At 62.2% G+C, this 54,957-nt stretch carries 55 protein-coding genes (2 of these 55 only partly in view); 33 read left to right on the top strand and 22 right to left on the bottom strand.

The window, feature by feature from the left end; genetic code table 11:
• Positions 1–140 carry the 3' portion of a ferric citrate uptake sigma factor regulator FecR gene (gene fecR, locus ABTW55_RS23145; RefSeq protein WP_060420911.1) on the top strand. Its footprint begins 817 nt before the window's first position, so 140 of the gene's 957 nt are visible here — the last part of the coding sequence; the start codon falls outside the window, past its left edge; it ends in the stop codon at positions 138–140.
• Positions 141–254: 114 nt separating this feature from the next.
• Entirely contained in the window at positions 255–2,606 is a 2,352-nt protein-coding gene (fecA, locus tag ABTW55_RS23140; RefSeq protein WP_041034990.1) for a TonB-dependent Fe(3+) dicitrate receptor FecA, read from the top strand.
• Positions 2,607–2,647: 41 nt separating this feature from the next.
• On the opposite strand, the gene ABTW55_RS23135 is transcribed toward fecA, so the two are convergent.
• On the bottom strand, positions 2,648–2,815 hold the full coding sequence (locus ABTW55_RS23135) for a hypothetical protein (RefSeq protein ID WP_154609291.1): 168 nt from the start codon (positions 2,813–2,815) through the stop codon (positions 2,648–2,650).
• On the opposite strand from ABTW55_RS23135, the gene ABTW55_RS23130 reads away from it, so the two are divergent.
• Positions 2,807–3,328: a GNAT family N-acetyltransferase gene (locus ABTW55_RS23130; protein WP_060420909.1), complete on the top strand. Its 522-nt coding sequence runs from the start codon at positions 2,807–2,809 to the stop codon at positions 3,326–3,328. The genes ABTW55_RS23135 and ABTW55_RS23130 overlap by 9 nt on opposite strands.
• A gap of 125 nt (positions 3,329–3,453) precedes the next feature.
• Positions 3,454–4,203: a bifunctional NADP-dependent 3-hydroxy acid dehydrogenase/3-hydroxypropionate dehydrogenase YdfG gene (gene ydfG / locus ABTW55_RS23125; RefSeq protein WP_025302722.1), complete on the top strand. Its 750-nt coding sequence runs from the start codon at positions 3,454–3,456 to the stop codon at positions 4,201–4,203.
• Positions 4,204–4,239: 36 nt separating this feature from the next.
• Here ydfG and ABTW55_RS23120 read toward each other — a convergent pair whose 3' ends face one another.
• On the bottom strand, positions 4,240–4,566 hold the full coding sequence (locus ABTW55_RS23120; protein WP_033648230.1) for a YnfA family protein: 327 nt from the start codon (positions 4,564–4,566) through the stop codon (positions 4,240–4,242).
• A 148-nt stretch (positions 4,567–4,714) separates the two neighbouring features.
• Here ABTW55_RS23120 and ABTW55_RS23115 point away from each other — a divergent pair, with 148 nt between their 5' ends.
• Positions 4,715–5,083 (top strand): DUF1283 family protein, encoded by a 369-nt coding sequence (locus ABTW55_RS23115; protein WP_004938560.1) that lies wholly within the window; start codon positions 4,715–4,717, stop codon positions 5,081–5,083.
• 89 nt (positions 5,084–5,172) lie between these two features.
• Positions 5,173–5,472: a DUF1161 domain-containing protein gene (locus tag ABTW55_RS23110; protein WP_049199199.1), complete on the top strand. Its 300-nt coding sequence runs from the start codon at positions 5,173–5,175 to the stop codon at positions 5,470–5,472.
• A gap of 56 nt (positions 5,473–5,528) precedes the next feature.
• Here ABTW55_RS23110 and ABTW55_RS23105 read toward each other — a convergent pair whose 3' ends face one another.
• The gene (locus tag ABTW55_RS23105; protein WP_049234454.1) at positions 5,529–7,016 is read right to left on the bottom strand and encodes an MDR family MFS transporter; all 1,488 of its coding nucleotides are present in this window, start codon (positions 7,014–7,016) and stop codon (positions 5,529–5,531) included.
• 508 nt (positions 7,017–7,524) lie between these two features.
• Between ABTW55_RS23105 and ABTW55_RS23100 the strand changes: the two genes are divergently transcribed.
• From ABTW55_RS23100 to clcB, 5 genes are all read left to right on the top strand, one after another.
• Positions 7,525–8,241 (top strand): ABC transporter permease, encoded by a 717-nt coding sequence (locus ABTW55_RS23100; protein ID WP_033638459.1) that lies wholly within the window; start codon positions 7,525–7,527, stop codon positions 8,239–8,241.
• A gap of 64 nt (positions 8,242–8,305) precedes the next feature.
• Complete coding sequence (locus ABTW55_RS23095) at positions 8,306–9,163, top strand: glycine betaine ABC transporter substrate-binding protein (protein ID WP_230199626.1); 858 nt, start codon at positions 8,306–8,308, stop codon at positions 9,161–9,163.
• Between the two features lie 9 nt (positions 9,164–9,172).
• Positions 9,173–9,823 (top strand): osmoprotectant ABC transporter permease OsmW, encoded by a 651-nt coding sequence (gene osmW, locus ABTW55_RS23090; protein WP_039566299.1) that lies wholly within the window; start codon positions 9,173–9,175, stop codon positions 9,821–9,823.
• On the top strand, positions 9,820–10,959 hold the full coding sequence (osmV, locus tag ABTW55_RS23085; protein WP_033638454.1) for an osmoprotectant ABC transporter ATP-binding protein OsmV: 1,140 nt from the start codon (positions 9,820–9,822) through the stop codon (positions 10,957–10,959). The genes osmW and osmV overlap by 4 nt, the downstream gene beginning before the upstream one ends.
• 126 nt (positions 10,960–11,085) lie before the next feature.
• Positions 11,086–12,387 carry a voltage-gated ClC-type chloride channel ClcB gene (gene clcB, locus ABTW55_RS23080; RefSeq protein WP_033648226.1) on the top strand — a complete coding sequence of 434 codons (1,302 nt, stop codon included), beginning with the start codon at positions 11,086–11,088 and terminating at the stop codon, positions 12,385–12,387.
• Here clcB and ABTW55_RS23075 read toward each other — a convergent pair.
• Complete coding sequence (locus tag ABTW55_RS23075; RefSeq protein WP_033648225.1) at positions 12,384–12,776, bottom strand: helix-turn-helix domain-containing protein; 393 nt, start codon at positions 12,774–12,776, stop codon at positions 12,384–12,386. The two genes, clcB and ABTW55_RS23075, sit on opposite strands and share 4 nt — an antisense overlap.
• A gap of 68 nt (positions 12,777–12,844) precedes the next feature.
• On the opposite strand from ABTW55_RS23075, the gene ABTW55_RS23070 reads away from it, so the two are divergent.
• Positions 12,845–13,339, top strand: coding sequence for a DUF2938 family protein (locus ABTW55_RS23070; RefSeq protein WP_060420906.1), 495 nt, complete (start codon positions 12,845–12,847; stop codon positions 13,337–13,339).
• 6 nt (positions 13,340–13,345) lie between these two features.
• Here ABTW55_RS23070 and bioD read toward each other — a convergent pair whose 3' ends face one another.
• The 3 genes from bioD to ABTW55_RS23055 form a co-directional block, all read right to left on the bottom strand.
• Positions 13,346–14,011: a dethiobiotin synthase gene (gene bioD, locus ABTW55_RS23065; protein WP_033638445.1), complete on the bottom strand. Its 666-nt coding sequence runs from the start codon at positions 14,009–14,011 to the stop codon at positions 13,346–13,348.
• A gap of 144 nt (positions 14,012–14,155) precedes the next feature.
• Positions 14,156–15,373, bottom strand: a complete 1,218-nt coding sequence (locus ABTW55_RS23060) for an ROK family transcriptional regulator (RefSeq protein ID WP_033648222.1) — start codon at positions 15,371–15,373, stop codon at positions 14,156–14,158.
• 159 nt (positions 15,374–15,532) lie between these two features.
• The gene (locus ABTW55_RS23055) at positions 15,533–16,423 is read right to left on the bottom strand and encodes a LysR substrate-binding domain-containing protein (RefSeq protein WP_060420903.1); all 891 of its coding nucleotides are present in this window, start codon (positions 16,421–16,423) and stop codon (positions 15,533–15,535) included.
• 147 nt (positions 16,424–16,570) lie between these two features.
• On the opposite strand from ABTW55_RS23055, the gene ABTW55_RS23050 reads away from it, so the two are divergent.
• Positions 16,571–17,839 carry an MFS transporter gene (locus tag ABTW55_RS23050; RefSeq protein WP_181423073.1) on the top strand — a complete coding sequence of 423 codons (1,269 nt, stop codon included), beginning with the start codon at positions 16,571–16,573 and terminating at the stop codon, positions 17,837–17,839.
• A 51-nt stretch (positions 17,840–17,890) separates the two neighbouring features.
• On the opposite strand, the gene ABTW55_RS23045 is transcribed toward ABTW55_RS23050, so the two are convergent.
• On the bottom strand, positions 17,891–19,177 hold the full coding sequence (locus tag ABTW55_RS23045; protein ID WP_060420899.1) for a glycoside hydrolase family 10 protein: 1,287 nt from the start codon (positions 19,175–19,177) through the stop codon (positions 17,891–17,893).
• A 118-nt stretch (positions 19,178–19,295) separates the two neighbouring features.
• Positions 19,296–21,092: a glycoside hydrolase family 3 protein gene (locus tag ABTW55_RS23040; RefSeq protein ID WP_060420896.1), complete on the bottom strand. Its 1,797-nt coding sequence runs from the start codon at positions 21,090–21,092 to the stop codon at positions 19,296–19,298.
• A gap of 332 nt (positions 21,093–21,424) precedes the next feature.
• Between ABTW55_RS23040 and tus the strand changes: the two genes are divergently transcribed.
• Positions 21,425–22,363, top strand: a complete 939-nt coding sequence (gene tus, locus ABTW55_RS23035) for a DNA replication terminus site-binding protein (protein ID WP_033654741.1) — start codon at positions 21,425–21,427, stop codon at positions 22,361–22,363.
• On the opposite strand, the gene ABTW55_RS23030 is transcribed toward tus, so the two are convergent.
• From ABTW55_RS23030 to ABTW55_RS23015, 4 genes are all read right to left on the bottom strand, one after another.
• Positions 22,353–22,721 carry a VOC family protein gene (locus ABTW55_RS23030; protein ID WP_033638436.1) on the bottom strand — a complete coding sequence of 123 codons (369 nt, stop codon included), beginning with the start codon at positions 22,719–22,721 and terminating at the stop codon, positions 22,353–22,355. The two genes, tus and ABTW55_RS23030, sit on opposite strands and share 11 nt — an antisense overlap.
• Positions 22,722–22,811: 90 nt before the next feature.
• Entirely contained in the window at positions 22,812–23,501 is a 690-nt protein-coding gene (locus ABTW55_RS23025; RefSeq protein WP_060420893.1) for a YafY family protein, read from the bottom strand.
• A 61-nt stretch (positions 23,502–23,562) separates the two neighbouring features.
• The gene (gene fumC, locus ABTW55_RS23020) at positions 23,563–24,960 is read right to left on the bottom strand and encodes a class II fumarate hydratase (protein ID WP_033654744.1); all 1,398 of its coding nucleotides are present in this window, start codon (positions 24,958–24,960) and stop codon (positions 23,563–23,565) included.
• Positions 24,961–25,191: 231 nt separating this feature from the next.
• The gene (locus ABTW55_RS23015) at positions 25,192–25,524 is read right to left on the bottom strand and encodes a hypothetical protein (protein ID WP_060420890.1); all 333 of its coding nucleotides are present in this window, start codon (positions 25,522–25,524) and stop codon (positions 25,192–25,194) included.
• Positions 25,525–26,000: 476 nt separating this feature from the next.
• On the opposite strand from ABTW55_RS23015, the gene manA reads away from it, so the two are divergent.
• Complete coding sequence (gene manA / locus ABTW55_RS23010; protein WP_060420887.1) at positions 26,001–27,179, top strand: mannose-6-phosphate isomerase; 1,179 nt, start codon at positions 26,001–26,003, stop codon at positions 27,177–27,179.
• Between the two features lie 140 nt (positions 27,180–27,319).
• The gene (locus ABTW55_RS23005; protein ID WP_033638429.1) at positions 27,320–28,852 is read left to right on the top strand and encodes a YdgA family protein; all 1,533 of its coding nucleotides are present in this window, start codon (positions 27,320–27,322) and stop codon (positions 28,850–28,852) included.
• A gap of 45 nt (positions 28,853–28,897) precedes the next feature.
• Here ABTW55_RS23005 and ABTW55_RS23000 read toward each other — a convergent pair whose 3' ends face one another.
• A complete protein-coding gene (locus tag ABTW55_RS23000) occupies positions 28,898–30,061 on the bottom strand; it encodes a serine hydrolase (RefSeq protein WP_060422297.1) in 1,164 nt (387 codons plus the stop codon).
• Between the two features lie 102 nt (positions 30,062–30,163).
• Here ABTW55_RS23000 and ABTW55_RS22995 point away from each other — a divergent pair, with 102 nt between their 5' ends.
• Positions 30,164–31,072, top strand: a complete 909-nt coding sequence (locus ABTW55_RS22995) for a LysR family transcriptional regulator (protein ID WP_060420884.1) — start codon at positions 30,164–30,166, stop codon at positions 31,070–31,072.
• A gap of 26 nt (positions 31,073–31,098) precedes the next feature.
• Here ABTW55_RS22995 and blaSRT read toward each other — a convergent pair whose 3' ends face one another.
• Positions 31,099–32,235, bottom strand: a complete 1,137-nt coding sequence (blaSRT, locus tag ABTW55_RS22990) for an SRT/SST family class C beta-lactamase (RefSeq protein ID WP_047567658.1) — start codon at positions 32,233–32,235, stop codon at positions 31,099–31,101.
• A 206-nt stretch (positions 32,236–32,441) separates the two neighbouring features.
• On the opposite strand from blaSRT, the gene ABTW55_RS22985 reads away from it, so the two are divergent.
• Positions 32,442–33,323 (top strand): LysR family transcriptional regulator, encoded by an 882-nt coding sequence (locus tag ABTW55_RS22985; protein WP_060435947.1) that lies wholly within the window; start codon positions 32,442–32,444, stop codon positions 33,321–33,323.
• Here ABTW55_RS22985 and ABTW55_RS22980 read toward each other — a convergent pair.
• Complete coding sequence (locus ABTW55_RS22980) at positions 33,320–34,351, bottom strand: Mal regulon transcriptional regulator MalI (protein ID WP_041034948.1); 1,032 nt, start codon at positions 34,349–34,351, stop codon at positions 33,320–33,322. The two genes, ABTW55_RS22985 and ABTW55_RS22980, sit on opposite strands and share 4 nt — an antisense overlap.
• Positions 34,352–34,574: 223 nt before the next feature.
• On the opposite strand from ABTW55_RS22980, the gene malX reads away from it, so the two are divergent.
• Together malX and ABTW55_RS22970 are read left to right on the top strand one after the other, a co-directional pair.
• The gene (gene malX / locus ABTW55_RS22975; protein ID WP_060420882.1) at positions 34,575–36,194 is read left to right on the top strand and encodes a maltose/glucose-specific PTS transporter subunit IIBC; all 1,620 of its coding nucleotides are present in this window, start codon (positions 34,575–34,577) and stop codon (positions 36,192–36,194) included.
• A complete protein-coding gene (locus ABTW55_RS22970) occupies positions 36,187–37,368 on the top strand; it encodes a MalY/PatB family protein (RefSeq protein ID WP_047567666.1) in 1,182 nt (393 codons plus the stop codon). Before malX ends, ABTW55_RS22970 begins: the two co-directional genes overlap by 8 nt.
• Before the next feature lie 32 nt (positions 37,369–37,400).
• On the opposite strand, the gene ABTW55_RS22965 is transcribed toward ABTW55_RS22970, so the two are convergent.
• Both ABTW55_RS22965 and ABTW55_RS22960 read right to left on the bottom strand, forming a co-directional pair.
• A complete protein-coding gene (locus ABTW55_RS22965) occupies positions 37,401–37,769 on the bottom strand; it encodes a hypothetical protein (protein ID WP_033638420.1) in 369 nt (122 codons plus the stop codon).
• Complete coding sequence (locus tag ABTW55_RS22960; RefSeq protein WP_049196846.1) at positions 37,766–38,362, bottom strand: NUDIX domain-containing protein; 597 nt, start codon at positions 38,360–38,362, stop codon at positions 37,766–37,768. Before ABTW55_RS22960 ends, ABTW55_RS22965 begins: the two co-directional genes overlap by 4 nt.
• Before the next feature lie 97 nt (positions 38,363–38,459).
• Here ABTW55_RS22960 and ABTW55_RS22955 point away from each other — a divergent pair, with 97 nt between their 5' ends.
• The 3 genes from ABTW55_RS22955 (at position 38,460) to ABTW55_RS22945 (ending at position 41,006) form a co-directional block, all read left to right on the top strand.
• Positions 38,460–39,215, top strand: coding sequence for a DeoR/GlpR family DNA-binding transcription regulator (locus ABTW55_RS22955; protein ID WP_041034945.1), 756 nt, complete (start codon positions 38,460–38,462; stop codon positions 39,213–39,215).
• A 136-nt stretch (positions 39,216–39,351) separates the two neighbouring features.
• Positions 39,352–40,350 (top strand): adenosine deaminase, encoded by a 999-nt coding sequence (gene add / locus ABTW55_RS22950; protein WP_033638417.1) that lies wholly within the window; start codon positions 39,352–39,354, stop codon positions 40,348–40,350.
• Positions 40,351–40,460: 110 nt separating this feature from the next.
• On the top strand, positions 40,461–41,006 hold the full coding sequence (locus tag ABTW55_RS22945; RefSeq protein WP_039566332.1) for an AAA family ATPase: 546 nt from the start codon (positions 40,461–40,463) through the stop codon (positions 41,004–41,006).
• 11 nt (positions 41,007–41,017) lie between these two features.
• Here ABTW55_RS22945 and ABTW55_RS22940 read toward each other — a convergent pair whose 3' ends face one another.
• Positions 41,018–42,022, bottom strand: a complete 1,005-nt coding sequence (locus ABTW55_RS22940; RefSeq protein WP_033648207.1) for a bile acid:sodium symporter family protein — start codon at positions 42,020–42,022, stop codon at positions 41,018–41,020.
• A 73-nt stretch (positions 42,023–42,095) separates the two neighbouring features.
• Positions 42,096–43,136 (bottom strand): oxidoreductase, encoded by a 1,041-nt coding sequence (locus tag ABTW55_RS22935; RefSeq protein ID WP_060420879.1) that lies wholly within the window; start codon positions 43,134–43,136, stop codon positions 42,096–42,098.
• 231 nt (positions 43,137–43,367) lie between these two features.
• Between ABTW55_RS22935 and ABTW55_RS22930 the strand changes: the two genes are divergently transcribed.
• From ABTW55_RS22930 to rsxC, 4 genes are all read left to right on the top strand, one after another.
• Positions 43,368–43,808: a DUF2569 domain-containing protein gene (locus tag ABTW55_RS22930; RefSeq protein WP_019455945.1), complete on the top strand. Its 441-nt coding sequence runs from the start codon at positions 43,368–43,370 to the stop codon at positions 43,806–43,808.
• Positions 43,809–43,943: 135 nt separating this feature from the next.
• Complete coding sequence (rsxA, locus tag ABTW55_RS22925) at positions 43,944–44,525, top strand: electron transport complex subunit RsxA (RefSeq protein WP_004938443.1); 582 nt, start codon at positions 43,944–43,946, stop codon at positions 44,523–44,525.
• Positions 44,525–45,097: an electron transport complex subunit RsxB gene (gene rsxB / locus ABTW55_RS22920; protein ID WP_004938428.1), complete on the top strand. Its 573-nt coding sequence runs from the start codon at positions 44,525–44,527 to the stop codon at positions 45,095–45,097. The genes rsxA and rsxB overlap by 1 nt, the downstream gene beginning before the upstream one ends.
• Positions 45,090–47,519, top strand: a complete 2,430-nt coding sequence (rsxC, locus tag ABTW55_RS22915; RefSeq protein WP_060420875.1) for an electron transport complex subunit RsxC — start codon at positions 45,090–45,092, stop codon at positions 47,517–47,519. Before rsxB ends, rsxC begins: the two co-directional genes overlap by 8 nt.
• A gap of 32 nt (positions 47,520–47,551) precedes the next feature.
• Here the strand turns inward: rsxC and ABTW55_RS22910 are convergent, their stop codons facing one another.
• The gene (locus ABTW55_RS22910) at positions 47,552–48,445 is read right to left on the bottom strand and encodes a helix-turn-helix domain-containing protein (protein WP_039566349.1); all 894 of its coding nucleotides are present in this window, start codon (positions 48,443–48,445) and stop codon (positions 47,552–47,554) included.
• 24 nt (positions 48,446–48,469) lie between these two features.
• On the opposite strand from ABTW55_RS22910, the gene ABTW55_RS22905 reads away from it, so the two are divergent.
• The 6 genes from ABTW55_RS22905 (at position 48,470) to dtpA (ending at position 53,990) form a co-directional block, all read left to right on the top strand.
• Entirely contained in the window at positions 48,470–48,814 is a 345-nt protein-coding gene (locus ABTW55_RS22905) for a hypothetical protein (protein ID WP_125875309.1), read from the top strand.
• Entirely contained in the window at positions 48,811–49,896 is a 1,086-nt protein-coding gene (gene rsxD, locus ABTW55_RS22900) for an electron transport complex subunit RsxD (RefSeq protein WP_049197119.1), read from the top strand. Before ABTW55_RS22905 ends, rsxD begins: the two co-directional genes overlap by 4 nt.
• Before the next feature lie 9 nt (positions 49,897–49,905).
• Positions 49,906–50,535 carry an electron transport complex subunit RsxG gene (gene rsxG, locus ABTW55_RS22895; protein ID WP_033654762.1) on the top strand — a complete coding sequence of 210 codons (630 nt, stop codon included), beginning with the start codon at positions 49,906–49,908 and terminating at the stop codon, positions 50,533–50,535.
• The gene (locus tag ABTW55_RS22890; protein ID WP_033638408.1) at positions 50,532–51,230 is read left to right on the top strand and encodes an electron transport complex subunit E; all 699 of its coding nucleotides are present in this window, start codon (positions 50,532–50,534) and stop codon (positions 51,228–51,230) included. The genes rsxG and ABTW55_RS22890 overlap by 4 nt, the downstream gene beginning before the upstream one ends.
• The gene (gene nth / locus ABTW55_RS22885) at positions 51,230–51,871 is read left to right on the top strand and encodes an endonuclease III (protein WP_019455952.1); all 642 of its coding nucleotides are present in this window, start codon (positions 51,230–51,232) and stop codon (positions 51,869–51,871) included. Before ABTW55_RS22890 ends, nth begins: the two co-directional genes overlap by 1 nt.
• A 604-nt stretch (positions 51,872–52,475) precedes the next feature.
• On the top strand, positions 52,476–53,990 hold the full coding sequence (gene dtpA / locus ABTW55_RS22880) for a dipeptide/tripeptide permease DtpA (protein ID WP_033638407.1): 1,515 nt from the start codon (positions 52,476–52,478) through the stop codon (positions 53,988–53,990).
• Between the two features lie 77 nt (positions 53,991–54,067).
• Here dtpA and ABTW55_RS22875 read toward each other — a convergent pair whose 3' ends face one another.
• A protein-coding gene (locus ABTW55_RS22875) for a prolyl oligopeptidase family protein (protein WP_060420872.1) crosses the window boundary here: on the bottom strand, positions 54,068–54,957 show its final stretch. 1,204 nt of this gene lie beyond the right edge of the window; the window shows 890 of its 2,094 coding nt (coding positions 1,205–2,094); its start codon lies off the right edge, out of view; its stop codon occupies positions 54,068–54,070.

Genomic DNA, 54,957 nt, shown 5'->3' with positions numbered 1-54,957 from the left:
ATCCGGCCGTCGCCGGCCTGCGCGTCAGCGGCAGTTTCCCGCTCAACGATACCGATCGCGCCCTCGCCCTGCTCAGCCAGACGCTGCCGGTGCGCCTGCAAAGCTTTACCCGCTATTGGCTGCAAATCGTTCCCGCCTGAATTTTTTAAATGAAAATGATAAAAAATCGCATTCTTGATTGTCCCTTTTGCTTCGCTCATCCGACTCCCAGGAAAACACTGCAGCAATAAATAAAAAATGATTCAGGAGAAGGTATGAACAACGCTTGGGGAAAGGGAGCGCCGGCTTCGCTTTGGGGAAAACGCGCCACGCCGCTGGCCGTGGCCATTGGCCTGGCCTTCGCCGCACCGCTGACGGCGAGCGCCGCCAGCGCCGCCGCAGCCTATCATATTCCGGCCGGTGAGCTGGACGGCGCGCTGAACGCTTTCGCCGCTCGCGCCGGCATCGCGCTCTCGGTGGACGGCACGCTGACCGCCGGTAAACGTTCGCCGGGCCTGAGCGGCAGCTACGGCGTCGATGACGGCCTGAACGCCCTGCTGGCCGGCAGCGGCCTGCAGGCTAAAGCGCTCGGCAACAACGGTTACACGCTGGCCAAACTGCCGCAGCCGCAGAAGGAAGAAGACATCACCGTGGTCGGTGACTGGCTGGCGGAAGGCCGCCAGGTAGACGTGTTCGAACATCCCGGCGCGCGCGACGTGGTGCGCCGCGAAGAATTCGCCAAAACCGGCACCACCACCGTGCGCGAAGCGTTGAACCGGGTGCCGGGCGTGGTGGCGCCGGAGAACAACGGTACCGGCAGCCATGACATGGCGCTGAACTTCGGCATTCGCGGCCTCAACCCGCGCCTCGCCAGCCGCTCCACCGTACTGATGGACGGCATCCCGGTGCCCTTCGCGCCTTACGGCCAGCCGCAGCTGTCGCTGGCGCCGGTCTCGCTCGGCAATATGGACGCGATCGACGTGGTGCGCGGCGGCGGCGCGGTGCGTTATGGGCCGCAGAGCGTCGGCGGCGTCGTCAACTTCGTCACCCGCGCCATCCCGAAAACCTTCGGCATGGAAGCCGGCATGCAGGGGCAGCTCAGCCCGACTTCGCGCCAGGATCACCCGAAAGGCACCGGCAACCTGATGATCGGCGGCACCGCCGACAACGGCTTCGGCGCGGCGCTGCTCTACTCCGGCACCCGCGGCAGCGACTGGCGCGAACACAGCGCGACCAAGATTGACGACGTGATGCTGAAAAGCCGTTACGCCCCGAACGAGGTGCACACCTTCAACAGCCTGCTGCAATACTACGAAGGCGAGGCGGACATGCCGGGCGGCCTGAGCCGGGCGGACTACAACGCCAACCCGTTCCAGTCGACGCGCCCGTACGACAAGTTCTGGGGCCGCCGCCAGCTGGCGAACTTCGGCTATCAGTATCAGCCGGATCAACAGCACAAGTTCGACGTGCAGAGCTTCTACACCTACACCCTGCGCAGCGGCTATCTGGATCAGGGCAAAAATCTGACGCTGTCACCGCGCGAATACTGGGTGCGCGGCGTGGAACCGCGCTACAGCCAGAGCTTCCGCTGGGGAGACTCGGCGCATGAGGTCGGCGTCGGCTACCGCTACGTCAGCGAATCCACCCACGAGCTGCGCTACACCAGCAAGGCCAGCACCGGCCGGCTGCCGTCCAGCGCCAGCCCGTACGATCGCGATACCCAGTCCGGCACCGAGGCGCACGCCTTCTATATCGACGATCGCATAGACATCGGCGACTGGACCATCACGCCAGGCATGCGCTACGAGTACATCAAGTCGTATCAGAACAACTACATCAAGAACAACCGCCTCGACGTCAGCTATAACGCGCCGCTGCCGGCGTTGAACGTGATGTATCACCTTAACGAATACTGGAACCTGTACGCCAACACCGAAGGCTCCTTCGGCACCGTGCAGTACAGCCAGATGGGCAAAGCGGTCGACAGCGGCAAGATTGAACCGGAGAAGGCGCGCACCTGGGAGCTGGGCACCCGCTACGCCGGCGATGCGCTGACCGGCGAGATCGGGCTGTTCCTGATCAACTTCAACAACCAGTACGACTCCAACCAGGTGACCGACAGCGTGACCGCGCGCGGCAAAACTCGCCACGCCGGGCTGGAGGGCAGCCTGCGTTACGATCTGTCGCAGCTGACGCCGAAACTGGACGATCTGACCGCCTACGCCAGCTACGCCTACGTCAACGCCACTATCCGCGAAGACGGCGGCTACAAGGGCAACCAGGTGCCGTTCTCACCGAAGCATAAAGGCACGCTGGGGCTGGACTACACGCCGGGCAACTGGGCGTTTAACCTCAACGGCGAGTTCCAATCCAGCCAGTTCGCCGATAACGCCAACACCGTGGCGGAAAGCGCCGACGGCAGCACCGGCCGCATTCCCGGCTATATGCTGTGGGGCGTGCGCGCCGCCTATGATTTCGGCCCGGAAATGGCCGGCCTGAATCTGGGCGTCGGCGTGAAAAACCTGTTCAACCACGAGTATTTCACCCGTGCCTATGACGACAATAACAAAGGTCTGTACATCGGCCAGCCGCGTACGATCTATCTGCAAGGCTCGGTGAAGTTCTGATCCCCGGCGGCGGGCGCACCTCATCGCGCTCGCCGCTTCATTCATAATGTGACATTGTCACCAATCCCGATCTTTCCATCTTGCCCAAGCGGCGAAAAATAAGTCGCTTCTGCCGCCAATGCGCGTAATATCGACGATCCGCCCTGATTTATGGGCGCGGATTTTTTGCCGTTCTGGCCTGAAAAGCGAGGGAAAATAAGATGAATCATAATGACCTTTCTCAGTGCCGCGTGGACACCGACCGTTTGTTGATTGCCCCCTTTACCGCAGCAGACGCCGACGATGTTTACCAGGCGATCACCCCCACTCTGACGCGCTTTATGACCTTTGAGCCGGAGGCGTCGCCGGAAGATTTCGCCAACGTCTGGCAAGGCTGGCTGCCGCTGATGCGCGAAGGCGAAGAAGTGATCTTCGTCGCCCGCCGGCGCGAAGACCGGCAGTTTGTCGGCGTCGGCGGCGCGCACAACCTGCGCAGCCGCACCCCGGAGCTGGGCATCTGGGTGAAAGAGAGCCTGCACGGCCAGGGCTACGGGCGCGAAATCGTGCAGGGCATCGCGCGCTGGGTCAGCGAGCGCTTTCAGCCGCCGCACCTTATCTACCCGGTGGCCGAGCAAAATACCGCCAGCCGCCGCCTCGCCGAGTCGCTGGGCGGCGTGCTGGCCGGGCGTTGCGAACGCGTCAAGTATGACGCCGTGGTCTACCACCTGCCGCCTCAGCATTGATCCGCACCGGGCCGCCGGCCCGGTGCGGCCTTTTTTTCTCTGCGCCGCGATAACCGCTGCCACTGCCAGCTGGTTTGTGCTAATGATAGAGGCATGTAGGGTAAAAACAGTTGAGGAACAGCAACATGATTATTTTTGTTACCGGCGCCACCTCCGGTTTCGGCGAGGCAATCGCACGCCGTTTTATCCGTGAAGGCCATCAAGTGATCGCCGCCGGGCGCCGCCTTGAGCGTCTCGAAGAGCTGCAGGACGAATTAGGGCAAGCGCTGCACATCGTGCGGCTCGACGTGCGCAACCGCGCCGCCATTCAACAGGCGATCGAAGCACTGCCGGCCGAGCTGCGCCAGATCGACGTGCTGGTGAACAACGCCGGCCTGGCGCTGGGGCTGGAGCCGGCGCACAAGGCCAACGCCGATGACTGGGAAACCATGATCGACACCAACGCCAAGGGGCTGGTGAACATGACGCGCGCGCTGCTGCCGGCCATGGTCGAGCGCAACGTCGGCCATGTGATCAACATCGGCTCCACCGCCGCCAACTGGCCTTACGCCGGCGGCAACGTGTACGGCGCCACCAAGGCGTTCGTCAAACAGTTCAGCCTGGGCCTGCGCGCCGATCTGCACGGCACGCGCATCCGCGTGACCGATATCGAGCCGGGCCTGGTGGGCGGCACCGAGTTCTCCAACGTGCGCTTCAAGGGCGATGACGGCAAGGTCAACAAAACCTACGAAGGCGCCGATGCGCTGACGCCGGAAGACATCGCCGAGTCGGTGTTCTGGGTCGCGACGTTGCCGGCGCGCGTCAACATCAACACGCTGGAAATGATGCCGGTCAGCCAGTCCTTCGCCGGGCTGAACATCCACCGCGGCGCCTGATCTCCGGCGGCGGGAGGCGACTCCCGCCGTGTTTGCTCAGGCTGCGCGCCAGCCTGAAACGATGATCAACATGCCCGCCAGCGCCACCCCCGCGCCCACCCAGTCCAGCGCAGACAGCTTCACCCCGTCCACCACCCGCAGCCACAGCAGCGCCGTCGCCACATACACGCCGCCGTAGGCCGCATAGACCCGCCCGCTGGCCGCCGGATGCAGCGTCAACAGCCAAACAAACAGCATCAGGCTCACTGCCGCCGGCAGCAATAGCCAGGCGCTGCCCTGCTTTTTGAGCCAGAGATAAGGCAAGAAACAGCCGATAATTTCAGCCAGGGCGGTGGCGAAAAACAACAGCGTGGTTTTTAACATCGGTCGCAGTTTTCTCTCGATAAAGTAAACGAATCGGCGCTTGGCTGGTGAATTTCAGAAGCGCGGTGGTATATTTGTCACCACGCCTGCGGGCGAAGTAACGCCAGTGTCGCCATCATCAGGCGCACTCACTCATAAGGATGAAACGATGAAAACATTTTCGACCCAACGACTGCTGCGCGGGATGCTGCCGGTCGCCATGCTGGCCGTTATGGGCGCCTGGCAGGCGCCGGCGCTGGCCGCCACCTGCACGCAGGGCAGCACCTGCGTCACCGTCGATGGCAAAGGCAGCGGCGCGATGAGCACCGAAGAAGCACGCCAGAGCAAAGAGCAGTGGAATGATACCAAATCCCTGCGCCACAAGGTTAACACTCGCGTCGAGAAAGAGTTCGACAAGGCCGATCGCGCGGCGGATGACGAAGATCGCTGCAACGACAGCAACAACGTCAACGCGTACTGGGAGCCTGACACCCGTAAATGTCTGGATCGTCAGACCGGGCGTCGGATTAATCCTTAATCCGCCTGCGGCGGGCGGGCAAGCGTGAAACCCGGCCGCCATTACTGCTATCCTGTTACAGGAAGTCCATTGTCTAAAAGGATGACGTGATGAAGAAAACGCTGATATTAACCGCTGTCTTGCTGGCCGGCGCGCCGTTGGCGGCTCTGGCCTCCTGCGAAAGCGTGAAAGCGGACATTTCGCAGAAAATCATCAATAACGGCGTTCCGGAGTCCGGCTTCAAACTGGAGATCGTGCCTAACGATCAGGCCGATCAAGCGGGCGGCCAAGTGGTCGGCCACTGCGAAAACGACACCCAGAAGATCGTCTATACCCGCCTGAACAATGGCGACGATCGCGGTGACGCGGCGCAGACCGGCACCAGCCAGGATACCTCCAACACGCAGTAAGCCGCATCGGCTATCCAGGGCGCAGTTCATTCACAGCCGCGCCCTTTACTTTTCCCTTACGCCTGCTCCGCCTCTTCCCCTTCGCCCTGCGGTCGACAACGCGCCGGGATCAGCATCGCCGCCGCCAGCGCCAGCAACGACACCAACGCCGACGCCAGGAACACCCAATGCAGTGAAGCCGCCACCTGCTGGATCAGCTGCGCCAGCGCTTCGCTTCCCATGCTCTGCCGCACCGCCGGCTCCATCAGCCGCTGCACCGGATCGTCAACCTCCGGCAAACGCCACTGCAGGTTGAGGTTCAGCGTGGCGCCCAAAATCGCAGTGCCGATGGCCGAACCCACCATGCGGGTAAACACCGTACAGGCGGTGGCGATGCCGCGAATGCTGTAATGCGCCGCGTTCTGCACCGACACTAAAAACGTGGTGTTGCACAACCCCATGCCGGCGCCGACCATAAACGCCGCCACCCGCCCCCACAGCAGGCCGCCGGTCGGCTGCAGCATCAGCAGGATCAGGCCGCCCGCCACCAACAGCAGCGCACCCAGCAACGCCGTCGCGCGGTACGAGGTCATCAGCATCAAACGGCCGCTCAGCGTGCTGGCCAGCGGCCAACCGATCGACATCAGCGCCAGCGTGGTGCCCGCCTCCAGCGGCGAGCCGCCCATTACGCCCTGAATGAAAGTAGGCAGGAAGGCGCTGATGCCCATCATCGCCGCGCCGATCACCAGCCCGCCGATGTTGCCGGCGACGATCACCCGGCTTTGCCACAGCGCCAGCGGGAACAGCGGTTCGACCGCGCGCCGCTCCTGGCGGACAAGCAGTGCCAGCGACGCCGCCGCCAGCGCGAGCAACGGCGCCACCCACCATCCCAGGCTTTCCATCTGCAACAGCGCCAGCAACAGCGCCGAAACGAACAGCGTCAGCCAGGCGGTGCCCGCCAGATCCAGCGCGTGCCGCCGCAGCTGCTGATGCGCCGGCAGATAGCGCCAGAGGAAAAGCATCGCCAGCAGGCCGATCGGCAGGTTGACCCAGAAAACCAGCGCCCACGGCAGGTGCTGCACGATAAACGCCCCCAGCAGCGGGCCGATGATCGCCGACACGCCCCACACGCTCGACAGGTAGCCCATCACCTTCGGCCGCTCGGTGGCGCTGTAGATGTCGCCGATGATGGTGGAGGCGATCGGCATGATGGCGCCGGCGCCCAGCCCCTGCAGCAGACGGAAGCCGATCAGCCAATACATGTCGGGGGCGAAGCCGCACAGCACCGATCCCAGCAGGAACAGCGTGGCGCCGAAGAAGAACACCCGCTTGCGGCCGTAGAGATCCGCCAGCCGGCCGTAGATGGGAATGGTGATCGCCTGCGCCAGCAAATAGACCGCGAACACCCAGCCCAGCAGCGAAAAGCCGCCGAGATCGCCGATGATGGTCGGCATGGCGGTGGCGACGATGGTGGCTTCGATGGCCGACATGAACATCGCCAGCATGCAGGCGATCAGGATCAGCGGGCGGTGGGCGATGGGTGCGGGTGAAACGTTATTTGTCATGGCGTTATGCAGGCTTCCTGGCGTTTTTATTTTCCTTGAGTATATCAGCAAGCGTCTGCGCCGAGTCTATCCGCCCTCACATCCTGCCTTTGCCGGCGGCGAATCGCACCATTTGGACTTATTGTTACGGCGTAACGTTTTGCTGCGGATTTTTTTTACTTTCCACGCATCCCAGCGCTGACGCGGTCTGCGGCGCCAATCTGGGCAAACTCAATCAGCTGATTTTGTTCATAAAACTTGGCACGCTCAACGACAGGGTGCTATACCTTCCCTAGCCGGCGCCTTTGGGCTTCGTGCTTTCTCGGGTTTAAATATCAGTATCTTATGCTGATTAACTCACGTATTGAGCCTACGTTCAGCACGCTGTGCCGAACGCACCCTTCGCTCAATCTCGCTAACCTCATGCGAAACGCCCGTTTTGTACCGCCACGCCCGCCGGGCAGTGGGTAACAATCAGAGCGGAATGCGCCGCCTATCGGCCGCTCCGCGCAACGGAGGACGCAACATCATGCACAAGTCAGCGCCATACCGGCGCCTGCTCCTCGGGAGCCTGCTGTTTATCGCCGTCGTCGCGCTGCTGGTTTACGGCATCGGCTGGGAAACCCTCAAGTCGCGCCGGGAAGATTTGATTTACCTCGGCCAGCAGCACATGTTCCTGGTGGCGTGCTCCATGCTGCTGTCGCTGCTGGTCGGCATTCCCAGCGGCATCCTGCTGAGCCGCCCTTTCGCCCGCCGCTGGGCGGAGCACGTGATGCAGATCTTTAACGTCGGCAACACCCTGCCGCCGCTGGCGGTGCTGGCGCTGGCGATGGTGATCATCGGCATCGGCGACCGGCCGGCGGTGGTGGCGCTGTTCCTCGCCTCGCTGCTGCCCATCGTGCGCAATACCTATGCCGGCCTGCGTTCGGTGCCGCCGGCGCTGGTCGAGGCCGCCAACGGTATTGGCATGACCGCCGGGCAGCGGCTGCGCCAGGTCGAACTGCCCAACGCCCTGCCGGTGATCTTCGCCGGGGTGCGCATCGCGATGGCGATCAACGTCGGCACCGCGCCGCTGGCGTTTTTGATCGGCGCCAGCAGCTACGGCGAACTGATCTTCCCCGGCATCTACCTGAACGACTTCCCGACGCTGATCCTCGGCGCCGCCGCCACCGCGCTGATCGCCCTGCTGCTCGATCTGGCGCTGGCCGGTCTCGGCCGCCGGCTCAGCCCGCACACCGCATCCTGATGGGAGAAACGCGATGACTCGATGGTTACAACGCCTCCGCCACGCGCTGCTGTTCTCCTTGCTGATGACCGGCGCGGCCGCCTGGGCCGCCCCGCTGACGCTGGCGAGCAAGAACTTTACCGAACAGCGCATTCTGTCGGCGATCACCGTGCAATACCTGCGGGCCAAGGGTTTTCAGGTCGAACCCAAGACCAATCTGGCCACGGTGATCACCCGCAACGCCATGATCAACAAACAGATCGACATGACCTGGGAATACACCGGCACCTCGCTGATCATCTTTAACCACATCAATAAGCGCATGACGCCGCAGGAAACTTACGACACGGTGAAAAAGCTCGACGCCAAACTCGGCCTGGTGTGGCTGCAGCCGGCGGACATGAACAACACCTACGCCTTCGCCATGCAGCGCCAGCGCGCGGAAAAAGAGCAGATTCGCACCATGTCGCAGCTGGTGGCCAAAGTGGAACAGGTGCGTAAAACCGACCCGAAACACAACTGGCTGCTGGGGCTGGATCTGGAGTTTGCCGGCCGCTCGGACGGCCTGAAGCCGATGCAGGCGCTGTACAACATGCCGCTGGATCGCCCGCAAATCCGCCAGATGGATCCCGGCCTGGTCTACAACGCCATCCGCGACGGCTTCGTCGACGCCGGGCTGGTGTACACCACCGACGGCCGGGTGAAAGGCTTCGATCTGCAGGTGCTCGAAGACGACAAGGGTTACTTCCCGAGCTATGCGGTCACGCCGGTGGTGCGCGCCGACGTGTTGCAAAACACGCCGGGGCTGGAAGAGGCGCTGAACACGCTGTCGAAACAGTTCAACAATCAGGTGATCACCGAGCTTAACGCCAGGGTGGATATCGACTACCAGACGCCGCAACAGGTCGCCGATGCGTTCCTCAAGCAGCGCGGCCTGATATAGGGAGGCATGATGAATACCATACTTTACGCCTGGCAAAACTGGGCCTATATCGCCGGATTGACGCTGGAACACCTGCTGCTGGTCGGCATCGCCGTCGGCCTGGCGATCCTGATCGGCGTGCCGCTCGGCGTGCTGATCGTCCGCCATAAATGGCTGGCGACGCCGGTGCTGAGCCTGGCCACGCTGGTGCTGACCGTGCCCTCCATCGCCCTGTTCGGGCTGATGATCCCGCTGTTTTCCTTAATCGGCCACGGCATCGGCTACGTGCCGGCGATCACCGCGGTGTTCCTTTACTCGCTGCTGCCGATCGTGCGCAACACCCACACCGCGCTCGACAACCTGCCCGGCGGGCTGCGCGAAGCCGGCCGCGGCATCGGCATGACGTTCTGGCAACGCCTGCGCTGGGTGGAGATCCCGGTGGCGCTGCCGGTGATCTTCGGCGGCATCCGCACCGCCGTGGTGATGAATATCGGCGTGATGGCGATCGCTGCGGTGATCGGTGCCGGCGGCCTCGGCCTGCTGCTGCTCAACGGCATCAGCAGCAGCGACATTCGCCAGTTGATTACCGGCGCCGTGATGATCAGCCTGCTGGCGATCGTCCTCGATTGGTTATTGCACCGCTTGCAAATTGCGCTAACGCCCAAGGGGATCCGCTCATGATTAAATTGGAAAATCTGACCAAACAGTTCATGCAAAAGAACGGCACGCCGTTCAACGCCGTCGACAACATCAATCTGGACGTGCCGGAAGGCGAAATCTGCGTGCTGCTCGGCCCTTCCGGCTGCGGCAAAACCACCACGCTGAAGATGATCAACCGCCTGATCGAACCCACCGGCGGCACCATTCTGGTCAACGGCGAAGACACCAGCGCGCTGGATACCGTCAGCCTGCGCCGCAAAATCGGCTACGTCATCCAGCAGATCGGCCTGTTTCCCAACATGACCATCGAGGAGAACATTACCGTGGTGCCGCGCATGCTGGGCTGGGACAAAAAACGCTGCCACGATCGCGCCGAGGAGCTGATGAGCATGGTGGCGCTGGATCCCAAGCGTTTTTTGCACCGCTACCCGAAAGAGATGTCTGGCGGGCAGCAGCAGCGCATCGGCGTGATCCGCGCGCTGGCGGCCGATCCACCGGTGCTGCTGATGGATGAACCCTTCGGCGCAGTGGATCCGATCAACCGCGAAACCATCCAGAACGAGTTTCTCGACATGCAGCGCCAGCTGAAAAAGACCGTGATGCTGGTGAGCCACGACATCGACGAAGCGCTGAAGCTCGGCGATCGCATCGCGGTGTTCCGCCAGGGCAAAATCGTGCAGAACGCCAGCGCCGATGAGCTGCTGGCGCGGCCGGCCAACGACTTCGTCGCTTCCTTTGTCGGCCAGGATCGCACGCTGAAGCGCCTGCTGCTGGTGCAGGCCGGCGACGTGGCCGATCAACAGGAAACGGTGACGGTGCGGCGGGAGACGCCGCTAGTGGAAGCGTTCGGGCTGATGGACGATATCGACGCCCGCTCGGTGACGGTGGTGGACGCCGACGGCAAGCCGCTGGGGTACGTCAAGCGCCGCGAGGCGCGCGGCGCGCCGGGCGTCTGCGCCGACAGCCTGCACCATTTCCGCGTCACCGCCCGTGCGGAGGAGAACCTGCGCGTGGTGCTGTCGAAGCTGTACGAGCACAACACCTCCTGGATGCCGATCGTCGATGAAGACGGCCGCTACAGCGGCGAAATCTCGCAGGATTACATCGCCGACTACCTCAGCTCCGGCCGCACGCGCCGGGTGCTGACGCCGCAATAACCCACGCCGGGGCGCTCGCCGCCCCGCCCCACGCCGCAGTTTGCTAAAGATTCACTGGTCATCGGCCGGAGCGCCAAGCACAATGCGCTGATGACCCTTTGATTTTTCTCACGACGCCGCCCACGCATGAAAAGATTGGTCCACCTGCACCACTATCGCGCCCTGTTGCGCAGCCTGTTTATCGCCGTGTTCATCGGCGTCGCCGCCGCCCTGGCGGTGTGGCTGTTCCACCGTTCAATGATTGGCCTCGAGTGGCTGCTGCTCGGCAATGCCGACGGCAGCCTGGTGGCCGCCGCCGCCGCGCTGCCCGGCTGGCGGCGCGCCCTCACTCCGGCGCTGGGCGGGCTGGCGGCGGGCCTGCTGCTTTATATGCATCAGCGCTACCGCCACCAGCGCCCGGCGGCGCCCACCGACTATATGGAAGCGATCGAGACCGGCAACGGCAAGCTGGACACCGGCGCCAGCCTGGTGAAGTGCCTGGCGTCGCTGCTGGTGGTGTCGAGCGGCAGCGCCATCGGCCGCGAAGGCGCGATGATCCTGCTGGCGGCGCTGGTGGGCTCGCTGTTCGCCCAGCGCTTTACGCACGAGAAAGAATGGAAACTGTGGGTGGCCTGCGCCGCCGCCGCCGGGATGGCCAGCGCCTATCATGCGCCGCTGGCGGGCAGCCTGTTTATCGCCGAGATCCTGTTCGGCACCCTGATGCTGGCCTCGCTCGGCCCGGTGGTGATCGCCGCGGTCAGCGCCCTGCTGATGACCAACCTGCTCAACGGCGGCCAGGCGCCGCTCTATCTGGTGACGCCGCTCGCCGCCCCCTTGCCGACGCAATACCTGCTGATGGCGCTGGTCGGCGTGGTGGCCGGCGCCGGTGGGCCGCTGTTTTTATGGCTGATGACCGCCACCGGCCATGCCTTCCGCTCGCTGCGGTTGAAGCCGCCGTTGCAGCTGGCGCTGGGCGGCCTAATCGTCGGGCTGCTTTCTCTGCTGTTCCCGCAGGTGTGGGGCAACGGTTACAGCGTGGTACAGGCGCTGCTGATCGCGCCGCCGGGGGTATTGCTGCTGGGGGCGATCCTGGTGTGCAAACTGTTGGCGATCCTCGCCAGCAGCGGGTCGGGCGCGCCCGGCGGGGTCTTCACCCCGACGCTGTTCGTCGGCGCCGCGCTCGGTTCGATCATCGGTCAACTGTTTGGCCTGTGGCCGGGCATGGATGCGGCGGTGCCGCTGCTGCTGGCGCTGACCGGCATGGCCACCCTGCTGGCCGCCACCACCCATGCGCCAATCATGGCGGCGCTGATGGTGTTTGAAATGACCGGCGAATACGCGCTGCTGCCCGGCATTCTGCTCTCGTGCGTGATCGCCACCACCGTGTCGCGCGGCCTGCGGCCGGTGTCGGTGTATCACTCGGCGCCGCCGCCCAAACGCGAGGCTTAGAACTCGCCCTGCTGCAGGATTTTCCTGAACTGCGGGCACTGCAGGTGCTCGGGTTCAGGGCAATCGACCATGTGGCGCAGCCCGTCGCGCACCTGCATCAGGCGTTGGATATGGCGATCCAGTTCATCCGCCCGCGCCGCCAGCAGCCCGCGATCGAGCGCTATCTTGCCCCGTTCGTCAAACAAGGCGCTCATCTCGTCCAGCGTAAAACCGGCCAGGCGCGCCAGCGCGATCAGCCGCAGTTGGTCAAGCACGCCGGCGGCGTATTGGCGGCGCAAACCGTGGCGGCCCGTCGACGCGATCAGCCCTTTCTTCTCGTAATGCCGCAGCGCGGAAGGCGCGACTCCGCTCAGGCGCGCCACCGCGCCGATATCCAGTTCTTTTGCCATTGACTTGAAGCCGACTTTAAGTTGCACACTGTGCGCACATTATCACGTCACTGAGCCAAGGACACCCTATGACCCCCGATCTGTTAGTGCGCATCCTGTTAACCGGCGCCGGCGCCACCCTCTGTATGGATCTGTGGGCGCTGCTGCTGAAGCGGCGCTTCGACATCCCTGCTCTCGATTATGCGCTGGTGGGCCGTTGGTTTCTCGGCATGTTCGACGGCCGCTGGTTTCACGCCACCATCGTTACGGCGCCGCCGCGCCGGGGAGAGAGAGAAATCGGCTGGATATTGCATTACGCCATCGGCATCGCGTTTGCCTTTATCCCGCTCGGGTTGGCGGGCAGCGAGTGGTATGCGACGCCGGAGCCGCTCATCGCGCTGTTGAGCGGCTGGCTGAGCCTGACGGCGCCGTTTCTGGTGATGCAGCCCGCGCTGGGCTTTGGCGTGGCGGCGGCGAAAACCGCCTACCCACGAAAATCGCGGCTCCTCAGCCTGCTCACCCACACGGTGTATGGGCTGGGCCTGCTGATCGCCGCCCGGCTGTTGGCGACGCTCTGCGTCTGAACGGACTTACAGCAGCGTGGAAATATCGAGGTAGTGCGCCAGTTCGCGCTGCTCCGCGCGCGGCAGATACGGAATTTCACCCAGCAGCGGCGCGGGAATGCGCTGCTGCAGCGCCGCGATGGTTTCGGCATAGTGCGCCAACCCCGGGTTGATGCGGTTGGCCACCCAGCCCAGCAGCGGCAGGCCGTCGTTGATGATCGACTGCGCGGTCAGCAGCGCGTGGCTGACGCAGCCCAGTTTGATGCCCACCACCAGCACCACCGGCAGCTGTTCCTGCACCACCCACTCGGCGTAAGGCCGCAGATCGTTCATCAGCACCCGCCAACCGCCGCTGCCTTCCACCACCACCGTATCGGCTTTGGCGGACAGATCGCGCAGACCGCTGCTCATCACGCCATAGTTGATGTCCTCGGTTGCATGCGCGTGAAACACCTCATCCAGGCAGGTGATGGGATTGATCTCCTCGTAGGACAGCGGCAGGGTTGAGGTGGCCTGCAACACCAAAGCGTCTTTATTGCGGATGCCCTCACTGGTTTCCTGGCAGCGCGCGGCGATCGGCTTGTAGCCGGCCACCGAACGGCCATCGGCGGCCAGCGCCTGCATCAACCCGCGGGAAACCACGGTTTTACCGACGTCGGTATCCGTGCCTGTCACAAATAAACGCTTCAACATGAATAAAATGCCCCAGAATGCCCCGTTAACAATGTGTCGCCGCACCGGCGGCGAAGAAGTCTTGCGGAAAAATTCTAGGGGATGCGCCCTCATAGGGGCTTGAGGTAGCTCAATCTTTTGCGGGATTAATAAGAAGTTCTGATGTTAGCCCTGCAGCAGCTGCACCAGCAATGAACCGTTGTACAGCGCCTCTTTCACCAGCGCCGCGCCGGGCATGGTGCCCTGATTGAAGAACTGCGTGGATTCGACCTTGACCTGCTCGCTGTAGGCCGGCAGCGCCTGCTGACGAATGCAGGAGGCGATGGCCGGATGCAGGATCTCCGCCGCGCGGTTGAGCGGCGAGCCCACCAGGATCTTCTCCGGATTGAACAGGTTGACCATGATAGCCAGAATGCGCCCCACGCTGTGGCCGACGCCGAGGATGATGTCCCGCGCCAGCTGATCGCCCGCCAGTGCGGCGTCGCACAGTGATTCGACGGTCAGCGGCGCGCCGTGCAGGCTGGAGCTCATCGAGCCGCTCAGCCGCTGCTGGGCGATCTCCAGCATGTTCTCGATGCTGGCCACGGTCTCGAGACAGCCGTGGTTGCCGCAGTAGCAGCGTTTGCCGTAAGGATCGACCTGGGTGTGGCCGATCTCCACCACGCTGTGGCTGCCGGCGTGCAGCACATGGCCGCCGGTGATCACCCCGGCGCCGACGTTATGGTCGATCACCACCTGAATGACGTTCTGGCTGCCGCGCGAGGCGCCGTACAGCGCCTCGGCCATGGTCCAGGCGCTGATGTCGTGCTGCAGGTAAACCGGCAGGCCGGTGCGGGTTTCCAGCGCCGGGCCGAGCGGCATCTCCAGCACGTCGTAAAACGGCATGCGGTGCACCACGCCGGACTGCACGTCGATCATGCCCGGCAGCGTGATGGCGATCGCCGTCAGCCGCTCCAGCTTGCTTTGATGGCGGATAAAGAATTGATCGACTTCGGTCAGGATGCGTTTCAACAGCGGTTCGGGGTGTTCGGCCGCCAGCGGCAGCAGCTCCTCCACCACCAGTTTGCTGCTGAGATCGCGCAGCGCCAGCGTGATGCTGCCGCGGCTGATGCGGGCGGACAGGTAATGCCAGGCTTCGGTGTCCAGCACCAGGCCCACCGCCGGGCGGCCCCGGCTGCCGATTTCCTGGTACTCGGTTTCCTTGACCAGGTGGGCTTCCAGCAGTTCGCGCACGATCTTGGTGATGCTGGCGGGCGCCAGCTGCGCGCGTTTTGACAGTTCGATGCGCGAAATCGGGCCCAGTTGATCGATTAGCCGATAAACCGCCCCCGCATTAGTCTGTTTGATTTGATCGATATGCCCAGGCTGCCCAACCGCAATCACAAACCTGCTCCTACTATTTTTCGCGCTTCTAAATAAAGACTAGGGGTTATGGTGGGGCTTTTGTCATACAGCGTCAACTATTTGATTCGTTATGTGATTTGCTGCACAAATTCCTCGCAATTTCAGCGTGAATCGAGTTTTATTTACCCGGTTTCGGCGTCATTTGAGCATCAACGCCATCAGCGCCTGCGCCGCAGCGGTCAGCGGCCGCCGGCGGTGATGCACCAGCCACACTTCGGTGGTGGCGTCCGGCTCCGCCAGCGGCAGATAGCGCACGCCGTCCACCCGCACCCGGGCGAAAGAGGCCGGCAGAATCGACACCCCCAACCCGGCGGAAACCAGCCCGATAATGGTCATCGCTTCGCCCACTTCCTGGGTGATGTACGGAGTTATGCCGGCCTTGCCGAGCAGCAGCAGAATTTCGTCGTACAGCGCGGTGCCGACTTCACGCGAGAAGAACACGAACGGCTCCTGCGCCAGATGTTGAAACCGCAGCGCGCCGCCGGGCGCTTCCGCCAGCGGATGCCCTTGCGGCACCACCGCCACCAGCGGTTCGCGCAGCAGCAGCTGATAGTGAAGCGCCTCCGGCAGCCGCGTGTTGCGCATCACCCCCAGATCCAGCTCACCGTTCAGCAGCGGTTCGATCTGCTGTTTGGTGTTGATTTCGCGCATTTTGATATGCACCTGCGGCGAGTGCTGACGAAAGGCGCGCAGGCTGCGCGACACCACGCCGATAAAGGGCGCGGAAGAGGTAAAGCCGATGGTCATTTCCCCCAGTTCGCCGCGATCCAGACGCGCCGCCTTTTCCGCCGCGCGCCCGACCTGATCGAGCACCTGATAGGCTTCTTTGAGGAACATCTCCCCGGCCTGGGTCAAACTGACGTTGCGGTTGTTGCGCGCCAGCAGCCGCGCGCCGACCATCTCCTCCAGCGCCTGGATTTGCTGGCTGAGCGGCGGCTGGGAGATGCGCAGCCGCTCGGCGGCGCGGCCAAAATGCAGCTCTTCCGCCACGGCGATAAAGTAACGCAGGTGTCTCAATTCGATATTCATATTTAAAACATCTTAATTTGAATTATTAATATATTAGACAAAAAAATCGCCGCTCCCTATCATTTTGTTATCTGCAAAGTGTCTGTTTATCTCCCCGAAGTTCGGTAAGGAAACGCTGTGACAACCCCTGTGCGTTCTGCGGCCGCGATGCCGTCGACGCTGGCCGCCAACGATGACGCGGCCGCTGCGCCAAAAATAAAACGCTCCACCCTCAACAACAAACTCCCCTACATCGAACGCGGCACGCCGCAGTTTATGCGCGTAACGCTGGCGCTGTTTTCCGCCGGGCTGGCGACCTTCGCGTTGCTTTACTGCGTGCAGCCGATCCTGCCGGTGCTGTCGCAAGATTTCGGCGTCTCGCCGGCGGAAAGCAGCCTGTCGCTTTCGGTCTCCACCGGCCTGCTGGCGATCGGCCTGATGTTTACCGGGCCGCTGTCCGACGCCATCGGCCGCAAATCGGTGATGGTGGTGGCGTTGCTGCTGGCGGCGGTCTGCACGCTGATCTGCGCCTTTATGACCAGCTGGCACGGCATTTTGCTGATGCGCGCGCTGATCGGCCTGTCGCTGAGCGGCGTGGCGGCGGTCGGCATGACCTATCTCAGCGAAGAGATCCATCCCAGCTTCGTCGCCTTCTCGATGGGGCTGTATATCAGCGGCAACTCGATCGGCGGCATGAGCGGCCGCCTGGTGACCGGGGTGTTGACCGACTTCTTCTCCTGGCGCGTGTCGCTCGGGGTTATCGGCCTGTTCGCCCTCGCCGCCGCCTGCATGTTCTGGCGCATCCTGCCCGCCTCGCGGCATTTTCGCGCCAGCTCGCTGCGCCCGCGCACCCTGCTGATCAATTTCAAACTGCATTGGCACGATAAGGGCCTGCCGCTGCTGTTCGCGGAAGGTTTCCTGCTGATGGGCAGCTTCGTCACCCTGTTCAACTACATCGGCTATCGCCTGCTGGCGGATCCTTACCACCTGAGCCAGGCGATCGTCGGCCTGCTGTCGGTGGTATACCTCACCGGCTCCTACAGCTCGCCCAAGGCCGGCGCGCTCACCTCGCGCTTCGGGCGCGGCCCGGTGCTGCTGGCCTCGATCGTGATTATGCTGATCGGGATCCTGATTACCGCGCTGCCGCAGGTGCCGGCGATCTTTATCGGCATGATGCTGTTCACCGCCGGCTTTTTCGCCGCCCACTCGGTGGCCAGCAGCTGGATCGGCCGCCGCGCGCGCCGCGCCAAAGGCCAGGCGTCGTCGCTGTATCTGTTCTGCTATTACGTCGGCTCGAGCGTGGCCGGCACCCTCGGCGGCGTGTTCTGGCACAGTTTCGGCTGGAATGGCGTGGCGGCGTTCATCAGCCTGATGCTGCTGCTGGCGCTGGTGGTGGTGCATTACCTGAAACGCCTGCCGGAAGCGGCGCGCCTTTGAAGAGAAAAAGCCGCGGTGGTTTGCCGCGGCTTGTCATGCCAGTGCCTGTGATTATTGACCGGTTTTCCAGCGGGTGCGCAGGTACTCCACCGCCTTATCCGTTTGCGGCTCAGTCAGATAGCGTTGCCGGAACAGGATGGTTCCCCCCATTCCCGGCAGGCTTTCGTTGAGATCGAGCTGCCTTTTCAGTTCGGGAACGCCGCCCTCGACGGCCCAGGCCGGCTCACCGGCGGCAGGCGTGCCTACTTTATACAGCGCCACCCCGGCATAGAGCCGAACCGACGTGCCTTTCACCACCTCGGCCCACCAGTTGGCCAGCACGTCGTAGCGGACAATTTCGCGATCAAAAGGCCAATACAGCTGCGGTGCGATGTAATCGAGCAGCCCCAGTTTTACCCACTGGCGCGTATCGGCATAGGCCGTATCATACGATGGCGCGCCTGCCCGCGTCGCCGAACCGTCAGGATCGTCCGCTTTGTTTCGCCATACGCCCGCCGGACTGACGCCAAACGCAACCTCGGGCTTCAATGCTTTGACGGCGGCTGACACCTGTTTTATCAATTGCAGCGTGTTGTCTCTGCGCCAGGCGGCTTTGTCTGCAAATCCTTTGCCGTATGCGCGATACGTTCGTTCATCATCCAGCGGCGATTGCGGCGTTTCGTAATAGAAATAATCGTCAAACTGAATGCCGTCGACCTCATAGTTTTTGACTATTTCAGCCACCACGCCGGTGATCCAGTTGCGCACGTCGGGCAGGCCGGGGTCGAGCACGAAGCGCTCGTTGGCGGTGCGTATCCAGTCGGGATGCAGCGCATAGACGCTGGCCGGCGGCGACTGCAGCGTATGATTGAGTGCCTCAATCGTCTGTGGGCGGGTATTCATGGAAACCCGATAAGGGTTCAACCAGGCATGCACCTTGATGCCGCGCCGGTGCGCTTCTTGCAGCATAAAGGCCAGCGGATCATAGCCGGGATCCTGGCCAACGGTGCCGGTCAACACCTCAGACCAGGGCAAGATGTTTGAGCGCCACAGGGCCGTGCCGTCCGGTTTAACCTGAAAATAGACCGTGTTAATCCCGGTTTTCACCATCTCGTCCAGCGCGTCCGTCAGCCCCTGTTTCTGCTGGCAAACCCGCTCTTGCGCGGTTTCCGCCTTCAGGGAGGCCGCCGGCGGCCAGTCCAGGCCAATGACCGTGGCCAGCCAGATGCCCCGCATCGGTGTTATCGGCGGTGTCGGCCGCGGGGGCTTCTCCGGTTCGGGTGGCTTGGCGCATCCGCTCACGCCCAGCATGGCGACCATCAACAGCCATCCGCCTAATTTTGTTGCGTCTGTCGGCATCCTGATTCTCCTTCCGTGAGTGACGGTTATCCCATGTCGTTACGTGCAGAGCAAGAAACTGCCCGCTATCAAGCTGCCGGCGTCGCCTTTTTCAGACGACGCCGGTGTCCTTACCCCATCACCAGCTCAGCCCAGTCCCGCGAGGGAACGCCACCTTGCCCGTATTGGTTTCCGCATCGTAGTCATGCCAGGTGTTGACCGGCAATTTGCCCTGCGGTTTGATTTTACCCGTCAGCACCTGCGCTAAAGAGACCATCGAAGGGCCGCGCCACACGCCGCTGTCATAACCGTAGTAGGCGTAGGTGGCGACGGCCGCCTCCACCTCTGCGGCATAGTTCACGATATCGTAAGGGGCGCGCAGTGAGAGGTGAACGCGTTTTTTCCCCTGCTCGGCGGCGCATTTCAACCAGCCCGGATAAGGGCTGCCGTCATTGCCCGCTCCGGTTGCGGAAGTCACCACCCCATCCTGCTCGGCAGGCGTAAAGCGGGTTGACAGCGTTCCGAGCAGGAACACGTCGCAGCCGGCAATATGCTCTCTGATCTGGGCATCGCTCAGTTCCGTTTCCTTCGCGGCAACGACGTTCTGATACCCCTCCTGCGCCATCACGCGCGTAATGCCGTTGGCCTGCTCGCCCCACGGGGTCAAAATAAAGTAGCGCAGCGTTTTGTCCTTCAACGGCAACAGGCTGTGGCGATTGATCACCACGGTAATGGAGCGATCGGCGATGCGTTTTTCCAGCTTGTGCGCTGAGGACGAAGCGTCGTTGGAACACGGCCTGTCGCTATGGCCCATCAGGTTATGGCGTAATTTCAGGCGCAAAATTCGCTCGACCGAGGCATCGATATCAGCCTCGCTGAGATGCCCCGTTTTCACCCTGTCCGCAAGGTAACGGATCAGATCCGGCAGCAAGCGCGCCTGAGCCGGCGAAGCGATGCTGACAGGCATAAGGGCAATATCCACCCCCGCGGCAAAGACGTTTTCAGCGGCCGCTTGCTGGCTGAAATGCTCGGCAATCGCGCCCATATCCAGCGCGTCTGAAATCGTTACGCCGGCATACCCCAATTCATTGCGCAGGATCTGGGTCTGAATTTCATGCGACATGGTGGCCGGCACCGTGATTTTTTCACCGCTGCGGGTGTCTATCTGGCGGTTATCCAGTGCCGGATACTGAATATGGGCGGTCATGACCATGTCCGGCGCCGCGCAGCGATCGATGGCCTGCTTGTAAGGGGCGATATCGATGGCAAAAGCCTCTTCCCGCGTGCGATCGACGCGCGGCAAACCGGTGTGCGAGTCGGTGGAGGTGCTGCCATGGCCGGGGAAGTGTTTGTAAGCGGTGATCAGCCCCTGCTGTTTCATGCCCGCCACCATTTTCTCTGCCAGACGGGAAACGGTGTTCTTATCATCGCTGAAGGCGCGAACGTTAATCACCGGATTGAACGGGTTGGTGTTGACGTCCACGACCGGGGCAAAGTTGGTATTGATATGCAACGCGCGCATATCCTGGGCCATCAGTTTGCCTTGTTCAACGGCGAGATGTTTATCCGCACCGCCCTCAATCGCCGCTGCGAGCGCCATATTGCCGGGAAATGAGGCATAGTCGCCGCGCGGCAGCCGGAAAACGTTACCGCCTTCGTTATCGGTGCCAATAAACAAACGAATGCCCGCGTGGGTTTTCATCGCGGCATACCAGGCCGTCAATGTGTTGATCTGCTGCTTGTCTTTCAGATTATTGGCAAACAGGATCACCCCACCCACGTGGTTATCGGCGATCAGCTTGCCAATGGCTTCATCGGGAACGGTCATATCCTGATTGCTGCTACCGCTCCGATCCCAGTAGCGAAAATCCAGCATGATTTTTTGCCCGATTTTCTCTTCCAGCGTCATGTTTTTGACTTTCTGTTTAATATCCACAGTGAACCTCCGTTTAAAGCGCCCGTTAATGACAGAAGAAAAGATAACCCCAAGGGCTCATCGCGTCCTGCCATTCCGTTTGTTCCAGCGTTTGGACAACGGCGAGCGGAAAATGGATTAAACAAAACACAAACGAACAGGATAAAATCCATAAATGAATCAAAACACTACGTATACAGAGTGTATTGCGTGCCCTGCCGCCAAAGACCGTTATGGCGTATTTTCCGCTGATAAGCCGGGTGGCCAATGAAGCTGCCTTTTCCCCGGTAGCCTATGTTGCCCCCAGTCTGCTACTCTTCTATAGTATGTTGTAACTAAAATAGGAGGGTGCGATGAGCAGATACGATGTGATAGGCCGGATGAACGCCTGCTTTACCGAACTGGAGCAGGCGCTCGGCGCGCTGCAGCAGCAGATCGCCCCGCTGCGGTTGCTGGCGGCGCGGGTGTTCAGCCTGCCGGAGGTTGAAAAAGGCCAGGAACATCAGGCCATCTCACATATCGCGGTCGAACAGCATGTAGGGCAAGCGGCGCGCGATCTGGCGCTGGAGCACTATCAGCGGCTGTTTATCCACCATAACCGGGAGAATGTCAGCAGCAAGGCCGCCGTGCGCCTGCCCGGCGTCATCTGTCTGGCGGTGGAGCAGCCGGAGTATCAGGTGCTGCAAACGCAGCTGGCGCTGATCAATCGCCTGAAGGGCGAGCTGGAACAGATTATCACCGTCGATTCCGGCCTGGCGCCGGAGCAGCGTTTCGAGTTCGTGCACACCCATCTGCACGGGCTGATTACCCTCAGCGCCTATCGCACCCTCACCGCCCTGACCAATCCCGACTCCGTGCGCTTCGGCTGGGCCAACAAGCACATAATCAAAAACGTCAAGCGGGACGACATCCTGGCGCAGCTGGAGAAAAGCCTGAAAGCCGGCCGCGCGGTGCCGCCGCACAGCCGTGAACAGTGGGCTGCCCTGGTCAGCCGCGAGATAGACGACGTCAGCCGCCTGCCGCAGCACGCGACGCTGAAAATCAAGCGGCCGGTCAAAGTGCAGCCGATCGCCCGGGTGTGGTATCAGCAGCAGCAAAAACAGGTGCAACACCCCTGCCCGCTGCCGCTGATCGCCCTGTGTCAGGTTGAAAACGGCGCCGCGGTGCCGAAGATTGGCGAGCTGCTCAACTACGACGTCGACGCGGTGAAACACCGTTACAAACCCGACGCCCGGCCGCTGCGGCTGCTGGTGCCACGCCTGCACCTATATACCGACGACGCTACTCGCTGAGGGCATACACCCGCAGGCGATGGCCGTCCGGATCCCGCGCCACGAAGGTGTAACCGAACGCCATCTCGGTCGGCGTTTGCTCAATCGGCAGCCCGAGTTCGCGCCACTGGTTATAGCGCGCCTCGACCTCTTGCGGATCCTGGCACAAAAAGCCCAGTTCACCGCCGCCGCCGGTCAGGGTCGCCGCAGGTTTTACCCCCTGTTTGGCCCACATCCCCAGCTTAAAGCCGTTGTTGAGCACGAACAGGGCGAAGCCGGGAGAAAGCTCTACCGGCGCCTGTCCCAGTAAGCGTTGATAAAAGGCGGCGCTGTTCAGCGGGTTGTCGACGTAAAGCAGGGTCATGCTGGGAAGAGTCATCGGTCTGTCCTCTGGGTGATGGGAACCGGCCGGTTCCCGATAGGCACAGACTAAAGCGCGCTACTGACAGTTTATGGCAGCAGCGTGCCGCTATTGCTCCGCAATGCCCTCGCTGAGGCGCCACTCTTTCAGCAGCCGCCGCCGGCCGCGCGGATAGAGCTGTTCCAACGGCGTAGCGGCCTGAATGCGATCGAGGCGAAAATGGCGAAACGCCTGGCGCAGCTCGCACCAGGCGACCAGCACCTGGAGCTGGTCGAAAAAGCCCAGCGCAAAGGGCCACAGCAGGCGTTCGCTGCGCTGCCCCGCCAGATCGAGATAGTCGATATGCAGCTTGCGCTCGCGGCGGATGGTGTCACGGATCAGCACCCGCAGCTCATCCGCCACCGGCGGCGCGTTTACCGGCGCTATCAATAGCGTGTTGGCCTCCAGCTCCTCCCGCAGCGCCGGCGGCAGCACGGCGGCGATCTTGGCCAGCGCCTGGCCCGCCGCGCTCGCCAGCTGGCTGTCGCCGCGGCGGCTGACCCAGCGCATCCCCAGCACCAACGCTTCTGTCTCCGCCTGCGAGAACATCAGCGGCGGCAGCATAAAGCCGGGGCGCAGCACATAGCCGACGCCCGCCTCGCCGGCGATCTCCGCCCCCTGCTGCTGCAGCGTGGCGATATCGCGGTACAGCGTGCGCATGCTGATACCCAGCGTCTGCGCCAGCGCATGGCCCGCCACCGGATAACGGTGGCTGCGCAGCAGCTGCATCAGATCGAGTAAACGTTGTGCGCGCGACATCTTGATTTCTCCACAAAAAAAGGGCTTACCTCAGTAAGCCCCCGGTTGCCTCACAGATCAATCATTTCTGCATGCTGCCAACCATCGCTTCCGGCCGCACCCACTCGTCGAACTGCGCTTCGGACAGGTAGCCCAGCTTCAGCGCCGCGGCTTTCAGCGTCAGCCCTTCCTTGTGCGCTTTCTTGGCGATTTCCGCCGCCTTGTCGTAGCCGATGTGGGTGTTGAGCGCCGTCACCAGCATCAGCGATTCGTTCAGCAACTGGGTGATGCGATCGCGGTTCGGTTCGATGCCCACCGCGCAGTGCTCGTTGAAGCCCTGCATGCCGTCGGCCAGCAGGCGAATCGACTGCAGGTAGTTGTGGATCACCATCGGGCGGAACACGTTCAGCTCGAAGTTGCCGGAAGCGCCGCCGATGTTTACCGCCACGTCGTTGCCCAGCACCTGGGCGCACAGCATGGTCATCGCCTCGCACTGGGTCGGGTTGACCTTGCCCGGCATGATGGAACTGCCCGGTTCGTTCTCCGGGATCGAAATCTCGCCGATGCCGCAGCGCGGGCCGGAAGCCAGCCAGCGCACGTCGTTGGCGATCTTCATCAGCGAGGCCGCCAGCCCTTTCAGCGCGCCATGCCCTTGCACCAGCGCGTCGCAGGTCGCCAGCGCTTCGAACTTGTTCGGGGCGGTGACGAACGGCTGATGGGTCAATTCCGCCAGCGCTTTAGCCACGCGCACCGCGTACTCCGGATGGGTGTTCAGGCCGGTGCCGACCGCCGTGCCCCCCAGCGCCAGCTCGGCGATGTGCGGGATACTGTCCTCGATGTGTTTCAGATTGTGCGCCAGCATCGCCGCCCAACCGGAGATCTCCTGCCCCAGGGTCAGCGGCGTGGCGTCCTGCAGATGGGTGCGGCCGATTTTGACGATGTCGCGGTAGGCTTCGGCTTTGTCGCTCAGCGTCTTGTGCAGCACTTTCAGCTCGGGGATCAGATGTTCGCGCAGCGCAATCACCGCCGCCACGTGCATCGCGGTGGGAAACACGTCGTTGGAGCTCTGGCTTTTATTGACGTCGTCGTTCGGGTGCACCTTGCGCTCTTCACCGCGCACGCCGCCCAGCAGCTCGCTGGCGCGGTTGGCCAACACTTCGTTCATGTTCATGTTGGTCTGGGTGCCGGAACCGGTTTGCCAGATCGACAGCGGAAACTGGTCGGCATGGCTGTCCGCCAGCACTTCGTCGGCGGCGCTGATGATGGCGGCGCCCCGTTCGGCCGGCAGCAGCCCCAGATCCACGTTCACCTGCGCGGCGGCGCGCTTGGTCAACGCCAGCGCGTGGATCAGCGCAGTCGGCATCTTTTCGGAGGAAATGCGGAAATGCGCCAACGAACGCTGGGTTTGCGCGCCCCACAGCTTGTCGGCCGGTACTTCGATGGGGCCCATAGAGTCTTTTTCGATACGAACGCCTGCCATCATTATCTCCTTAGCATAATTCCTAAAATCGTAGGGTTAGGCCGACGCGCTACCCCCCCGTCGGCATGCACTCCCAGTATAGTGACATAATAACTATTCGCATTAAGAGAGTTATCTCACAGCACGTTTCATCTTTTTTACCCATTAACGACGCGGTTATTTTCCATCGGTTAACCCGCGGCGAAATAAACGGCCGGGAATGAGCCAGGAGAATAAAAGTGTGGCTAATCATTAACGCGGATGACGCGAATTAAAATTATTGATGCGCTGCGCCTGTAAATGATTGAGCTCATCGATACGTTGTTGCTGCAGATGATTGATCTCGTCGTAGGCGTCCTGCCGTTCATGATGCCGATACGCCCCGGTCGCCACCGCGTCGGCGGTGAGCGCCAACGGGTGCGCCACGGGCACGATCGCGGCGGGAACCGCGACCGGCGCGGGTGCAACGACGATCGGCGCCGGCACGATCGCCACGGCGCGCGGCGCCGCGTAGGGATAGGTGACGATCACCGCCGCCTGGGCTGCGCCGGCGCAAAGCCCCAACAGCAACAACAGCTTTTTCATGCAACAGACCTCTGGTTTTGTTAAATCGACTCGTTAGCCGTTACGGTAAAGGGGTCTGACGCGCAGGTTTAAGCTCGGCGTGTGATCGCCCGGCGCAGCGTGAAAATAATAATAAGGGAATGGCTCAGACGGTAAAAAATAAATTCAGCAGTCATATTTTGACATGCTGAATAATAAATAATGCGGCAGGATGAGCGGACTAACGGCAATAATCCTGCCGGTTCAAAAAATAATCGAACGGCGGGTTTTCCGGGCCGCCTTGAGGCCTGCGCGCCAATTGAGGCGCCGATCGTTATCACGCTATACTTTGGCCCCGTTGCCGGGCGCGACGTTATTCGGCGTTGTTTTGATCGCGCCCATGATTTTTCCTGCCGACGCGGGCGTATGATGGTTGTCGGCACAGATTTAACTAACCGTATAAAATCAGTAAGTTATTGCCATCCGGTACGGCAATGACGCTAAGGACGTTTATCGACATGCAAAAAATGACCAACGCGGTACAGAATTACGCCTGGGGCAGCCACGATGCGCTGACCCGTCTTTACGGCATCGCCAACCCTGATAATCAGCCGATGGCCGAACTGTGGATGGGCGCCCATCCCAAGAGCCCTTCCCGCGTGCCGGGCGCCGACGGCGAGCTGCGTTCGCTGCGCTTTCTTATCGATGAAGACCAGCCAAAACAGCTGGGCACCAACGTCGCCAGCCGCTTTGGCGAGTTGCCATTCCTGTTTAAAGTACTCTGCGCCGATCAGCCACTGTCGATCCAGGTCCACCCGAGCAAAGCGGCGGCCGAAATCGGCTTCGCGAAAGAGAATGCCGCCGGCATCCCCCTGAGCGCCGCCGAACGCAACTATAAAGATCCCAACCACAAGCCCGAGCTGGTGTTCGCCCTCACGCCGTTCCTGGCGATGAACGGCTTTCGCGAACTGGCCGATATCGTTTCCCTGCTGCAACCGATCGCCGGCGCACACCACGACATCGCCGCCTTCCTGCAACAGCCGGACACCGCGCATCTCGCAACCCTGTTCGCCAGCCTGCTGACGATGAGCGGCGAGCAAAAGTCGCTGGCGCTCGGTGTATTGAAAGCCGCGCTCAACAACCAGCAGGGGGAACCCTGGGACACCGTACGCTTTATCGCCGGCTTCTATCCGGACGACAGCGGCCTGTTCTCACCGCTGCTGCTGAACGTGGTGCAGCTCGCGCCGGGCGAAGCAATGTTCCTGTATGCCGAAACGCCGCACGCCTACCTGAAAGGCGTGGCGCTGGAGGTGATGGCCAACTCGGACAACGTGTTGCGCGCGGGCCTGACGCCGAAATTCATCGACGTGCCCGAGCTGCTGGCCAATCTGCAGTTCCGCCCGCAGCCGGCTTCCGGCCTGCTGACCCAGCCGGAGCCGCGCGGCAACGAGCTGTTCTTCCCGATTCCGGTGGAGGATTTCGCCTTCTCGCTGCACGATTTGACCACCGCCCCGCAGGCGCTGGCGCAGCAAAGCGCCGCCATCGTGTTCTGCGTCACCGGCGAAGCGACGCTGGAAAAATCCGGGCAACGCCTGACGCTCAAACCGGGCGAATCCTGCTTTATCGGGGCTTTCGAATCCCCGGTCAACGTCAGCGGCAGCGGCCGCATCGCCAGGGTTTATAACCAGCTGGCCTAACCGTTGATAAATTTCAGCAAATTGCTTGCTGAAAGCGAGAGCTACCCCCACAATTAAACGCCTGCGGGCGTTTATTTTCGGCCCCTATTTGCCCCTCCCGCGCAACGGAGGGTGATAAGAAAAAAGGATGAAACAGAGCTATGAAAAAATCGTTAGTCGCTGTCAGCGTCATTGTGGTTCTTGGCGCAGCATGGACCGGGGCATCCTGGTACACCGGGAAACTGATCGAGCAGCACATGGGCGAAGTCGTCGACAACGCCAACGGCCAGCTGAAAGCTTACCTGCCGAAAGCCGGGGTTAAGCTGAGCTATGAAAATTACCAGCGCGGCCTGTTCAGCAGTAAAGTGCGTTATGTGCTGCGTTCCGACGGCACGGATACCAGTGAAGACGCGGCGCTGAAAGCCGGCGAAGAAGTGGCGTTCCTGGAAACCATCGATCACGGCCCGTTCCCCTTCGCCCAGCTGAAAAAATTCAATCTGCTGCCGAGCATGGCGTCGGTGCATACCGAGCTGGAAAATACCCCGGCGGTGAAAGGCCTGTTTGACACCACCAAAGGCAAATCGCTGTTTACCGCCGATTCGCGCATCTCTTACAGCGGGGACACCTCGTCCGCCATCGACATCATCCCGCTGGACTACCAGAAGGATAAGTCTTCGCTGAAATTCAGCGGCGCCACCATTAACGCCGATGTGTCCAGCGATCTGAAAAAATTCGTGCTGGACGCCAATAGCGACAATATCGTGTTCGCCAGCCCGAACGAATTCGGTCAAAACGAGCAGATCACCTTCCAGGGCTTCAACCTGAAGGGCAACAGCAACGAGAGCAAGTTCGGCGTGAAGCTCGGCGATCAGACGATGACGCTGAAGCAGTTCAAACTGACGATCGACGGTAAAGATACCGTGGCGTTGGACGGTTTCAACCTGGTGAGCAAGTTCGGCGAGCAAGGCAGCAGCAACATCGGCGGCCAGATCGACTACACCATGGACGCGCTCAAGGTGCAGGGCAACGATTTCGGCGCCGGCAAGCTGGCGCTGAAAATCGACAACGTCGACGGCAAGGCGCTGAAAGACTTCGCCGACAGCTACAACCGCCAGACCATGGCGCTGCTGCAACAGGGCGAGAACCTGGATCCGGCCGTGTATGAGCAGCAAAACGCCGAGCTGTTGCAAAAGAACCTGCCGCTGCTGCTGAAAGGCAACCCGAGCCTCAGCATCGCGCCGCTGAGCTGGAAAAACAGCAAGGGCGAGAGCACCTTCACGCTGGATCTGGCGCTGACCGATCCGAGCAAAGCCGCCTCCCCGGCGCAATCGCCGGATCAGCTGATCGCGCAGGCGGTTAAAAAGCTGGATATCAACCTGACCATTCCGGAAGCGATGGCCACCGAAGTGACCGCGAAAACCGCGCTGTTGCAGGGTTACAATGCGGAAGACGCGCAGAAACTGGCGCAGCAGCAAGTGCAGGGCCTGGCGGCCATGGGCCAGATGTTCAAGCTGACCACCCAGAAAGACGGCGTGATCGCGAGCAAGTTCCACTATGCCGACAACCAGGTTGACCTCAACGGCAACAAGATGTCGCTGCAAGAGTTCATCGGCCAGTTCGCCATGCTGGGCGCCCCGGCGGAAGACGCTGAACCGGCGCAGGAAGCGGAACCCGCTCCGGCACCGGCGCAGTAATCGCCTGACAGCCTGATCAAGGGCCCCCTGCGGGGCCCTTTTTATTTACCCCATTTTCGCGGCGTAAACCGCATCGCGGATCTGCTGCGGATAGCGGCCGCACATGCCTTCAAACGCGGTGTTGGTCAGTATCACCACGCTCAGCTGCGCCTGTGGATCAAAGAACCAGCTGTGGCCGTAAACGCCGCCCCAGGTCAGCGTGCCGGCATGCTGCGGCGTCTGCGCGGCATCTGTGTCCACCAGCAGCGCCCCGCCGAAACCGAATCCCCAGCCCGGCCCTTGCGTTTGCGCCTGCGCCCCCACGTGCGGGCTGCGCAGCAACGCCACCGTGTCCGGCCGCAACATGCCCTGCCCGCCGCTGCGCAGCGCCTCCACCAGCCGCAGCACATCGTCGGCATCGCCGACCATGCCCGCACCGCCGGAAGGATAGGCCCCGGCGTTAAGCGCCCGCGCGGGTGAAAACAGTACCTCGCCCCCCGCCATCTCCTCCGGCAGCGCCAGCCGCAGGCCTTCATGCATGCGCTGCGGCCCTTGCGGCGTGTTGTAATACGGTGTCGCCAGATTCGCGGCGTCCGCCGCATAAAACGCGGTATTGCCGAGCCCCAGCGGCCGCGCCACCCATTCGACAAACAGCTGCGGCAGCGGCATGCCCGTCACCCGTTCCAGCACCGCGCCAAGCACGTCGATCGCCAGCGAATAATTGAAGCGCTCCCCCGGCGCCGACAGCAACGGTGCCTGTGCCAACAGCCGCAGGTTTTGCTCCAGCGTCAGCGTCGACAGCTCCACGCCGTCCTGGATCCCCAGCTGATGATAAACGCCCGCCGGCGGCTGGTTCAGCCGATAGTCCAGCCCGGCGGTGTGGCTCAGCAAATGACGAATCTTGATCGCCGGGCGCCGGCCGTCCGCCAACGCCGGAGTGAACCACGGCAGCCAGTCGCTGACCGCGTCATCCAGGCTCAGCTTGCCCTGCTCTATCAGGCGCAGCGCCGCCAGCGTGGTATAGGGTTTGGAGACCGACGACAGCCGGAACTGCGTTCCTCGCCGCATCGGCCGCCGCGCTTCGCGATCGGCATAGCCAGCCGCCCCGGCGTAGCAAATCTCGCCCCGCCGCGCCACCAGCACCACGCTGCCCACGATGCGCCCTTCGGCCATCGCCTGTTGATCGATCGCCGCGATCCGTTCTGTTAACGCCCGTTGTTCTGCCGACATGATTTTCATCTCTCTGATGGAAAGTAAAATCAGTCTAAAACCTTCGTCATAAATTAAAATAAGGCATAATTTAATGAATCATTAAGCACAGGTTATTGATAGATGAGTTCACTCCTGCAGCTGTTGCCCTATTTCGAAGCCGTCGCGCGCCTGGGCAACTTTACCCGCGCGGCCAGCCAGCTCGGCGTCACGCCGCCAGCGGTGTCGCAAAACATTCAGGCGCTGGAGAATCAGCTGGGAGTGCGGTTATTTCACCGCACCAGCCGCTCGGTGCGCCTCAGTGACGAGGGCCGGTTGTTCTATCAGAAGGTATCGCCGGCGATGAGCCAGATCGACGTGGCGGCGGACGACGTGCGCGCTCTGGGCGCGCAGCCGGCGGGCCTGCTGCGCATTACGCTGCCGCAGCTGGCCGCTTCGCTGCTGGTAATGCCGCATCTGGCGGAATTTCAACGGCGCTATCCCGAGGTGCAGCTGGAACTGTTTACCGAAGACCGCTTTTCCGATCTGGTGCTGGGCAGTTTCGATGCCGGCATTCGCATGCATGCCATGCTGCAAAAGGACATGATCGCCGTGCCGATCGACAACGGCCAGCGCCGGGTGCTGGTCGCCTCGCCCGACTATCTGGCGCGCTGCGGCGTACCGGCCACGCCGGACGATCTGCCCGTTCACCACTGCCTGCGCTACCGCTTCCCCGGCAGCGGCAAACTGGAACCCTGGTATTTCAGCCTGGGCGACGATGAACGCGCGCTGGACGTCAGCGGCAGTTTGATTTTTAACGAAGATCGGCTGATCAAGGATGCGGCGTTGGCGGGCCTGGGTATCGCACAGCGTTTTCAGGGCACAGTGTTGCAGGAGCTGGCGCAGGGGCAACTGGTGGAAGTGCTGCCGGATTACGCCAGCGAAGCGTCGGGGTTTTTCATCTACTTTCCCGCCGGCCGGCATCTGCCGCTCAAGCTGCGCGCCTTTATCGATTTCATGCGCGAGCAACGTGAACGGCAGCATCGCTGGTAGGGGCGCCTCGTCGGCGCCCCTGGCCGTCAGCGCTTCTCCAGCGCCTGGACGATGTGGTAAGCCGCCTCGACGCGATCGTCGTTCGGGAACCACTTGTTGGCCAGCATCACCACGGCGATATTTTTCGCCGGGATAAATACCGCGTAGGTGGAGAAGCCGCCGGTGGAGCCGGTTTTGTTATACCAGCCGGCGCGCAATTCCGGCTGCGGCGGCGTGATGGCGGTGGCCGGCGTGCCGTTCATGATCATCCCTGCGTTGTTGCCTTCAATCAAACGCGACAGTTTCACCGGATACGGGTAGTTCTCCCACATCAGATCCTGCGTGAACGCGCCCGCCTTGTAATAACCGACGTGCGTCGCGGCCAGCGCGTCGCGCCACGGCTGCGCCACCTTCACCTGCTGCAGGTTGGCGTCCAGATAGCGAATCAGATCGCGAGCGTTGGATTTGATGCCGTAAGATTCGGCGTCCAGCGGGCCGGGATTGACCCGCACCGGCTTATCGTCCTTGCTGTAACCCTGCGCATAGTTAGCCATCTGCGCCGCCGGCACCTGAACGTAGGTGTGGCTCATGCCCAGCGCCGGCAGCATCCCCTGTTCCATCGCCTGGATAAACGGCTGGTCGAGGCTCTTGGCGGCGATCATGCCCAGCATGCCGATGCCGAGGTTGGAATAGACGCGGTAGCTGCCCGCCGGGTGTTTCGGCTGCCAGGCCCGGTAGTAGGCCATCAGTTGGGCGTTGTTGGTGACGTCGTCCGGCACGAACAGCGGCAGGCCGGAGGTATGCGTCGCCAGATTCAGCAGGCTGACGCCGTCGAAGGCGCTGCCGCGCAGCTCGGGCAGGTAGCGGCTGGCCGGATCGTTGAACGACAGCTTGCCCTGCTGCTGCGCATAGACCGCCAGCGTCGCGGTGAAGGTTTTGCTCAGCGAGCCCACTTCGAACAGCGTCTCCTCGGTGATCGGTTTGCCGGTCTGCTTCGAGGCGACGCCATATGGGTAAATCTGCTGTTTGCCGTCGACCGACACGGCGATCGCCATGCCCGGTACGCCATATTTTTTCATCAGCGGCTGAATAACGGCGTCGATATCCTGCTGCTGCGCGGCCTGAGCGGTCGGCAAGATCAGTGCGGCGATCAGCGCTGCCGCCAGGCGGTTCATTTTCGTCATGATAGAAGCTCTTAGGTTGCAGGGTATCAGCCGCGGCCAAAAGTTTTTATTGGCGTTATGCACGGCGCTTTCCCTGATTGATGATGTCATTCCTTTACGGCTGCGGCGACGCTCACAGCAGCCGCGCCAAATATCGGATTTTGCCGCCGGGTTGACAAGCGATAATAATTTCAGCCAGCATAAAGAAAAACTTATGGCTATCGACAATGCGCAATCGACTTCCCCTCAACGCCCTGCGGGCGTTCGAATCCTCCGCTCGCCACCTGAACTTCACCCGCGCCGGTCTGGAGCTGCGCGTCACCCAGGCCGCCGTCAGCCAGCAGGTGCGCATGCTGGAAGAACAGCTGGGCATTCAGCTGTTCCGCCGCCTGCCGCGCGGGCTGGATCTGACCGAAGAGGGCCAGGCGCTGCTGCCGGTATTGAGCGACGCCTTCGACCGCATCGAAGCGGTGCTGCAGCAGTTCGAAGGCGGGCATTTCCACGAGGTGCTGACGGTGGCGGTGGTCGGCACCTTCGCCGTCGGCTGGCTGATGCCGCGGCTGGCGGCATTCCGCACGGCGCACCCGTTTATCGATCTGCGGGTGCTCACCCACAACAACCTGGTCAATCTGTCGGCCGACGGCATGGATTTCGCCATCCGCTTCGGCGAAGGCCTCTGGCCCGCCACCTGCAATATCAAGCTGTTCGACGCGCCGCTGACGGTGCTCTGCCCGCCGGCGGTCGCCGCGCGCCTGCGCACGCCGCAGGATCTGCAGCACGAGCAGCTGATGCGCACCTACCGCAAGGACGAGTGGGAGCACTGGTTCGCGGCGGCACAGGTGACGCCGTGGCGGATCAACGGCCCGGTGTTCGACTCGTCAAGGCTGATGGTGGAAGGCGCGATCCAGTGCGATGGCGTGGCGCTGGCGCCGGTCAGCATGTTCCGCCGCGAACTGGCCGCCGGCGCGCTGCAGCGGCCGTTCGCCGCCGAGGCCGCGCTCGGCGCCTATTGGCTGACCCATTTGAAATCGCGAGATCTGACGCCGGCGATGAAAACCTTTATCGGCTGGATCCGCCGTGAGGCGGAGGAGGAACAGCAGCAGGGCTAGGCGGAGCCGCGCCGGATCAGCGTCGGCGGCAGAATGACGTTCTGTGCCGGCAGCTCGGCGTCACCGATGCGCTGCAGCAGGCGCGCGGCGGCGCTGCGCCCCACTTCCCGCGCCGAACTGGAGACGAAGGTCAGCGGCGGCTCGGTCAGTTCGGCCTCCGGCACGTCGCCAAAGCCGATCAGCGCCACCTGCCGCCCGTAGTAGGCGTCGACCCCGTCCGAACCGATGCTGCGGCCGCTGCGCGCCAGGCCAAAATAGGCGCCGAGCGCCACCGACGCCTTGTGGCAGACGATGGCGGTAATGTTCGGGTAGTGGCGCAGCAGTTGCTCCGCCGCTTCCGCCGCCTGGCGCTGCCGGCAATCGCACTCGACGATCCATTCGCTGCGAAACGGCAGGCCGTACTGCACCAGCGTGGCGCAAAAGCCGCCCAGCCGCTCGGCGCGCGTCAACGAGTCGCTCTGCCCGCCGAGGTAGGCGATTTGGCTGTGGCCCCGCGAGATCAGAAATTCGGTGGCCAGCTTGGCGGCCTGCATGTTGTCCGGCCGCACCACGTCCACGCCGTCGAGACCGCTGGAGCGCGCCACGCAGACCAGCGGCACGCCCTGCTCGGCCGCCTTCTCCTTCAGGCCCGCCGCCGCGCGAATGCCGCCCGCCAGCACGATGCCGTCGACGCCCTGCGCCAGCAGCGCGTCAAACGCCCGCTGCAAGCCCTGGCCGTCGCGCCCGCTCTGCGTCAAAAACAGCAGCTTGTCGTGCGCCTCCAGCGCTTCGCTCAGCCCGGCGGTCATTTCGGCATAGAAGGGTTCGCAGATGTCGCGCAGAATAAGGCCGATCACCCCGGACTCCCCGCCGCGCAGCGTCGCCGCCTGGCGATTGCGCACATAGCCCAGCTGCTCTATCGCCTGATTGACCTTCTCGACGGTGGTCGGCGAAATGCGCCCCTTGCCGCTCAACACCAGGGAAACCGTGGTGACCGACACGCCCGCCTGTTGCGCCACATCGGTGATGGTGATCTTTTTGATGCTCATAGTCTCTGCGAACCCGTTCCTGGGCAACCCGCGCCGTAATGATCAAGGGTATACCGAATCCGTTATCTCAGTAAAACGTTTTACTGCCAGCCGCATTGTCGCTAAAAACCGGGCGGCAGATTTGTGATTGGCGGCGCATTTTTGCTAGGTAAAACGTTTTATCTTCTTTTTACCTAATCTGCAGTCCTCTTTTTGCTCGTCTTTTCGCCAGGAGAAGTCGGTTATGTCAGCAGCCAACAAACCAAAAATCACCCTCTGGGAGTTCTTCCAGAGCTTGGGCAAAACCTTCATGTTGCCCGTCGCCTTGCTCTCTTTCTGCGGCATCATGCTGGGGATCGGCAGCTCGCTGAGCAGCCGCGACGTGATCACCCTGATGCCGTTTATCGGCCACCCGATCTTCCAGCTGATCTTTACCTGGATGAGCAAGGTAGGCTCCTTCGCCTTCAGCTTCCTGCCGGTGATGTTCGCCATCGCCATTCCGCTGGGTATGGCGCGCGAGAACAAGGGCGTCGCCGCCTTCTCCGGCTTCGTCGGCTTCGCCGTGCTGAATCTGGGCACCAACTTCTACCTGACCGCCGCCGGCGTGCTGCCCACCGGCGATCCGCTGGTGCTGAAAGCCAACAATATCCAGAACATCCTCGGCATTCAGTCGATCGATACCGGCATCCTCGGCGCGGTGATCGTCGGCATCATCGTCTATCGCCTGCATGAACGCTTCCACACTATCCGCCTGCCGGACGCGCTGGCGTTCTTCGGCGGCACGCGCTTCGTGCCGATCGTCACCACCGTGGTGCTGGGCCTGTGCGGCCTGGTGATCCCGCTGATCTGGCCGTGGTTCGCCGCCGGCATCACCGGGCTGGGTTGGGTGATCAACAGCGCCGGCGCCTTTGGCCCGATGCTGTTCGGCACCGGCGAACGCCTGCTGCTGCCGTTCGGCCTGCAGCACATTCTGGTGGCGCTGATCCGCTTTACCGAGGCGGGCGGCACCATGGAAGTGTGCGGCCACAGCGTCAGCGGCGCCCTGACCATCTTCCAGGCGCAGCTTTCCTGCCCAACCACCACCGGCTTCGCCGAAAGCGCCACCCGCTTCCTGTCACAGGGTAAAATGCCGGCGTTCCTCGGCGGCCTGCCGGGCGCGGCGCTGGCGATGTACCACTGCGCCAAACCGGAGAACCGTCATAAAATCAAAGGGCTGTTGATTTCCGGCGTGGTGGCCTGCGTGGTCGGCGGCACCACCGAGCCGATCGAGTTCCTGTTCCTGTTCGTCGCGCCGTTCCTCTACCTGATCCACGCGCTGCTCACCGGGCTGGGCTTTACCGTGATGGCGCTGCTGGGCGTGACCATCGGCAATACCGACGGCAATATCATCGACTTCGTGGTGTTCGGCATTCTGCACGGCACCGCCACCAAGTGGTATCTGGTGCCGGTGGTGGCCGCCGTCTGGTTCGTCGGCTATTACGCCATTTTCCGCTTCGCCATCCAGCGCTTTAACATCAAAACGCCGGGCCGCGAGAGCGACGGTGCCGGCAGCCAAAGCGCGCCGAGCGGCGCGGTGGGCAAATCCGGCTACAACGTGCCGGCGATTTTGGCGGCGCTCGGCGGCCCGAATAACATCATCACGCTGGACAACTGCATCACCCGCCTGCGCCTGTCGGTCAACGACATGAGCCGGGTGGACGACGCGGCGCTGAAGGCCAACCGCGCCATCGGCGTGGTGCATCTCAACGACCATAATCTGCAGGTGGTGATCGGCCCGCAGGTGCAATCGGTGAAGGATGAATTAGACTCACTGATAGCCACGGCGCAACCTGCCGCGGCCCTGCAGGGAGCCACCCATGTTTGATTTCTCCACCCCGATCGACCGCCACGGCACCTGGTGCACCCAGTGGGACTATATCGCCGATCGTTTCGGCAGCGACGACCTGCTGCCGTTCACCATCTCCGATATGGATTTCGCCACCGCGCCGTGCATTCTCGACGCATTGCAGCAGCGCCTGCAGCACGGCGTGCTGGGCTACAGCCGCTGGCAGCACGAGGATTTTCTCGGCGCGCTGCGCCACTGGTATCAGCAACGTTTCAACGTCGGCATCGACACCGCGACGGCGGTGTACGGCCCTTCCGTTATCTACATGGCGGCGCAGCTGATCCGCCAGTGGTCGGTGCCGGGCGATTACGTGGTGACCCATACCCCGGCCTACGACGCTTTCTACAAGGTGATCCTCGCCAACCAGCGCCAGCTGTTGGCCTGCCCGCTGCAAAAAGCCGGCGACGACTGGCGCTGCGACATGGCGCACCTTGAGGCGTTGCTGGCGCGGCCGCAGACCAAGATCCTGCTGCTGTGCAGCCCGCATAACCCCACCGGTAAAGTGTGGCGCCGCGACGAGCTGCAGCAGATGGCCGAACTGTGTGAACGCCACGACGTGCGCGTCATCAGCGACGAGATCCATATGGACATGGTGTGGGGGGAACACCGCCATACGCCGTGGAGCCAGGTGGCGAGCGGCGCCTGGGCCCTGCTGACCTCAGGTTCCAAGAGTTTCAACATTCCGGCGCTGACCGGCGCCTACGGCTTCATCAGCGACGCCGCCAGCCGCGAAGCCTACTTCCAGCAGCTTAAAGCCCGCGACGGCCTCTCTTCGCCGGCGGTGCTGGCGGTGGCCGCGCACGTGGCCGCCTATCGCCACGGCGAACCCTGGCTGGACGCCCTGCGCGACTACCTGCAGGATAATCTGACCTACGTCGCCGAGCGGCTGGAGCAGGCGTTTCCGGCGCTGGGCTGGCGCCCGCCGCAGGCCACCTACCTGGCCTGGATCGATCTGCGGCCGCTGGCCGTAGACGATCGGGCGCTGCAGCAGGTGCTGATCGAGCGCGAAAAGGTGGCGATCATGCCGGGCTTTACCTACGGCGAGGAAGGCCGCGGTTTCCTGCGCCTCAACGTCGGCTGCCCGCGCAGCAAGCTGGAGGCCGGCATGGACAAGCTGATCGCCGGATTGAGGTTGGTGCTGGACGAGCAATAGCGCGAGGGGGCGAGCCTCTGCCCGCCCCTTCGTTACCCCTGAACAGGCGGGATCTCCTCCAGGCGGCGATAGACCGTCAGGCCCCACTCGTTGGCCAGCCGCACGTCGTTATCGGCCCCCGCAGATGCCCCTTCGATGCGATACACCGCCTGACACTGCGCAATCAGCCGGTGGGCCACCGGGTAAAGAAACGCCTCGCTCACCGCATCGCCAACCTGCGTGGAACCCGCCGCGGCCGCCAAAGGCAGCGCCAGCCACTCACCGATCACCGGCACGTGACCCCGCTGGTAAACCGCCAGCGCCGCCTGTTCCAGGCGCGCCAGATTAGCGGCGATACGCTGCGGATCGCCATCGGTGCCGCTGCGATAGGGGCCGGCGATCAGGATTTGTTGCGCTTTCATCGTTCTTCCTCCAATGTCCGGTTCAAGGCGACAAACTGCAGCAGCATGATGGTCTTGGCGTCAACGATCGTGCCCTGGCGAACCGCCTGCAGGGCTTGCGCCAGCGGCAGCTCGAGCACCTCCAGATCTTCCCCCTCCGCCACCACCCCGCCGCCCTCGTTGACGCGGTCGCCCGCCTGATATTCGCCGACGAAAAAGTGCAGCTTCTCGGTGACCGAGCCGGGGCTCATGTAGGCTTCGAACACCTTCTCCACGTTCTGCACGAAATAGCCGGTTTCCTCTTCCGCTTCGGCGCGGATGCGCGCCTCCGGCGACGCGTTGTCCAGCAAGCCGGCGGCGGCCTCAATTAACATGCCGTCATGGCCGTTGACGAACACCGGAAAGCGGAACTGGCGCGTCAGGATCACCGTTTGCGCCCGCCGGTTGAACAGCAAAATCACCGCGCCGTCGCCGCGATCGTAGGTCTCACGACTCTGCCGCTGCCAAACGCCGTCGCGCCGCAGAAAATCAAAGGTGGTTTTTTTCAGCAGGTACCAGTCATCGGACAACACCCGGGTTTCGACAATGCGAACCCTGTCTTTGGTGGCTATCATCGGTTTACTCCGCCAGAGGAAGGAAATTGATACTATCGTGCAATTTCGTGTATGATCAAGATATTTCGTGCAAAGCAAATTTGAGAGGAAAATGGCCATGTTGACCAGCCAGCGCAAGAAAATCATCCTGGAAAAACTGGCCCAGGATGGCCAGGTGTTGGCCAAGCAGCTCAGCGAAATGTTCGGGCTGTCGGAAGACACTGTCCGGCGCGATCTGCGCGAACTGGACGCCGAGGGGTTGCTGCAACGGGTACATGGCGGCGCCCTGCCGGTTTCCTCTGCCATTGCCAGCTTCGCCGAGCGCAATCAGTTGGAATCCGGCGCCAAACGCGCGATCGCCAAAGCGGCGGCGGCGCTGATCGCTCCCGGCCAGGTAGTGATTATCGATGGCGGCACCACCTCCGCCGAGCTGGTCAGGCAGCTGCCGCCCAACCTGAACGCCACCATCGTCACCCACAGCCCCAGCGTTGCCGTAGGCCTGGTCGATCACCCCACGGTGGAGGTGATCCTGATCGGCGGCCGGCTGTACAAGCATTCGATCGTCAGCGTCGGCGCCGCCGCGGTGGAGGCGATGTCGCATATTCGCGCCGATATCTATTTTATGGGCGTAACCGGTGTGCACCCCACCGCGGGGCTGAGCACCGGCGATCTGGAAGAGGCCTACATCAAGCGGGCGCTGGCGGCCCGCGCGGCGGAAACCGTGGTGCTGGCCTCCGCCGCCAAGCTTAACGCCGCCTCGCAGTATGCGATCGGCGATATTACGCTGGCGCATACCATCATCGTTGAACGCGCCACCGACGACGCATTGATCGCGCCGTTGCAGCAGGCGGGCGTCAGCGTGTTGAAAGCCTGATTCACGACGATAATGCGATAGATCTCGCATTATTTGTGATTCAAGTCACTTTTTTATGCAACGAGATGGCAAGTTTCATTCATTTGTTTTTATACTGTTCTGCACTTTACCTACGATAAATTAGCGAGTGCCCAGCATGATCGATCCCCGCCTACCGCTTACCGACATTCACCGCCATCTCGACGGCAACATCCGCGCGCAGACCATTCTCGACCTCGGTCGCCAATTCAATCTCGCTCTGCCGGCCAACGATTTGGAGAGCCTGCGCCCGCACGTGCAGATCACCCACGCCGAACCGGATCTGGTCAGCTTCCTGCAGAAACTGGACTGGGGCGTAGCGGTGCTGGGCGATCTGGACGCCTGCCGCCGGGTGGCCTACGAAAACGTCGAAGACGCCGCCAACGCCGGCCTGCACTACGCCGAGCTGCGTTTCTCCCCTTACTACATGGCGATGAAGCACCAGCTGCCGGTCGCCGGCGTGGTGGAAGCGGTGATCGACGGGATCCGTTCGGGCTGCCGCGATCGCGACATCGACATTCGCCTGATCGGCATCATGAGCCGCACCTTTGGCGAGGCCGCCTGTCTGCAGGAATTGGAAGGGTTGCTGGCGCACCGCGACGGCATTACCGCGCTGGATTTGGCGGGCGATGAGCTGGGCTTCCCCGGCAGCCTGTTCCTCAACCACTTCAACCGCGCGCGCGACGCCGGCCTGCGCATCACCGTGCATGCGGGCGAAGCCGCCGGCCCGGAAAGTATCTGGCAGGCGATCCGCGAGCTGGGCGCCGAGCGTATCGGCCACGGGGTGAAAGCGGTCGAAGATCCGGCACTGATGGACTTCCTGGCGGAACACGGCATCGGCATCGAGTCCTGCCTGACCTCCAACATCCAGACCAGCACCGTGCCTTCGCTGGCGCAGCATCCGCTGGCCACCTTCCTGCGCCACGGCGTGCTGGCATCGATCAACACCGACGATCCGGCGGTTCAGGGCATCGAGATCGAGCACGAATACCGCGTCGCCGCGCCGCAGGCCGGGCTGACGCCGCAGGAAATCCGCACCGCGCAGGAAAACGGCCTGAAGCTGGCCTTCCTCAGCGAGCAGGAAAAACAGGCGCTGCGCGCCAAAGTGCAAGGTTAAATTCCCCCAAGGCGCCACACGGCGCCTTCTTCTCATCCCCCGTTTTCTTCCGCCTGCTCGTCTTTATCGCTTTTTTCACCCATAACTCTGCCGCACTAGAGGAATTTCTTATGTCTGACAAACTACGCCGCATCGTGCTGACCGGCGGCCCGGGTTCGGGCAAAAGCACGCTCATCGAGGTTCTTCATCGCCGTGGCTACCCGCATTCGCAGGAGGCGGGCCGGGCGATTATTCAGGAGCAGGTGAGTATTGGCGGCAATGCGCTGCCGTGGGGCGATCGCCAGGCCTTCGCCGAGCGGATGCTGGATTGGGAACTGCGCTCATGGCGGGAAGCGACGGGCGCAACATGCTGGTTCTTCGATCGCGGCCTGCCGGATATCGCCGGTTACCTGACGCTGTGCGGGTTGCCGATCCCCGCCCCCTTAACGGCGGCGATCGGCGCTTTTCGCTATGCCGATACGGTGTTCATCGCCCCACCGTGGCGAGCGATCTACGCGCAGGACAGCGAGAGAAAACAATCTTTCGCCGAAGCCGAGCAGACCTATCGAGCGATGCTGGCCGCCTATCGCCAACATGGCTATCAGCTGCAGGAACTGCCGCGCGCCTCGCCCGACGAGCGCGCCGACTTTCTGCTCGACGCGCTGGGCTGCCGTTAGCGGCCTGAGGTCTATTTGGCCGCCAGCGCCTCCGCCTCGGCCCGTTGTTTGGCGGTTTTACGCGCATAGCGCTGCGCCAGCACCGCGCACACCATCAGCTGCACCTGGTGGAAAATCATCAGCGGCAGCACCATGGCGCCTACCGCCGCGGCCGGGAACAGCACGTTGGCCATCGGGATGCCGTTCGCCAGGCTTTTTTTCGAGCCGCAGAAGACGATAGTGATCTCATCGGCGGTATTGAAGCCCAGCCAGCGCGCCGCGTAGGTGTTGATCACCAACACCACCGTCAGCAGCACCAGCGACATCACCAGGATGGTCAGCAGCGACCAGCCGTCGATGCGATGCCAAATCCCTTCCACCACCGCCGCGCTGAACGCGGTATACACCACCAGCAGGATCGACGAGCGGTCGGTCAGGTTGATCAGCTTGCGATGGCGATCGACCCACTTGCCGATCAGCGGCCGCGCCAGATGGCCAACCACGAACGGCACCATCAGCTGCAGAATGATTGAACCGATGGCGTGCAGCACGTCGGTATTGCCGCCCTGGGTATGCATCAACGCCCCCACCAGCAGCGGCGACAGGAACACGCCGAGAATGCTCGACGCCGAGGCGCTGCAGATCGCCGCCGCCACGTTGCCGCCCGCCGCCGAGGTAAAGGCGATGGCCGATTGCACCGTGGCCGGCAGCGCGCACAGATAGAGGAAGCCGAGATAGACCGTCGGCGTCATGATGCCCGGCACCAGCAGGTTCATCGCCAGCCCGAGCAGCGGGAACAGCGCAAAGGTGCTGAGGAACACCAGCAGATGCAGCTTCCAGTGGCTCATGCCGGCGACGATCGCCTCGCGCGACAGCTTGGCGCCGTGCATAAAGAACAGCAGCGCGATGGCGGCGGTGGTCAGGTGTTCAAAGAAGGTTTTCCAGATGCCTTCGCAAGGGAACAGCGAGGCGACGATCACCACCAAAATCAGAACCAGCAAAAATTTATCAATGCGCAAACGCTGCAACCAGGACATGAAACGGATTTCCTTGCACGTAAAGTCGTAAAAAGGCCCGACGTTGCGCCGGGCCACAGAGAAATGGACGGGCTCAGACCACCGGCAGCGCCTGCTGCAGCCGGGCCGATTCCAGCCCCAGTTCGATCAATGCCATCACCGCGATGGCGTCGGCGGCCGGCACCGGGTTTTCGCCGATGCCGGCGATCGCGTCGCGCACCGCGGCGTAATAGGCCGGGTAGTTGCCGGGAATGTTGAGCAGCGGCTGCTCCGCCAGCAGATCGCCACGTGACAGCGTCACCACGCCGTCGCGCATGTCATAGCCCCAATCGGCCTGCGGCAGGCGCTCACCGGCCTTCAGCCGGTCTTCCTGCGGGTCCAGGCCGTATTTGATATAGCTGCCGCGGGTGCCGTGCACCACGTAACGCGGGCTCTCCGCCGCCGCCAGCATGCTGGCGTGCAGCACCACGCGGCGATTGCCATAGCTCAGCAAGGCGTGGAAATAGTCCACCGCCTGCGCCCCCGGCCGCAATTCCCCCAGATCGACGAACAGCCGCTCGGGCTTGCCGAAGAGTTGCAGCGCCTGATCGAGCAAGTGCGGCGCCAAATCGTACCAGATACCGCTGCCGACGCCGCCCTGTTCACGCCAGCGCTGGCGCACCTGCGGCCGGTAGCGATCGAAATGCGACTCGAAATACACCACCTCGCCCAGCGCACCCTCATTCAGCAGCGCTTTCAAGGTAAGGAAGTCGCTGTCCCAGCGGCGGTTGTGGAACACCGACAGCAGTAAACCGCTCTGCTGCGCCTGCTGTTGCAGCGCCTGCGCTTGTGACAATGTCACGGTAAACGGTTTATCCACCACCACATGCTTGCCGGCGGCCAGCGCCTGCTGCGCCAGCGGGAAGTGGGTGTCGTTGGGAGTGGGAATCACGATCAGATCGAGGGTGGGATCGGCGAACAGCGCCTGCGCATCGCCCACCACCGCCATCGACGGCCAGTCGGCGTGCACTTTGCCGGCATCGCTGCTGGCGACGGCAGCCAGCTCCAACCCCGGCGTACCGGCGATCAGCGGCGCATGAAAGGTTTTGCCGGCGTAACCGTAACCGACCAGCCCGACACGAATTTTCTCAGCCATGGGATTTCCTCTTGCAGGCTCACGACAGACCTTTCGATTTGACACCATGCGGCCGGATGGAACAAGAAGTAAATGAGATGTTAATTTGAAGCGGGCTTAATACGGCGTCGAGTAGCCAAACGTGCTGCCACCCGCCGCGATGCCGAGCTATCCGGTTGATTGAGATGACGAAGCCGGTATTACCCGCTAAGCTATGCCGCCTGTGATCCCCGTTTCAATCAGGAAGCCTTTATGTCTCAAGCTGAATACTCTCGTATCGGCGGTTGGTTGCTGGCCCCGATGGCCTATCTGATCGTCACCCTGCTCAGCGCCAGCCTGATGCTGCTCCTGTACGCCATGGCGATCTTTATGCCCGAATCGCGCGACTATCTGCTGACCAACGCCCAGGCGTTTACCCTGCAATGGTACTTTTCGGTGCTGACCACGCTCTTGATGTGGTGCTTCACCCTGTGGCTGCTGTGGCTGTTTTGCCAGCGCTCGCAGCGCTTCCCCAAGCTGTTCTTGCTGTGGCTGCTGATCACGGTGCTCCTGGCGGTGAAAGCCTTCGCCTTCGCGCCGGTGCCGGATGAAGTGGCAGTGCGCAGCCTCGGCTGGCCGCTGCTGATGGCGGCGCTGCTGGTGCCTTACATCAAGCGCTCGCAGCGGGTCAAAGGCACCTTTACCGAACGTTAAGGGCGGTTGCAGCACGTTTTATCGGGTGTTTTGTGTAAATTTTCGCCAAAAAAGGCAATACCCCTGCGATTCATATGTTGTCGTCCGGCCGCCGATTCCCGATAATAGGCGGCTTTTATTTTTTTAGGCATCGCAATGACCGAATACCTGCTCCTGTTTGTCGGCACCGTACTGGTGAACAACTTCGTTCTGGTGAAGTTTCTTGGCCTGTGCCCGTTCCTCGGCGTTTCCAAGAAGCTGGAAAGCGCCATCGGCATGGGAATGGCCACCACCTTCGTCATGACGCTGGCCTCCGTCAGCGCCTGGGTGATCAACACCTTTATTCTGGTTCCGCTGGATCTGGTGTATCTGCGCACGCTCTCCTTCATTCTGGTGATCGCCGTCGTCGTGCAGTTCACCGAGATGGTGGTGCGCAAGACCAGCCCGGCGCTCTACCGCCTGCTGGGCATCTTCCTGCCGCTGATCACCACCAACTGCGCGGTGCTTGGCGTAGCGTTGCTTAACGTTAACCTCGGCTATAACTTCCTGCAGTCCGCCGTGTACGGCTTCAGCGCCGCCGCCGGTTTCTCGCTGGTCATGGTGCTGTTTGCCGCCATTCGCGAACGTCTGGCGGTCGCCGACGTGCCGGCGCCGTTCCGCGGCTCCTCGATCGCACTGATCACCGCCGGGCTGATGTCGCTGGCCTTTATGGGCTTTACCGGGCTGGTGAAATTCTAATGACTGCGTTGTGGATAGCTATCGCGGCTTTAAGCGCGCTCGGGCTGCTGTTCGGACTGGTGCTGGGCTACGCCGCGCGCCGTTTTGAGGTGGAGGAGGATCCGGTCGCCGAGCAGGTCGACGCGATCCTGCCGCAGAGCCAGTGCGGCCAGTGCGGCTACCCCGGTTGCCGCCCCTACGCCGAGGCGGTGGCCAACGGCGAGATGATCAACAAATGCGCGCCGGGTGGCGAACAGGTGATGTTGAAACTGGCGGAGCTGCTCAACGTCGAGCCGCAGCCGCTGGGCAGCGAAGCCGCCGCCGAGCCGGAGCGTAAAGTGGCCTATATCGACGAGGCCAACTGCATCGGCTGCACCAAGTGCATTCAGGCCTGCCCGGTGGATGCCATCGTCGGCGCCACCCGCGCCATGCACACCGTCATCACCGACCTCTGCACCGGCTGCGACCTGTGCGTCGCCCCTTGCCCTACCGACTGTATTGAAATGAGACCGGTCGCCACCACCACCGCCAACTGGAAGTGGGACATGAAGACGATCCCGGTGCAAGTGATCCACGTGGAGCAACATGCTTAATCTGTTCGCCGCCTTTAAAAAAGACCGGATCTGGGATTTCAACGGCGGGATCCATCCGCCGGAAATGAAAACGCAGTCCAGCGGTGCGCCGCTGCGTGTCGCTCCCCTGCCCAAGACCTTTATCATTCCGCTGCAACAGCATCTGGGGCCGGAAGGCGAGCTGTGCGTCAATGCCGGCGATCGGGTGTTGAAAGGCCAGCCGCTGACCGTCGGCCGCGGCCGCACCGTGCCGGTTCACGCCCCGACCTCGGGCACCGTCAGCGCCATCACGCCGCACATCACCGCGCACCCTTCCGGGCTGACGGAGCTGTGCGTGATTATCGAGGCGGACGGCGAAGACCGCTGGTGCGAGCGCGATCCGGTGGCTGACTACCGCCAAGCGCCCGCCGCGGATCTGATTCAACGTATTCATCAGGCCGGCATCGCCGGTCTGGGCGGCGCCGGTTTCCCGACCGCCAGCAAGCTGCAGGGCGGCATGAGCGGCGTGGAAACGCTGATCCTCAACGCCGCCGAGTGCGAGCCTTACATCACCGCCGACGATCGCCTGATGCAGGAACATGCCGATCAGATCGTTGAAGGCACGCAGATCCTGCAACATATTCTGCAACCCAAGGTCACGCTGATCGGCATTGAAGACAACAAACCGGAGGCGATCGCGGCGCTGAAGCAGGCGTTGCGCGGCCAGTCCGGCATTGCGCTGCGCGTTATCCCCACCAAATACCCGTCCGGCGGCGCCAAACAGCTGACCAAGATCCTGACCGGCAAGGAAGTGCCGCACGGCAAGCACTCCTCTGCCATCGGCGTATTGATGCAAAACGTCGGCACCGCCTTCGCCATCAAGCGAGCGATCGTCGACGGTGAACCGCTGATTGAGCGCGTAGTGACCCTGACCGGCGACGCGATCGAGCGCCCGGGCAACCTGTGGGCGCGCATCGGCACGCCGGTGCAGCACCTGCTTGACTTCGCCTGTTTCCGCCCGCAGGCGCAGCAGATGGTGGTCATGGGCGGGCCGCTGATGGGCTTCACCCTGCCTGCGCTGAACGTGCCGATCGTCAAGATCAGCAACTGCATTCTGGCGCCGACGGTCGATGAAATGACACCGCAGGAGCCGGAGCAGTCCTGCATCCGCTGCGGCCTGTGCGTAGACGCTTGCCCTGCCGGGCTGCTGCCGCAGCAGCTGTACTGGTTCAGCCGTGGGCAGGAGCACGACAAGGCGCGCAACCATAACCTGTTCGACTGCATTGAATGCGGCGCCTGCGCGTTCGTCTGCCCCAGCAACATCCCGCTGGTACAGTACTACCGTCAGGAAAAGGCCGAGATCAAGGCTATCGATCTGGAAGCGGCGCGCGCCGCCGAGGCCAAGGCGCGTTACGAAGCCAAGCTGGCCCGCCTGGAGCGCGAGAAGCTGGCGCGCGAAGAGCGGCACAAAAAAGCCGCCGTCAAACTGACCGACGACGATCAGGGTGCGGTGCAGGCCGCGCTGGCGCGCGTGCGCAGCAAGAATGCCGAAGCGGCGGTTACGCCGGTCGACGGCCAGCAGCCGGATAACAGCGAAATGATCGCCGCCCGCGAAGCGCGTAAAGCGCAGGCGCGTGAACGCCGCGCCCAGTTGGCGGCCGAGGCGGAAAAAGAGGCGCCACCGGCGGCCTCCGGCGACGACGCGCGCAAAGCCGCCGTGGCCGCGGCGCTGGCCCGCGTGAAAGCGCGCAAGGAAGCGCCGGCCGCAGACAGCACTGCTCCGGCAGCAGCAGAGAACGATCCACGTAAGGCGGCGGTCGCTGCCGCCCTGGCGCGCGTCAAAGCCAAAAAGGCAGAGCAGCAGGCGGATGCCCCTGCACCGGCGGAAACGACGCCGACAACCGCCGAGGAAGACCCGCGCAAGGCCGCGGTGGCGGCGGCTATCGCCCGCGCCAAAGCCAAAAAGGCAGAGCAGCAGGCGGACGCCCCTGCACCGGCGGAAACGACGCCGACAACCGCCGAGGAAGACCCGCGTAAAGCAGCGGTGGCGGCGGCCATCGCCCGCGCCAAAGCCAAAAAGGCAGAGCAGCAGGCGGACGCCCCTGCACCGGCGGAAACGGTGCCGGCAACCGCCGAGGAAGATCCGCGCAAGGCCGCGGTCGCTGCCGCTCTGGCGCGTGTCAAAGCCAAGAAAGCGGCGCAGCAGACGGATGCCCCTGCAGCGGCGGAAACGGCGGCGGCAGCCACCGAGGAAGATCCGCGCAAGGCCGCGGTCGCGGCGGCACTGGCGCGTGTCAAAGCCAAGAAAGCGGCTCAGCAGGCGGATGCCCCTGCAGCGGCGGAAACGGCGGCGGCAGTCACCGAGGAAGATCCGCGCAAGGCGGCGGTCGCGGCGGCTATCGCCCGCGCCAAAGCCAAAAAAGCCGCCAGGGAATCGCTGGCGGCGGAAACGGAAGACAAATGATGACAGCGGCGCCTGGCTGACGCCGGCGCCGTTTAATCGATAGAGATCAGGTAGGTGTAATCCACATCAATCTGGCGCAGTTTGGATTCCGGATTCCACTCTTTGGTTTGAATGATCTCCATTTCCATACTGCCGCGCACTTCATCCTTCAGCCCCGGCATTACATGCGACATCAGGTAGCCGAAAAACTGCAAACACTCTTTCGCCGAACCCTTATGGTTGATGGAGATAAACTCGCGGCTCGGCAGATGGAAAGTGTCGATTTGATAGTTGGAAAGAATATCTTTTTTGTGTTCAGGATCGACCGCCATCACCAGCGTGGATGAGAGCTCGTCGCCCTCCCCGGCATGAGGGGAGTAGATGCTGTAAATCCGCCGACAGTCGACGTGCAGCCCCTTGAAGAAGTCGTTGAAAATCTCGTCCTTCATCGCCATGCAGGAAGAGTACTCCAGCTCCTGTTCGGAGGCGAAATCCAGCCGGCGCGTGAAACCGACCAACTGCATCTCGGGCAGCGTCAGCCGCTTCACTTCCGGGTAATAACCGGCGCCGTAGCTGGCATCGAAGTTAAAGCGCGGCATCAGGTTTTTCACGTCCCAGTGCGTCATCGATCGGTAGCGATTGGGCGTGGTGCCGAAGCGCTGCTTGAACATGCGGGTAAAGGTCTGCTGAGAGTCGAAGCCCAGCTCATCGGAGATGTCGATGATCGAGCGACGAGTAATGCGCAGCGCCACCGCGGCGCGCGTCAGGATACGCGAACGGATGTAGGTGGCGAGTTGAATGCCGGTAATACGCTTGAATTTACGCTGCAGATGCCACTTGGAATAGCCCGAAATACGCGCGACTTCATCCAGGTTTGGCCGTTTCTCCAGATGTATCTCCACCCACTCAATTAGCTCTTCAATAAAAAAAATGTCTTCATTTGTCATTATTATGGGTTCACTGACTCAATAATGTTCGCGATAGTAACCTACACGGATTATGTGAAAGTTGTTATTTTGTGCGGAAATCTGGTGAAAAATGATATTTCATTCATACGGTTAACCCATTTATTGCGGTCGATGGCGGCACAAGTTCCACTGACAATTCCTCACGTTAGCCCATTTTCCGGCCAAAAAAAAATCAAATCGCGCCGTCCCGATCGCCAGATGCGCGGAAAGCCGAATACCCCTATCATTAAGGCGTATTACCCTCGCATCGAATCAGGTAGAATGCTCGGCTATTATTTTTGCCGCGCCCGCAATTCGGCGCATCGAAACTGCCGCAGGCGCGGCGCAGAAGGTATCGTTACTCTATGAAGTTCAGGCCGGTATCACCCACAGCCGCCAAAGGCTTACACATCGCCAGCTCGCCGTTCACCCACAACCAGCAAAGCACCAGCCGCATCATGCTGTGGGTGATGCTGGCGTGCATTCCCGGCATCGCGGCGCAGATTTGGTTCTTCGGCTACGGCGTATTGATTCAGGTGGCGCTGGCGGCGATCGTCGCGCTGGCCGCAGAAGGCGCGATCCTCAGGCTGCGCAAGCTGCCGGTGCGCAGCCGGCTGGCAGATAACTCCGCTTTGCTGACCGCCCTGCTGCTCGGCATCAGCCTGCCGCCGCTGGCCCCGTGGTGGATGATCGTCATCGGTACCTTCTTCGCCATCGTCATCGCCAAGCAGCTGTACGGCGGCCTCGGGCAGAACCCGTTCAACCCGGCGATGGTCGGTTACGTGGTGCTGCTGATCTCCTTCCCGGTACAGATGACCAGCTGGCTGCCGCCGGATGAGCTGCGCGCCACCGCGCTGTCGCTCCACGACACGCTGCTGGCCATTTTCAGCGGCCATACCTCGCAAGGCGCGACGCTGCACGAACTGCAGATGGGCGTGGACGGCATCAGCCAGGCTACTCCGCTCGACGGCTTCAAAACCGGCCTGCGCAGCGGCCACAGCGTGGAACAGGTGTTGCAGCAGCCGCTGTTCGGCGGCGCGCTGGCCGGCATCGGCTGGCAATGGGTCAACCTCGGCTTCCTGGCCGGCGGCCTGTTTATGCTGGCGCGGCGCCTGATCCATTGGCAAATCCCTTTCAGCATGTTGGCCGCCATCGCCTTCTGCTCCGGCCTTGCCTGGTGGATCGATCCGGCGCATCAGGCTTCGCCGCTGATTCACCTGTTCTCCGGCGCCAGCATGCTGGGCGCGTTCTTTATCGCCACCGATCCGGTCAGCGCCTCCACCACGCCGAAGGGCCGCCTGATCTACGGCGCGCTGATCGGCATGCTGGTCTGGCTGATCCGCGTCTATGGCGGCTACCCCGACGGCGTGGCTTTCGCCGTGCTGCTCGCCAACATCACCGTCCCGTTAATCGACCACTACACGCAGCCGCGCGTGTACGGCCATCGCTAAGGAGCCGCCATGCTGAATTCCATGAGAAAGCACGGCACCACGCTGGCGGTGTTCGCGGCGGTCACCACCGGCCTGACCGCCGTGGTCTATACCTTGACGAAAGGCACCATCGCCCATCAGGCGGCGCTGCAGCAAAAAGCGTTGCTCGATCAGGTGGTGCCGCCGGAAAACTACGACAACATTATGCAGAACGAATGCCTCCTGGTCAGCGATCCGGCGCTGGGCGACGGCGCGCCGCACCGCTTGTACCTGGCGCGCAAAAACGGGCAACCGACCGCCGCCGCGCTGGAAACCACCGCGCCGGACGGCTACTCCGGCGCCATCAAGCTGCTGGTCGGCGCCGATTTCAACGGCACGGTGCTCGGCACCCGCGTGATTGAACACCACGAAACCCCGGGGCTGGGGGACAAAATCGAACTGCGCATTTCCGACTGGATTTCCTTCTTCAGCGGCAAGAAAATCGAAGGCCCGGACGATAAGCGCTGGGCGGTGAAGAAAGACGGCGGTATGTTCGATCAGTTCACCGGCGCTACCATCACCCCGCGTGCGGTGGTCAATGCAGTGCGCCGCACGGCGTTGTATATGGAAACGCTGCCGCCTAAACTTGAAAGCTTACCTGCGTGTGGAGCCGCCGAATGAGTGAAGCCAAAGAATTGATCGTCCAGGGGTTGTGGAAGAACAACTCCGCCCTGGTGCAGCTGCTGGGCATGTGCCCGCTGCTGGCGGTGACCTCCACCGTCACCAACGCGCTCGGCCTGGGGTTGGCCACCACCCTGGTTTTGGTCTTGACCAACGCCTCGATTTCCGCGGTGCGCCGCTGGGTGCCGAGCGAAGTGCGTATTCCGATCTACGTGATGATCATCGCCGCGGTGGTGAGCATCGTGCAGATGCTGATCAACGCCTATGCCTTCGGTTTGTATCAGTCGCTCGGGATCTTTATTCCGTTGATCGTGACCAACTGCATCGTGGTCGGCCGTGCCGAAGCGGTGGCGGCGCGAAAACCGGTCGGCCTCTCGGCGCTGGACGGTCTGGCCATCGGCCTCGGCGCCACCGGCGTGATGGTGACGCTGGGCTCGATGCGAGAACTGTTGGGCAACGGCACGCTGTTCGATGGCGCCGACCAGCTGCTGGGCGGCTGGGCCAAGTCACTGCGCATCGAAGTGGTGCATTTCGACAGCCCCTTCCTGCTGGCCATGTTGCCGCCGGGCGCCTTTATCGGCCTGGGGCTGCTGCTGGCGGTCAAATATCTGATCGACGAAAAAATGAAGGCGCGCAAAGCCCGCGCCGTGGCGGTGGAACCGCTGCTGGAACAAGGACGTGCTGAGAAGGCCTGATGAACAAGCAGAAGCGACTGGAAATTCTGACCCGGCTGCGCGACAACAACCCGCATCCGACCACCGAACTGGTGTACACCACGCCGTTTGAACTGCTGATCGCGGTATTGCTGTCCGCACAGGCCACCGACGTCAGCGTCAACAAAGCGACCGCCAAGCTTTATCCGGTCGCCAACACCCCCGCCGCCATGCTGGCGCTGGGGGTTGATGGCGTCAAGGAGTACATCAAGACCATTGGTCTGTTCAACAGCAAGGCCGAAAACGTGATCAAAACCTGCCGCATGCTGCTGGAGCTGCACGGCGGCGAAGTGCCGGAAGATCGTGCCGCGCTGGAAGCGCTGCCAGGCGTCGGCCGCAAGACCGCCAACGTGGTGCTCAATACCGCCTTCGGCTGGGCGACCATCGCCGTGGACACCCACATCTTCCGGGTGTGCAACCGCACTCACTTCGCGCCAGGCAAGAACGTCGATCAGGTGGAAGAGAAGCTGTTGAAGGTGGTGCCCGCCGAATTCAAGGTCGATTGCCACCACTGGCTGATCCTGCACGGCCGCTATACCTGCATCGCGCGCAAACCGCGCTGTGGCTCCTGCATTATCGAAGACCTGTGCGAGTATAAAGAAAAGGTTTATCCGGAATCCTGAGTCTGTTGGGTGCGGCAAACCGCACCCGTCGCCACCGCTCCCCCCGCCAGCGCCTCTTTTTTATCGGAAATGTGATATCGCGCAGCAGTAACCCCGGCAATTTCGAGGTTTTCAGTGAAAAGCTCAGTGCCGTGTTATTTTCAAGCGAAAAATTAGTCGAAAATTGCGGTGAACGTCACGCTTTCAGGATCACAAGGCGTTCACAAATGCCAGTCTCGTTTTCCCAAATTTCTATAATTTTACAAAACGCGCCATGTGCACAACATTCCAACGGATTAATAACCTCACCTACACTGATGCGCTAAAAAATAGCAATTCAGCAGAATATATCCCTGTTTAAAATTCGTATAGCTTTTAATCAAAACAAAAAATCGGCAAACCATTAAAACCCGAAAGTTAATACTGCATAACATTTGCAACATCGCGGCATAATCCTGCGGGCGTTAAATGTAACCGAATATGACAAACTGCTTGCCTCGTTGACAAAGATAGTGAACATTAACCGCCGTCCCCATCCTATAACAACGCAAAAGGATGCCGTTCCGCATCAACTTTTGTACTTTCCCGTCCTCCAAAGACGGGCTGCGAAAAAACAGAGGTACCAGTGTCAACAGCAAACAACCAACATCCGGAGAGCGTTAGCCTTAACGCGTTCAAACAACCGAAAGCGTTCTATCTGATCTTCTCGATCGAACTGTGGGAGCGTTTCGGCTACTACGGCCTGCAGGGCATCATGGCGGTTTATCTGGTCAAGATGCTCGGCATGAGCGAAGCCGACTCCATCACCCTGTTCTCTTCCTTCAGCGCCCTGGTATACGGCTTCGTCGCCATCGGCGGCTGGCTGGGCGACAAAGTGCTGGGCGCCAAACGCGTGATCGTGCTCGGCGCGCTGGTGCTGGCCGCCGGTTACGCCATGGTGGCTTACTCCGGCCACGACATCTTCTGGGTCTACATGGGCATGGCGACCATCGCCGTGGGCAGCGGTCTGTTCAAGGCCAACCCGTCCTCTCTGTTGTCCACCTGCTATGAGAAAGACGATCCGCGTCTCGACGGTGCCTTCACCATGTATTACATGTCGGTGAACATCGGCTCCTTCTTCTCTATGCTGGCCACTCCGTGGCTGGCGGCGAAATACGGCTGGAGCGTGGCGTTCTCGCTGAGCGTGGTCGGCATGCTGATCACCCTGGTCAACTTTATGATGTGCCGCAAGTGGGTGAAGGAAAACGGTTCCAAGCCTGACTTCAAGCCGCTGCATCTGCCGAAACTGCTGATGGTGCTGGTCGGCATCGTGGCGTTGATCGCCGTGTCCAGCTGGCTGCTGCACAACCAGGTGATCGCGCGCTGGGCGCTGGCCCTGGTTTCCGCCGGCATCGTTCTGGTGTTCGCCAAGGAAACCTTCGCCCTGCACGGCGCCGCTCGCCGCAAGATGATCGTCGCCTTCCTGCTGATGCTGGAAGCGGTGGTGTTCTTCGTGCTGTACAGCCAGATGCCAACCTCGCTGAACTTCTTCGCCATCCACAACGTGGAACACAGCATCTTCGGCGTCGCCTTCGAGCCGGAGCAGTATCAGGCGCTGAACCCATTCTGGATCATGCTCGCCAGCCCGATTCTGGCGGCGCTGTATAACAAAATGGGCGATCGCCTGCCGATGCCGCACAAGTTCGCTTTCGGCATGATCCTCTGCTCCTGCGCCTTCCTGGTGCTGCCGTGGGGCGCCAGCTTCGCCAACGAACAGGGCATCGTGTCGGTCAACTGGCTGATCCTGAGCTACGCGCTGCAGAGCATCGGCGAGCTGATGATTTCCGGCCTGGGTCTGGCGATGGTGGCGCAGCTGGTGCCGCAGCGCCTGATGGGCTTCATCATGGGCTCCTGGTTCCTGACTACCGCCGCCGCCGCGCTGATCGCCGGTAAGGTTGCCGGTCTGACCGCCGTCCCAAGCGACATCAACGACGCGCACGCTTCGCTGGCCATCTACAGCCATGTGTTTATGCAGATCGGTATCGTCACCGCCGTCATCGCTATCCTGATGATGCTGACCGCGCCGAAGCTGTATCGCATGACGCTGGACACCACCGAAGACGCCAATCAGAAAGCGCAGGAAGCCACCGCGGCTCGCTGATCGCCGGCAGATTGAGACGTAAATAAAAACACCGGAGTTAACGCCCCGGTGTTTTTTTATGCCTGCAAGAAAAAGGCTTACGCTGACTTGGGTTTGCCGCTCAGGTTGGCCCACATGAACTCGCTCACCAATGCGCTGTGGAACGCCGCCTGTTGCTTGTCGGCGGCGGCGCTGTGCCCGCCTTCGGTATTCTCGTAGAAATAAGCCTGCTGATACCCCATCGCCTGCATGCGCGCCGCCATTTTGCGGGCGTGGGCCGGGTTGACCCGATCGTCGCTGGTGGCGGTATAGAACAGCACCGGCGGATAGGCCGTTTTCGCCTGAATGTTGTGGTACGGCGAGAAGGTTTTGATATAAGCCCACTGCTCCGGCTTGCTCGGGTCACCGTATTCGGCGATCCACGACGCGCCGGCGGAAAGCTGCGTATAGCGCTGCATGTCCAGCAGCGGCACTTCGCAGACGATGCAGCCGAACAGCTGCGGATACAGCGTCAGCATATTGCCCACCAACAGGCCGCCGTTGCTGCCGCCGCGCGCGCCCAGATGCGGCGCCGAGGTCACCTTGCGTGCGATGAGATCTTCGGCCACGGCGGCGAAATCCTCGTAGGCGCGATGGCGATTCTGCTTGAGCGCCGCCTGGTGCCAGGCCGGGCCGTATTCGCCGCCGCCGCGGATGTTGGCCACCACGTACACCCCGCCGCGCTCCAGCCAGGCCGGCGCCTTGCCGCCGAGATAGCCCGGCAGCAGCGGCACTTCAAACCCGCCGTAGCCATACAGCAGCGCCGGCGTGCTGCCGTCCGATTTGAGATCTTTGGCGGCAATCTGGAAGTACGGCACGCGGGTACCATCCTTGGAGCGCGCAAAATGCTGGCTCACCTGGTAGCCTGACGCGTCAAAATCCTGCGGCGCCTGTTTCAGCAGCGTCGCCTCACCGCCGTCGAGATTGCCCATGTACAGCGAGGTCGGCT

The sequence above is a fragment of the Serratia sp. SM04 genome (assembly GCF_040280225.1).
Classification (GTDB): Bacteria; Pseudomonadota; Gammaproteobacteria; order Enterobacterales; family Enterobacteriaceae; genus Serratia; species Serratia sarumanii.
Note: the sequence above shows the minus strand (reverse complement) of the source record. Positions and strands in the feature narration are given on the sequence as shown.

What these genes read in the sequence shown, in the direction of transcription:
- fecA (WP_041034990.1), top strand. Translation starts at nt 255, where the DNA reads ATGAACAACGCTTGGGGAAAGGGAGCGCCGGCTTCGCTTTGGGGAAAA.
- ABTW55_RS23130 (WP_060420909.1), top strand. Translation starts at nt 2,807, where the DNA reads ATGAATCATAATGACCTTTCTCAGTGCCGCGTGGACACCGACCGTTTG.
- ABTW55_RS23135 (WP_154609291.1), bottom strand. Translation starts at nt 2,815, where the DNA reads ATGATTCATCTTATTTTCCCTCGCTTTTCAGGCCAGAACGGCAAAAAA.
- ydfG (WP_025302722.1), top strand. Translation starts at nt 3,454, where the DNA reads ATGATTATTTTTGTTACCGGCGCCACCTCCGGTTTCGGCGAGGCAATC.
- ABTW55_RS23120 (WP_033648230.1), bottom strand. Translation starts at nt 4,566, where the DNA reads ATGTTAAAAACCACGCTGTTGTTTTTCGCCACCGCCCTGGCTGAAATT.
- ABTW55_RS23115 (WP_004938560.1), top strand. Translation starts at nt 4,715, where the DNA reads ATGAAAACATTTTCGACCCAACGACTGCTGCGCGGGATGCTGCCGGTC.
- ABTW55_RS23110 (WP_049199199.1), top strand. Translation starts at nt 5,173, where the DNA reads ATGAAGAAAACGCTGATATTAACCGCTGTCTTGCTGGCCGGCGCGCCG.
- ABTW55_RS23105 (WP_049234454.1), bottom strand. Translation starts at nt 7,016, where the DNA reads ATGACAAATAACGTTTCACCCGCACCCATCGCCCACCGCCCGCTGATC.
- ABTW55_RS23100 (WP_033638459.1), top strand. Translation starts at nt 7,525, where the DNA reads ATGCACAAGTCAGCGCCATACCGGCGCCTGCTCCTCGGGAGCCTGCTG.
- ABTW55_RS23095 (WP_230199626.1), top strand. Translation starts at nt 8,306, where the DNA reads ATGACCGGCGCGGCCGCCTGGGCCGCCCCGCTGACGCTGGCGAGCAAG.
- osmW (WP_039566299.1), top strand. Translation starts at nt 9,173, where the DNA reads ATGAATACCATACTTTACGCCTGGCAAAACTGGGCCTATATCGCCGGA.
- osmV (WP_033638454.1), top strand. Translation starts at nt 9,820, where the DNA reads ATGATTAAATTGGAAAATCTGACCAAACAGTTCATGCAAAAGAACGGC.
- clcB (WP_033648226.1), top strand. Translation starts at nt 11,086, where the DNA reads ATGAAAAGATTGGTCCACCTGCACCACTATCGCGCCCTGTTGCGCAGC.
- ABTW55_RS23075 (WP_033648225.1), bottom strand. Translation starts at nt 12,776, where the DNA reads ATGGCAAAAGAACTGGATATCGGCGCGGTGGCGCGCCTGAGCGGAGTC.
- ABTW55_RS23070 (WP_060420906.1), top strand. Translation starts at nt 12,845, where the DNA reads ATGACCCCCGATCTGTTAGTGCGCATCCTGTTAACCGGCGCCGGCGCC.
- bioD (WP_033638445.1), bottom strand. Translation starts at nt 14,011, where the DNA reads ATGTTGAAGCGTTTATTTGTGACAGGCACGGATACCGACGTCGGTAAA.
- ABTW55_RS23055 (WP_060420903.1), bottom strand. Translation starts at nt 16,423, where the DNA reads ATGAATATCGAATTGAGACACCTGCGTTACTTTATCGCCGTGGCGGAA.
- ABTW55_RS23050 (WP_181423073.1), top strand. Translation starts at nt 16,571, where the DNA reads ATGCCGTCGACGCTGGCCGCCAACGATGACGCGGCCGCTGCGCCAAAA.
- ABTW55_RS23045 (WP_060420899.1), bottom strand. Translation starts at nt 19,177, where the DNA reads ATGCCGACAGACGCAACAAAATTAGGCGGATGGCTGTTGATGGTCGCC.
- tus (WP_033654741.1), top strand. Translation starts at nt 21,425, where the DNA reads ATGAGCAGATACGATGTGATAGGCCGGATGAACGCCTGCTTTACCGAA.
- ABTW55_RS23030 (WP_033638436.1), bottom strand. Translation starts at nt 22,721, where the DNA reads ATGACTCTTCCCAGCATGACCCTGCTTTACGTCGACAACCCGCTGAAC.
- ABTW55_RS23025 (WP_060420893.1), bottom strand. Translation starts at nt 23,501, where the DNA reads ATGTCGCGCGCACAACGTTTACTCGATCTGATGCAGCTGCTGCGCAGC.
- fumC (WP_033654744.1), bottom strand. Translation starts at nt 24,960, where the DNA reads ATGGCAGGCGTTCGTATCGAAAAAGACTCTATGGGCCCCATCGAAGTA.
- ABTW55_RS23015 (WP_060420890.1), bottom strand. Translation starts at nt 25,524, where the DNA reads ATGAAAAAGCTGTTGTTGCTGTTGGGGCTTTGCGCCGGCGCAGCCCAG.
- manA (WP_060420887.1), top strand. Translation starts at nt 26,001, where the DNA reads ATGCAAAAAATGACCAACGCGGTACAGAATTACGCCTGGGGCAGCCAC.
- ABTW55_RS23005 (WP_033638429.1), top strand. Translation starts at nt 27,320, where the DNA reads ATGAAAAAATCGTTAGTCGCTGTCAGCGTCATTGTGGTTCTTGGCGCA.
- ABTW55_RS23000 (WP_060422297.1), bottom strand. Translation starts at nt 30,061, where the DNA reads ATGTCGGCAGAACAACGGGCGTTAACAGAACGGATCGCGGCGATCGAT.
- ABTW55_RS22995 (WP_060420884.1), top strand. Translation starts at nt 30,164, where the DNA reads ATGAGTTCACTCCTGCAGCTGTTGCCCTATTTCGAAGCCGTCGCGCGC.
- blaSRT (WP_047567658.1), bottom strand. Translation starts at nt 32,235, where the DNA reads ATGACGAAAATGAACCGCCTGGCGGCAGCGCTGATCGCCGCACTGATC.
- ABTW55_RS22985 (WP_060435947.1), top strand. Translation starts at nt 32,442, where the DNA reads ATGCGCAATCGACTTCCCCTCAACGCCCTGCGGGCGTTCGAATCCTCC.
- ABTW55_RS22980 (WP_041034948.1), bottom strand. Translation starts at nt 34,351, where the DNA reads ATGAGCATCAAAAAGATCACCATCACCGATGTGGCGCAACAGGCGGGC.
- malX (WP_060420882.1), top strand. Translation starts at nt 34,575, where the DNA reads ATGTCAGCAGCCAACAAACCAAAAATCACCCTCTGGGAGTTCTTCCAG.
- ABTW55_RS22970 (WP_047567666.1), top strand. Translation starts at nt 36,187, where the DNA reads ATGTTTGATTTCTCCACCCCGATCGACCGCCACGGCACCTGGTGCACC.
- ABTW55_RS22965 (WP_033638420.1), bottom strand. Translation starts at nt 37,769, where the DNA reads ATGAAAGCGCAACAAATCCTGATCGCCGGCCCCTATCGCAGCGGCACC.
- ABTW55_RS22960 (WP_049196846.1), bottom strand. Translation starts at nt 38,362, where the DNA reads ATGATAGCCACCAAAGACAGGGTTCGCATTGTCGAAACCCGGGTGTTG.
- ABTW55_RS22955 (WP_041034945.1), top strand. Translation starts at nt 38,460, where the DNA reads ATGTTGACCAGCCAGCGCAAGAAAATCATCCTGGAAAAACTGGCCCAG.
- add (WP_033638417.1), top strand. Translation starts at nt 39,352, where the DNA reads ATGATCGATCCCCGCCTACCGCTTACCGACATTCACCGCCATCTCGAC.
- ABTW55_RS22945 (WP_039566332.1), top strand. Translation starts at nt 40,461, where the DNA reads ATGTCTGACAAACTACGCCGCATCGTGCTGACCGGCGGCCCGGGTTCG.
- ABTW55_RS22940 (WP_033648207.1), bottom strand. Translation starts at nt 42,022, where the DNA reads ATGTCCTGGTTGCAGCGTTTGCGCATTGATAAATTTTTGCTGGTTCTG.
- ABTW55_RS22935 (WP_060420879.1), bottom strand. Translation starts at nt 43,136, where the DNA reads ATGGCTGAGAAAATTCGTGTCGGGCTGGTCGGTTACGGTTACGCCGGC.
- ABTW55_RS22930 (WP_019455945.1), top strand. Translation starts at nt 43,368, where the DNA reads ATGTCTCAAGCTGAATACTCTCGTATCGGCGGTTGGTTGCTGGCCCCG.
- rsxA (WP_004938443.1), top strand. Translation starts at nt 43,944, where the DNA reads ATGACCGAATACCTGCTCCTGTTTGTCGGCACCGTACTGGTGAACAAC.
- rsxB (WP_004938428.1), top strand. Translation starts at nt 44,525, where the DNA reads ATGACTGCGTTGTGGATAGCTATCGCGGCTTTAAGCGCGCTCGGGCTG.
- rsxC (WP_060420875.1), top strand. Translation starts at nt 45,090, where the DNA reads ATGCTTAATCTGTTCGCCGCCTTTAAAAAAGACCGGATCTGGGATTTC.
- ABTW55_RS22910 (WP_039566349.1), bottom strand. Translation starts at nt 48,445, where the DNA reads ATGACAAATGAAGACATTTTTTTTATTGAAGAGCTAATTGAGTGGGTG.
- ABTW55_RS22905 (WP_125875309.1), top strand. Translation starts at nt 48,470, where the DNA reads ATGTTCGCGATAGTAACCTACACGGATTATGTGAAAGTTGTTATTTTG.
- rsxD (WP_049197119.1), top strand. Translation starts at nt 48,811, where the DNA reads ATGAAGTTCAGGCCGGTATCACCCACAGCCGCCAAAGGCTTACACATC.
- rsxG (WP_033654762.1), top strand. Translation starts at nt 49,906, where the DNA reads ATGCTGAATTCCATGAGAAAGCACGGCACCACGCTGGCGGTGTTCGCG.
- ABTW55_RS22890 (WP_033638408.1), top strand. Translation starts at nt 50,532, where the DNA reads ATGAGTGAAGCCAAAGAATTGATCGTCCAGGGGTTGTGGAAGAACAAC.
- nth (WP_019455952.1), top strand. Translation starts at nt 51,230, where the DNA reads ATGAACAAGCAGAAGCGACTGGAAATTCTGACCCGGCTGCGCGACAAC.